A 43,551-nucleotide genomic window follows, 5' to 3' on the forward strand; every position below is an offset into this window, starting at 1 on the left:
ACCGAATATAGTGGCACATATAACATTGAATTAGTTATATATAGGTACTACGAATATATTTTTGGCTTTTATTCGCTACATAAATTAGGATTAGCGGGCGAATAACGTCGGATAAAAAATAACAATGTGGTTTCGGCGGCCGTCGTTGGTCTTGTTAGCCGTTGTTGATAGGGATATTTCATGTAGCAGTAAATGTTTTTGATTCGTTTGCCTTTAGCCATTACGTCCCTAAAATCGTCGGCTATCACGGGGGCCATTGTTGGTCTTATTGACCAACAACCGAAGCGAACAACAAAAACAGTTGCGACTAAAAATAGTATCTTTCATCAATGGAAATTTATCCTGTACACTGGCCTCAGTTTTACACTGCCACGATTCTGGAATGGAAGCCGTTGTTAAAGCCAGCTAAATATAAAGACGTCATTATCCAAAGCCTGCAGCATCTTACAGCAACAAGAAAGATAACACTATATGCCTTTGTAATTATGGATAATCACCTGCACATGATATGGCAGGCAATAGGAGATAAAACCCCTAAGCAGTTACAACATAGCTTTATGAAGTTTACAGCGCAGCAAATAAAATTCGACCTGGTAGAAAATCATCCGCTGGTACTTGATAAATTCCGGGTAAATGCTAAAGACAGGACCTACCAGTTTTGGGAGAGAAATCCGTTGGGTATTGAATTGTATTCTCACGATGTGTTTATGCAGAAGTTGGAGTACATTCACTGGAACCCGGTAAAGGCCGGCTTATGCAAGTTGCCGGAAGAATATTATTATTCATCGGCTAAATTTTATCATACGGGCATTGATGAATTTAACATGCTGACACATTGCTGAACCTTCCGATTCGGTTGTTGGTCAATAAGACCAACAACGGCGTTTAAAATGGAAACTTATCCAGGAGTTCAACAGTTTCAAAAGATGTTTGCGCCAGAGGAGGCTTGCGTTAATGGGAAGATCATAGTCGTTGTTTTTACAAACAATGACTGGTAGAGGAAGTTAGCTTCCGAAAATGAATACCATAAAATATTTTACCTTCCGCCAATAATAAAATAAAAAGAAATTATGTTGAAATTGCTCGTCTCGATTGCTGTATCAGGTATCCTGTTTCCAGCCTTTGCTGCTGATATCAATATTTATGTACTACCTGGCGGAAGCGGGAATGGTTCAGCGCAAGCGCCCACTACTTTACAAAAAGCAATAGCCATGCTGCCCGGTTTAAAGAAATCAAACCCAAAAGGCACCATTACTATTTTTCTCCATGATGGAGCGTACAACCTGGACCAACCGATCCTGATGACACCTGAAAATGGTGGCACCGGTGAATTGCGAATTATTTTTAAGGCTATGCCAAATGCGCATCCTGTGGTAAGTGGGGGACAACAAATTGTTATGAAGGGAACCAACATCTTATCTGCAACAATTCCGTATGTTGACAGCACAAAACCCTTTGATTTGTACATCAATGATAAAAGAGCCGTGAGGGCAAGAACACCGAATATTGATACTTATTTCACCCTGGGAAAAGTACTCAGTGTTCCCGATAGTCAGCATACACTACGATTCACACAGCAAATTCAAATGCCGTTAACGGAGTTTAAAACACTGGCATCATTACCTGCAAATGAGGTGCAAAAAGTTTGGTTCAATATGTATCACAAGTGGGATAATACCATGCGGACCATTGATTCATTAAATCCGCTTAATAACTCATTTTATTCAACTGGCGTTATAAATGGCGATTGGGCATTAATAGATCAACCAGCGCTGTTTTATATTGAAAATTATCCCGCTGCATTAGACACCACCAACGAATGGATACAACAACATGACACGATTAAATATATCCCGGGCAAAAATGTACATGAAGCGAAAGCCGTGATCCCCGTGTTGGAAAAACTACTGATTATACAAGGTGATTCAACACATCCCGTAGAAAATATGTTGTTTGAGGGCATCGCATTTAAATATTGCAATTATCATTTTAAGGGCTACGAGGCATACCAGGCTGCCCAGGAAATTGACGCGGCTATCATGGTTGACAATGCGCAGGATATCCGCTTCAACCATTGTGAAATAGCACATACCGGGCAATACGCTCTTTGGTTAAGAAAAGGCGTGCAGCGTTGTGCCATTACCAACAGCTACCTGCACGATTTGGGTGCCGGTGGTATCAGGATCGGGGAAACGGTTATCCGCGAAAACAAGGCTCAATGGACGTCTTACAATACAGTGGACAATTGCATTATACATTCCGGCGGCCTGGACTTCCCTTCGGCAGTCGGGATCTTTATCGCTCATTCCGGGAATAATATGATTGCTCACAATGATATTGGCGATTTCAGGTACACCGGTATTTCAGTGGGCTGGGTTTGGGGATATTCGTTTAGCCCTTCGGTAAATAACAAAATAATCTACAACCACATTCATCATATTGGATGGGGCGTATTAAGTGATATGGCCGCCGTTTATACATTGGGTATCTCCAACGGAACGGAAGTAAGCCATAACCGGGTAAACGACATCTATTCCTATGACTATGGTGGATGGGGGCTTTATACAGACGAAGGTTCAACAAATATTTTGCTGGAAGACAACCTGGTATACCATACTAAAACAGGAGGCTTTCACCAGCATTATGGAGAAAATAATATTATCAAAAACAACATTTTTGCTTTTAATGAAAAATTCCAGGCACAGTTCTCAAGGGTAGAAAAACACCACAGCCTGGATTTTAAAAACAATATTATATTAACGGATAAAGGCTATTTATTGCAAGGTGCCTGGCAAACCGGAAACGTTAGTATCGACAGCAATTGCTATTGGAATATGAATAATAAAAAAGTTGCTTTCATTCAATCTACCGGGGCTTATGGCGCTCATCCCGAAAATTATTTCACGTTGAAAGAGTGGCAGCAAAAGAGTGGAAGGGATTTGCAAAGTATTATGCAGGACCCCGGATTTGTGAATGCAACAACGTATGATTTTAGATTTAAAAATCACTCCGCAATAAATACAATCGGCTTTAAGCCCTTTGATATCAATGCGGCAGGAGTCACAGGAGACAGGGCATGGAAAGCATTGGCAACATTACCTGCAACCGTTATTGAAGCATTTAATTCATCCGTTGTTAGAAACATGTTACAATAGATGCAGTTACTTTACATTCGGATTGTCTGATTGAGTTGCGGAGGGGTTTTATGGAAATCACATGAATATTGCTGGCCTAAGCTGTGAAGAAAAGGCGGGACAGAAAGATAAAAATTAACCTTTCGCAACGTTCCGGCTTTGCTTGAAAGGCTCTTTATATGCGAACCAAAATAGAATTGTATAATCAGCATGTATACGTGTTTGGCGTCTTAGAAGAAACGGATTAACTTAGCTTAACAAACGCCCGACTCTTATTATTAAACCTTTCAGCCTGCTGCCAAATGCTGCTTATTTACCGTATGAAACGATTGTGCATTACGCTATGCTTATTCACCTGCTTCTTTTCAGTCAGGGCTCAAGCACCGACTTTACAATGGGTAAGAACTTTCGGCTCCGATGCCAATGATTTTGCTACTGCGGTGGCCATTGAAAAAAACGGAGACGTAATTACAGCCGGTTATTTTGCGGGAACGATCGATTTCGATCCCGGACCGGGCGTATACAATTTGACTACCAACGGGCATTTCGATTTTTTTGTTTTAAAACTGGATGCTGCAGGCAATTTCATCTGGGCCAAAAGTTTTGGCAATACAAGAGCTGACGAAGCGATTGCCTTGAAGTTGGATAACAATGGCAATGTATATATCACGGGTGCATTCGATGAAACGGTTGATTTTGATCCCGGACCTGGCGTATACAATTTACCCTTATCCGGCCCAAATGGTTTTGAAGCCTTCATGCTAAAATTAAATTCCAACGGTGATTTTGTTTGGGCCAGAAACTGGTTTAATGCAGATCTGATGTCAATTGAAATAGATGGCACGGGTAATATTTACGCAACAGGCCCTTTTTTTGGCACAGCTGATTTTGATCCAGGGCCGGGTGTTCATAATCTTACCGAATATAGCTTAGATACTTACAACGTAGTACTGGATATATATGTCTTAAAATTGGATGCTGCAGGTAATTTTCAATGGGTAAAACAGATGGGTGGAAAAAGTACAGACCAGGCACAAAGCATAAAGCTGGATGCGCAAGGAAATATCTTGACAACGGGTACTTTTCAGGGCACAGCAGATTTTGATCCGGGACCAGGAACTTTTAACCTTACAGCGACGGGGGCTTTGGATATATTTATTTCTAAACTTGATGCCAATGGCAATTTTATTTGGGCAAAGCAAGTTGGAGGTACATTAGAAGATCGTGGAAGAGATATTGAAGCGGATGTGGATGGAAATGTGTACGTGTGTGGCAGCTTTGCTTCAATTGTTGACTTTAACCCTGGTACTGGAACATTTAATTTAGATGGAAATGATACTGCTGGTACTTCATTTATTTTAAAATTAGATGGCGCCGGCAACTATGTTTGGGCAAAACAATTTGGGACTGGTTTTGGATCTTGTGATGCCATTGAATTAGATAATGCAGGCAATGTTTATACTACAGGAAATTTTCAGGGTGACAGTGATTTTGATCCCGGCCCAGGCACCTTCAACCTTAACTCGAACGGGCAAATAGCCATCTTTATTTCTAAACTGGATAATGACGGAAATCTTATTTGGGCAGGACAAATGGCCGCCAGTGGTAATTACAATGTCGGTCTTGATGTACAAGTTGACCAAACAGGAAATATCTACACTTCGGGTTTCTTTTGGGAAACCGTTGACTTTGATCCAGGCCCGCCTGTATACAATGTAACAATGGTTGCAACGGGTGATGCTTATGTTCAAAAGCTAAGTCAATGTAAAAATATCACTTACGCATCCATCAACGCCAATGCCTGTAGTTCCTATACACTCAACAATAAAACGTATACAGCAACCGGCATCTACCGGCAAACCAGGTTAAACAGTTCCGGCTGCGATAGTATTATCACACTGAATCTTACCATCGGCGGTTTTCAGGCAACTTTTTCAGCGACAGCTTGCAACAATTATGCATGGCAAGGAAAGACCTATACAAACAGTGGAATGTACACAGCTCAATACAAAGACATTTATGGATGTGATAGTGTGTTAAACCTGGATCTCACCATTAAGAAAGGAATTAATACTGTTGTTGATACTGCGATATGCGAAGGAGAAACCTATTCAGGGCATAATACTACAGGAAGTTTTACTGATTTATTCAATGCCATAAATGGATGCGATAGCAGCAGGTTGCTTCATCTCACGATCAAAAAAAAATCGGTTTCCACCATTAGGGCTACTATTTGTGAAGGAGAGTCTTATGAAAGTTATGATGCATCAGGTACTTATACAAATATCTTTACATCTTCAAACGGCTGTGACAGCACCCGGACTTTATATTTATTAGTGAACCCAAAAAAGCATACAGGAAAAGATGTAACCATTTGCGAGGGGGAGAAATGCTTTGCGGCGGGTAAGGATCAATACAGTTCTGGTATTTACAGTGATACATTGCAATCTTATACTGGCTGTGACTCGGTTATTATAACGACATTAACTGTCACGCCTAAACCAAGGCCTTACCTGGGGCAAGACAAAAACCTTTGCACGGGCAATTCTATAACATTTAATCCTGGTGTTTTTGCTTCCTATCAATGGCAGGACATGAGTACTTCGCCCAGTTATATCGCTACCAATACCGGCCTTTTTTGGGTAAAAGTAACTGACAACCGGAATTGTTCTGCGATTGATACTGTTTATATAAACGCCATAGCTCCATTGCCTTTCAATTTTTTAAAGCAAACAGATAGTATTTGTACGTTCGAAAAATTGACCGTGCAACCTATCAATTCATACAGTGCTTATCTATGGTCAACGGGTAGTACTTCAAATTCTATTACCATACAGGCGCCCGGATCATATATTCTTGCCGTTACAGATGCAAATGGTTGCAAAGGAACAGATACCATAACAGTATTCCCCAGGCAGTGCATTACTGATGTTTTTGTTCCAACAGCTTTTAGCCCAAATGGCGATGGAAAAAACGATTTATTTAGAACAACCGCTTTCGGCACCGTACAATCTTTCAAACTGGAAGTATATGACCGATGGGGCAAATTGGTTTTTGAATCTAATGATCCAAACAAAGCTTGGGACGGCCTTTATAAAGGCAGGCCTTATGCTACTACTGCTTTTGTGTGGCGATGTATGTATCAATTGGGAGGGCAATCAGCAGTATCAAAAAAGGGCACATTGCTTTTAGTACGTTAATTCCTGTTGCTTCATGTTAAGCCTAAGGTAGCATAATTCTCGCCGTTGTTGGTAGGTTATGAATGTTGGCGTAAGTTTTTTGATTCGTTTGATTTTAGTTGGTATGTTCATAAAACGGTCAACTATCCCGGAGGCGCCGTTGTTGGTCTTGTTGACCAACAACCGAAGCGAACAGCAAAAAAGCCGCAACTAAAAACAGTACCTTTCATCAATGGAAACTTATCCCATACACTGTCCTCAGTTTTACACCGCCACGATTTGATAATAGAATGGAATAATTGTATGGCAATTGACTTTGACGAATAGCTATGATAAAACCGGAATCAATAAACTGGAAACTCATTCTTGTACTATCCTTTGTGGGTATGGTATTTTCAGCATTATTTCATTTTTACAATCACCGAATATTTACACCAACTATCTGGTTATGTTTATCAATGATTTTTGCTTTTATCCTGATCGAGCAATGCTTTACCAAATTTTTTCTGCATGGTTTTCTTTTAGGAATTACAATTCTTTTATGTTCTGTTTTATTAAAGTATACAGTGTTTGACGGACAGATAATATCAGGAAGTCTCTATAATAAAATGACAAACGTGACTCAAAAATTTTCCGAAAATCAAACCCTGTCAAGAGTCCTGCTACGTTCTTTTATTCTTTGCGTGTTGGGCGGTTGCTTTCAAGGGTTAATAACATTTGTATTTCATAAAGCAGACCAATATCTAAACCGGAGAATTGAAAACAATTAACATTTATGCTCTTGTTAGTAGAGGTATTTCAAGTAGTAGTAAATGTTTTTGATTCGCTTGCCTTTAGCTATTCCGTCTTTAAAATAGTCGGCTATCACGCCGGCCATTGTTGGTCAACAATACCAGCAACGGCTTAGTTTCCATCAACGACCAATAAAAAGGCCCCAACCTTTCAGTCAGGGCCATTGGGTTTTATTCTTTCAAAAATTTGATTGTATTTAAAATATTCTCAGCAACTTTTTTACCCTGTTCGGTACTTTTTTCAAGTGTTGCCCGGTAATGCAGACCACCATAAAACCGGCTGTCGGATATTTCATTACTCAGCTGGGTAAAACTGGTATAACTGCGGGAAGGATAATTAAGATAATCGTACGTATGCAGCGTGAAGTGAAAATTTTCACCAAAAATTTTACTCATCATAGCAAGTATGGCGCCACCTGTTGTGGAATGGCCGGAAGGAAATTCAGGATGATTGGGTGTAGGAATATAGGTTGACCAATTGGGATCAATATAAGCACGGATATAAGTAACAGGACGAATCTGGTTGAAAATGTATTTATTGGTAAAGAGTATAATGCCTGCCTCATGCCCTGCCAATCCAACTTTTACACAAGTGAGCGCTGCCATATCAAGTGTTGGCTTTGCAAGGTCTAAAGCCTGGGAGAGGAGCGCAATATAAGTACCACCAGGTGTATAACCAGGTACATCTTTAAAGTAATCGGCCATCGCTTTTTGATTGGCTGTCAGACTAAGTGTCGCATCATACACTTCCTTTACCATGTTCCAGAAAGGTGAACCGGGAGTGGTGGAAAAGGGTGGTGGGGGAGCCAGTTCAGTACCATTCGCAACTCCTGGTACCAGTTTTCTTAGTTGATAGTTATAAGCGCCTACGGGTGGGGTTGCTGCAGTGGGTACCCAAAGACCCAGCCCAACCGGTGGAACATAAGGCGGATTAACATTGGCCGAGCCATCGGTAGCAGCCCATTTGAAAACCCTTATGGCTACTTCTTTTCCAAATGCAATAGAGCGCTGCAATGTTGCCGCATCCGTTTCGCCTGCATAAGTTGCCTGCCATGCGTTTTCAAGATTAGTCATTGCAGTTTTATTTGCATCAGCAGTTGCCGGAAAAAGTCTCCGGTTCATTTCGGCAAGGGCAGCATTAGCGCTCGCTGCCCAATGATAAGCTTTGCCCGGCTCTGCAGAAGGCATGGCCGGAAAATCGGTTAACTGGCCTGACAAAGTTTGGTAAGCAGGCATGCCGGGAACCACGGCTTCGTAAAGTGCAATACCACAGTATGCCTCGCATCTGTCTGTGGCCTGGCCTGCTGTACCAGCTGGCAGCGGCACTTTTAGCATTTGAAGTTGCAGGTTGATCCAACTGACAACAGCATCGGAAGCAAATGTTTTTGTTTGTTTTAAATGCCCACTGCCCTCAACTGCATCTTTAAGTTGAGCCAGCTGTTCGTTGCCAGGTTTAGCTTCTTTATCAATGTTTTTTTGACAGGAAAAAAGAATACAAGTGCTAAACGTCAACAATATGAAACGTTTCCATTTTAAAACTTGTTTGGTTGTGTGCATAATGATAGATTTATAGTAGTTAAAAAAAAGCCGGTGATGTATTGAATGAGTGAAAATTAATTTTCACCACCAGGTTTTGTTGCTTTTTTGCAGGCATGCTGATATTTTGTTCCGGTAAAATAAACAGTTGCAGTTTGTACCAATCCGTTGCAATGCGGCCATCGCTCCTGTTTTAAAGCCCATGCTGGTAAGTATGATAACGGGTAACATTTTTTTACTCCCGGCGAATAAAACCGTAAAAAATGCGAATTGTAAAATTGTTGCTTTCATTGTTTGTTTTTTTGATTGACACAACGGGTAACAGACAATTGCCTGCAGATAAAATGCAAGCCATCAATTAAAAATCAGGAGTACATAAAGCGTTTTTGAAACCGCCTGCTCAATTGCAAAATGGAGCTGTATCAATAGATGTTGGAACAAAGAAGATCAAATAAAAATAATCTTGCAGGCTATGGGGGAAGCAAAAAATAAACCGGTATTTTAGAAATTCATATAAAAATAGGGTGCCGGGCAGCACATGTAAATACCGATTTATAGGTATGTCAGATCTCAATGCTTTTTAAGCCAATGCTAAAAAATGATGAAAACTAAAGCCCTGCAGTATTTTACCTCCCAAATTACTTTCCCTGAAGTTGAAAAATTTGTATTTTGTAAAAAACCGATCTAACTATACCGCCAAAATACCAGCCATGCAACATGAGCAATTCAACCGGGAATTCAATAAAATGTTCAAATGGTTCGCAAATGACACCGTTCCGGAGCGGCTGCAACTGGAAGCTGATCTTTATAAAAAACTCTGGAATTTTTCGCTCGTTGGAGAATCTTATTACTTTATTCTTAACCACAATACTTTATCATTTGAGTATGTCAGCAAAGAAATTAAATCCGTTATGGGCTTTGATTCATCCGAGTTTGATGTGGGATTTATGAACTCCAGGCTGCATCCCAACGATTTTACGTGGTTTTTGTCGCTGGGTGAAAAACTGGTTAATTTTTTTTCTACTGTTCCGGTGGAAAAATTAAAAAAATATAAAGTAAGGTACGATGTGCGCTACCGGAAAAAGGACGGTACCTATGCCCGCATTCTTTACCAGGGCCTGATGCTTGAACACGACGAAAACGGAGGGATACTTAGAACGCTTGGCGTGCATACAGACATCACTTATTTAAAGCAGGATGGTAAACCCACGCTTTCGTTTATTGGCCTTGATGGTGAACCTTCTTTCGTTGACGTAGGCCTGCAAAATAAGTTTATTGAAAGAACGGATGAATTAACAATGCGGGAAAAAGAAGTATTGCACCTGTTGATTGAAGGGAAGTTGAGCAAGGAAATCGGTGATATTTTAAACATCAGTAAGCAAACAGTAGATACCCACCGAAAAAATATGTTACGGAAAAATAAACTTACCAATACCAGCGAATTGATCGGCAAGGCCATCCGTTACGGCTGGATATAAATTTACTTGCAGGCTGGTTGAAGTTGGATATGCCGGTAAACAAATGGGTAAAGCATTACGATAACTGAAGTAAGCATATTTCCGCCTGGAGTCCTCGCCCAAAAGCCTTCCAGGCGGGTTGCTACACATATAGTTTAAACTAACAACCAGCACCAGGGGCAGTACCCGCAGGCTTATAAGGGCACAGTACCTGCTTTTTTTGTAATGAATAAATAACCCCTTCATAGTTCGTGCGACACACTAACCACGACGGGGTTTTTAAACCAACTTTTTTACGTCAACCCGGTACGTTACCAGAATCTAAAAATAGGTGTAGGTTGTAATCGCAATACTGCCGTCACTTCCGGTTAACTTTTGCGTGCTAATTCGGTTGCTGCTATCAAAAGTGTAGGTATAATCAACGCTGCCGCTTGCTGTACCGTTGAAGCTGACTGTCTGCTTTTTTACCAGGTGATGTTTTTTACCAGCGTCAGGACTGGGCAGCCCGGTGATGAGCGGCGAAACATAACTCTGGTCCGTATAATATTCATAGTCGTTCCTGTTATTGTCGGTATCGGTTTCTGATACCAGATCTCCGTCAGCATTGTAAGTACTCGTGGTAATATTGTTTAATTCTGATCCGGTAACGGCAGAATAATAGTATTCCTTAAAAGTGACAAGCTGGTTAGCGGTGTTATAAATGTACTTTTCTGTACTGGTATCCTGTGTGTCGTTATATTGAAAAGTGCTGTCCAGCAGTCCGCTGCCGTTGATATAGGAATCTTCATGCAAAGTGATCACATTTGAACCAAAAATATCCATGGAAAATTTATTGGCTGAAGGGTAGGAGAAAACAAAGCGGTCAGCGGCGGATGTAGTGGAGGTTAAGCCAGCGATACGGTTATTGTCATCGTACGAGACGTTGCAAGTCACCGTTTCATGAAAAACACCGGGCTGGTTTACATCGATGGTATAGGTCTTAACTCTGTCGGCTGCGGCTGAAGTGGTAGAACTACTGTCTTTTTTACAGGCGTTCAGCAACAATAAGGTGGCAAAAAAGAATACGGCGGTAAGAATTTTTTTCATACTGATTTACAGGTTTAAGGACGGTTTATTTATCGGCGTTTAAAAGCGGGTTGAATGGTTGATTACTTTTCAAATATATACCAGGAATATTTGTGCAACAGGGATTTTCGACCAAAATTTCCGGACGGTGTTGCCGTGCAAATAACTTAAACGAACAACTTGCAAAAGATGATTTGCCAACCAATGCGGAATGGGATACGCGTATGTTTGCCGGGATCGCAGTTGTTGGTAAGTAATTTCAGTTGTGAATGTTTTTGATTCGCCTGACTTTAGCCGGCACGTCCTTAATATAGCCAACAAGACCCAAACCGGCACTCAGCAAGCATATTGGGGCAGTAAGTTTTGGCGTGAAGCAATTCGTCCTGGAAGAAAGCTTAAGATTTACGGCCCGTAATGTAATGCTCAAGATTTCCTATTATAAATCCTTATCGTAGATGGTATATTTTACAATATCACCAATAGAGATAACACCTATCAATTCATCGTTTTCCAACACAGGCAGATGGCGGGTAAATTTATCAGTCATCAGTTGCATGCATTCATCAAGTGTGTTGTCTGGATGTACAAATAAGGGGTTGCTTGACATGATATCCCTTACGAGCGTTTCTTTCGAGGAACGCCCCTTCAGAACTACTTTGCGGGCATAGTCACGTTCTGTGAATAAACCGGCCAGTTTCCCGTTTTCTATTACAACTAAAGATCCGATATTTTTTTCTTCCAGCTCTTCCAGTGCATCATACACAGAACTGCCGGCGCTTATGCTATGTACTGCATTGCCTTTTTTTTGCAGGATATTTCTTACAATGCTCATATTACGAGGTTTTAAAAACTACATTGCTCTGTTAAGTTAGCGCTATTTTTTTTATCAAACAATACAAAATATTTTTCTTCCCTCCTGCGTCTCCTGCTTTAAAATATTGCAGGCAACGTCTCTGCGTCCGTGTTGCTACTTGTAATGATGGCAAACATTTCGTTTTCCTTTAAAGTAAGTAACAAGCTAAGCGAATCTGAGGGAAGTAGTTGTTGCGAATAAGAATTTGCGGCACTAAAAAGAAACAGAACAACGATAATCATTATCCTTATTTGAACGCTGCTGATTATAGGCATGGTGTTAAGCTTTATTAATAATCAAAATACCAGGATTCAAAATTTATTAACCGGGAGGATAGGGGGCAGGCAACGCACCGGCTTTGTGATAGAAGGTTATTTGTTTCCGGTAGTCAACAACCGAAGCTAAAAGTGTGATTAAAATTTTATTGTTTGTACGAAAGATAAAGATGCTGATTAAACCAAACGTTTCCGCGAAGGGGCAACGGTCAAAAATTCTCTTCCGCTCCATGCCTCCAATAATTACCTCCCGGGCGATGCCGCTGCGCAAACTATTTTAAACTAACAACCAGCGTGAGCTGCAGCATATATAAAACAGGTATTAACAGTACCTTTTATCGGGTAAAATACGCCAACAACGGCATGTTAAATACATCCGAACTATCGATGAAAATATAGCGTTATAGCGGGTTGTCCTGGTGTATAAAATCTTCAAAATGCCTAAATTTATTTATTAAAGTTTGTCAATGAAAAATTGGGCGCTGCTGTTAATACTGGTTTTGCCGGAAGTTTACTGTTATGCTCAGTATACTTGCGGTACAGATGATCAGCATACCTGGCTGCTGAAACATAACGCTGCGTACCTGGGCCAAATGCAAACCAAGAGGCCGGCATTGCGTAACAGCTACAGACCTGCAACAATACCTGACACGATACCTGTCGTTGTTCACGTGATCTACCTGGTAAACACTTTTGGAGCTTTTGGCGATATTTCGGATTCTTCTATTGCAAATATGATGGAAAACCTCAACCAGTCCTTTAATCAACCAACACCCGGTGGAACGAATATAGGATTGTATTTTATGCTGGCGCAAACTGATCCTGACTGCCGGCCGACCAAAGGAATAATCAGGGTAGATGCATCCGGGGATAAAGAGTATGTTTTACACGGCGTACACATGGGCAATGCTGCTGGTGGAATTTCGCAGGAAGCGCTTGCAGCCAAAAGTTTCTGGGACAATACAAAATACCTGAACATTTGGATTGTATACCAGTTTTCCGATCAAAACGTTGGTGGCTATGCCTTCTATCCAACAGGCTTTCATACAGTTTTTGATGGCGTGGTTTTAAGTTATAATGCTGCCTGGCATTCTGTTGTGCATGAAGTGGGCCATGCCTTTGACCTGTTTCACACTTTCCAGGGTGCTGATGGAACAACCTGCTCTTCAAATACTGATTGCTCTGTTGATGGCGACATGATATGCGATATTCCGCCTGTATTGCAAACCAACGTCTGCGATCCTTCAGCTGTTAACCCTTGTACAGCTGCGCCCTACGGAAGCAATGCAGTGTATAATCACATGTCGTATAATGAATGCCGCCATTTATTTACGCCCATGCAACGGGACCGTATGCTCAATGCTTTGCATGCGTACCGGACTTCGCTGTTAACAGCCAATACTGAATGGCCGCCTCCTGTAGCTCCCGTGATAAGAATAGTAGCAGACGATGCTGATAATGTTATTGAGAAGAACCAGCTGGTGACATTTACGCCCACGGTAACCGGTAGTGCTGCTGTACAGTATCATTGGTTAAAAAACAACTATGAGGTTTCAACCAGCCGGGTATACAGCACCACTAACCTGCTGCATGGAGATGAAATTGTTTGCATGATTGAAGCCACTGATCTTGCATGCCATGTTCCGGTAAAATCTGTCAGTAACACCATAAAAATATCAACAGATCGGCAACATTTTGTAAGCATCTATCCCAATCCCTTTTACAACAAGATTACTGCATGGACACCATCAGAAAGTAGCACGATCAGTGCCATCAGGTTATTTGCCGTTGATGGAAAATTGCTGGAAACAAAAATCTTCACACCTTCGTCCATTGTACAGTATTCAATGGTAAGCAGGCCGGCGGGCATATATTTGCTGGAATTTACAACAAGCAAAGGACGAGAGTTGATCCGGGCAATAAAAGGTGCTGTAAAATTTTTCTGAAAGATGTTGCCGGCATAGAGTAGGAGCGTTGCACATCCACTTTCTAAAAATAGTTCCCTTTAAAGCGTACAATTAAAGCCAAACGCTCAACAGTATTGGCAGCCCTCAACACACCGGTATTTTCAAAGTTAAACCCGGGTCCTTTTTAATTATTGGGGTGAGAAAATTCCTTCTGCTCCGGGTCTCCAGGCAAAACCTCCCAGCTGCGATTGAGCTTTACCAATAGCCATTGCCGTGGTTGATATCTCAATCTGCAGCATAGTTGGTACAGCCCCCGAGCCATATGCAGCTATCAGGCGTGTTCTTCGGAAATAAATGTACCTGTGTTGCTGAAAGTAGTTTCCCATTTTACGCCATTGCGGTTAAAATGCGCTTTCCAGTTACCATCTGTGGTCAATTTCCACTCATACACACTGTCGTTGGCATTCCTGGTTCTGAAAGCTGCCAATACAGTAGCAGGTACAGCGCCGCTAAGGCTGGTAATATGGTCTTCATTTTCATGGCCGCTATCGTCAAAGCTTGCCGAATGGCGCTGGCTGTTGTGGTTAAACTCTACATGGAACAAGCTGCCGCTTTTATGCCACTCCAGTTCTGATGCACCGGAAAACCTGGCTGTAAAGGCTGTTACCACGACTGCCGGAACAGCGCTTTGAGGAATGACTGTAATTGCTTCGGTTGTGGTTGAGGTTACATCTGCCTTTTTGCAGGAGGTTAAAAAAAGCAAGGTAAATGCCGCCAGTATTGCGAATGTCTTTTTCATTCAATTCATTTTTTAAAGGTTAAACACTGTTGTTACACTTATTGGTAAATGCAGCGTTAAGAAATGTAACCGGCTATTTAATTTTTTTTGCTTTTTATTGGATCACTTCATAAGTTATACCTGGCGGTATTATTTTTAATTTGATGGTAGTTTTATTTATAGTCCTGTCATTTAATTTTACAAACATGTTCTGTGTCGCTGTAGTGGCTCGTGGACTCAAGAATCAATTCGTCTGCAATAATTGCCTGCCACGGTTTGTATGAGCTCTTAATAAGTTTAATTGAATTGCAGACAGGATTACAACCCAAATGCTGCAAAAGAAAGTCTTGCATGGAAACAGGAGAAGTATTGCTTTGGATAGCACCCATAAACAACCCGCAACACTTGTTGCAGTAATACGGTTTAAAGCAGTAATTCAGCTGGTGTAATTTAATAAATATCAGGAATGATTCACAGGCGAGGATCGGATAGCAAGCAGATTTTCATGTTCAGCCGATTGATAATTTTCGTCAAGTGGTTTGCTCAAATCAGCTGGGTTAAAAACCTGGAAATGATGGTTATTAAAAAACTGAATTAAATCGCCTGCAGTATAATTGAATGGTTTTTGCAATATTTCTGAAGATTCAAAATAAACTTTATTGGTCTTTAGCAGGGTTTCTTTTGCTCCTTTTAAAGCCATTAATTCATAGCCTTCAATATCAATTTTCATCAGGTCTATGGATTTTAAATCAGCGGTAAAATCATCCAATAAATTCTGAGACACTGAAATGGAATTGGAGTCATCAGTCACAACCTTGTTCATGTCGTCAAAAATACTTGAAAACTTGACCATGCCTGTTGTATCACCCAGGGCGACGTTATATGCTGTTGCAATTTTTTCAAATTTATTTAGTTGGATGTTTTCTGAATAAAATTTATAGGTTAAGGGGTGAGGTTCAAATCCAATGACTTTTCCTTTCGGCCCAACAATCTGGCAAGCCATTAATGACCATGTTCCGATGTTGGCACCAAGATCCACAAAGGTTTCTTCTTCTTTAAGATTTTGATGAAGAAAGTTGCAGTCTTCATCTATATAGCGTTTATCTATAAATAGCTGCATTGAAACGAGGGACCTGTTAAACCGAAAAAGAGCCCCATGGTAATTAATAACGAAGACTTTGCATACACCGGTTTTCCAAAGGAGGTAACCGGCCAGGAAGCGAAACGGTCTTTTGTGCGATAGCAGTGCTTTTATTTGTCTTTTCATATCGTGATTGTTCTTTTAAAAGTCATGGGATAACAATTTTTTCTTAATTTTTTTAGAAATTTTCAGTTGGGCTGCAAGATTTTCTAACCAGGGCCTTGTCCAAAGATTATTATTGCCCGTTCTATGAAACAGGGCTTGATAAAATGTTTGAACAGTACAAGGTTGCGCCTTGCTTATGGCCAGTAACACAAACGGCTTTTCATAATGAACAGAATTTTTCAAGTGGGATAGAGTGAGACGTCAGGACTTTCGTCCAGATAGCACATTTTGCTTTCGAAACCATCGATGACGTCAGCAAGAAAAATACCTTCAAACAATTTATTCTCCCTTTTTTAAGCATTTACTTTGTAAATGAAATTCCGGAGAGGGTAGATATTGTTGATTTATTTTCATTGTAAGTTTTAAGTGCGTAATTAAATAACCGTAACCAACATACATATTAATATTTAAAAATGCAATGATATTAAACCATAATTTTCTTTAGCGGTGACACATTAAAATGAAAATAACCACCGGCACAGCTGTCTTTACAGGTACATTAAACTGCAATTCAACAGCAATTAACGTTAAGATCTGTAAGGCCGCGGTTACACAGTTTGCCGGGAAGAAGTGTTGTTCAGCTCCCTTTTTATTATACCCGAATTGACTACATGCTTAACTGGTGCCAGGCGCAGCACTTCGGTTGTTGTACAATAATACCAGCAACCGCTTTTTTAGAATGGTTAAATTTTAATGACGATACAGCCGTGAATCAACAATAGCAAAGTATTTATCGACGGAAACTGGCTGATGACTGACAAGTTATCCACGGGATACTGCATGCCTGACTGTGGTTAAGTATTTGTCCATCGACTGCGAGGCGGTGAACCAGGGTACGGGAGAATTTCTGCACACCCTAAAAAAAAATTCTTTACACCGGGATAGCTACTATCTCTGGTGTAAAGAATTGTCAGTTTGAAATTATTCGGTCTGCCTATCTGATGGTGTCCAGCACTCCCATTAGTTACCACCTCTATCCGGTGTTACTTTTCCCTTACTTTATTCTTTAATAAATCTTACAACTTCCATTCTTGTTTTTGTAAACATTCTAAGATTGTAAATTCCTGTTGAAAGACTATTAATATCGAAAGACACAGCAGCCGTGTTGCCCGCAGAAACCAACGCTTCTTTTAACGCAGCTCCGTTGGCATCAATAATTTGTAAAGTGGCGCTTTCAGTCAATGCAGTTATCTTAACAAACAATATGTTCTTTGCAGGATTGGGGGATAACCTCATGCTGAAAAGTTCATTTTTGATATCTGCTGACACTATTTTACTGTAACTAAATTCTCCGTTACTGTTCATCATTTTAAGCCTGTAAAAGTTGAGACCCGGTATTGGCTGTTGGTCAGTACTAACATAATTGGTTACAGTATTTGTATTGCCTTTTGCAACTGCATAACCAATTGCAGTAAAATCGCTGGTGGCAGTACCGCGTTCGATAGAAAACCCCTGCAGGTTCTGCTCGCTTGCTGTTTGCCATTGCAGTAGTACAGTGTTGTTTTTTTGCAGTGTAGCAGTAAACTCCGTAACCTTAACAGGCAATGGGCCACTTTCCGGACCAAGCAAAAACTTTGCAACAACACCGAAATTACCGGGGTACTGTCCAAAGCCTGCTGCAAATAAAGCATTACCCGAGATTACCAATTTAGCTATTCTGTCATTGGCGGCACTTACAACGGTTTCCACATTGCCGCCACCGCCACCAAAAGTATTGTCAGGGCTTCCGTCTGTATTGTACCTTGTAATAGAAAAATTCTCATTATTGCCGTTTACATAATAACCACCTATAATTATTTTGCTGTCATTTTGAATGACAACTGATGTTCCGTATTTGCCGCTGATGATGCTGTATTGGGGTTGCCCGCCATTAAATGTGTTATCATTGGTTCCATCCATATTGATGCGTAAAAAAACAAACCTTGCATCTATGCCCTGTTTTTGATCATTTATGTAGTACCCCCCAGTGATGATTTTCCCATCGTTCTGCAGTGCAATTGACCTGAAATAAATTGCAGGATTGCCAGAATAATACTCAAAAACACGTACACCCGTTGAAGCAAAACTAATATCAGGAGAACCATCGGTATTGTACCTTGCTATAGATGAATAGGTGTTTTTACCCAACACAAGTATTTTACTATCGCCCTGTATTTTAAGATCGTCACAAACAAATGGCGTGTTTATTTTTCCGTTGGTACCAAAACTGATGTCTGGTGATCCGTTCGTATTGTAACGGTAAATACCCGTTCCGGCGACCATAATTTTTCCATCGCTTTGAATGGCAACCGAAGTAATGGAATCGGCGTTACCAGCTGTACCAGTTACCAGCCCATCTCCATCAAACGTTACGTCAGGGCTGCCATTGGAATTGTACCTTGCGATAGCAAGCCGGCCAGCGGAAATACCTGCCAATACAATTTTACCATCCGCCTGGATAGCTATTGCCCTGGCCCGGTCGTCAGTTCCTCCAAAGTCTGTTAATAATTTACCGTCACCCGAAAAAGAATTGTCCAGGCTTCCGTCCGTGTTATAACGGGTGAGTGCAAAATCAACATTCAGTCCATTCAGGGAATATCCTGCAGCGAGAATTTTTCCATCCGGCTGTACAGCGGAACCCGCGTAAAAGGTAGCACCCTGGTCAAGGTTGTCAATCAGTATGCCTGTTGTATTATAGCTGTTATCAAGACTGCCGTCAGCGCCATTAAAACGTGCAGTTGCAATATGGATGAGAGCACCTTCTGCATTAATGCCGAGGGCAAATAATTTTCCATCAGCCTGGATGGCCAGTGATTTTGCAAAGCTGTAAGCACCTGGTGCAGCCACCTGTCTTCCATCGCCGGAAAAGGAATTGTCAGGACTTCCATTTGTGTTATAACGGGCAATGGCGAAGCTGCTGTTGGTATTGTCGGCTGTTTTACCCGCCAATATGATTTTGCCGTCAGTTTGAATAGCAAGGGAGTACGCCTGGTCATTAATACCTCCAAAACCTGTGGTTACCATTCCGTCCGCGTCGAAGGTGTTATCCAGTCCTCCGTTGGCATTGATGCGTGCCAGCGAAAAACCTCCGTCGAGCCGAAGTACTATTTTACCATCCGCCTGAACAGCGATTTCATTAATTCCAGCGATGTTTTCCTGGCCGTTGCCATTTAAAGAATTGTCCGGTGTTCCATCAGCATTATACCTCAGCAAGACAGATCCGCCTACCAATATTTTTCCGTTGCTTTGTACGGTAACACAATTGGCATTTACCCTGAAGCCATACGAAACAATGCCGCCAGCGCCAAAGCTTCCGTCCTGGCTTCCGTCAGTATTATACCGGGCAACCAGGATTACCTGGTTAGAGCCGTTGCTAACGATACCATCTCCGGTTACAACAATTTTTCCGTCACTTTGCAGTGCAACGCCGGTAGCAATATTCTTGTATTGAAAATAGGAGAATTGAATGCCGGTCGTATTAAAAGTATTGTCTAAACTGCCATCGGTATTGAAGCGGGCAATTTCAAATGGACCTGCCGCAACAACCGCTACATACCCGGTATTGATATTGTGCGTGGAGCCTGCCACTACAATTTTTCCATCGGGCTGCAATACTGCATGCGGACCTGTCATCACAAGGGAAACAGCAACACCGTTTCTGCCATAACTTATATCAGTTGATCCGTCGGCATGTCTTTTATTAATCGCAACCTGGTCTTCTGTTTCCAGTATAAGATAATAACTGCCGTCAGCCCCGTACAATACCTGTTGGCTTGCATAATTAAAATTTGCCGGAGCGCCCAAATTGGTTCTTACAATTCCATTTTCTCCAAAAGAAAGGTCGAGCTGCCCGGTCTGAGCATAGCCAATAGATAAACATGCGACTAGCGCTACGGAGAGTACATTTTTTTTCATTTAAATTGTTTAATGGTACAAATATGAAAGTATACTTACCAGGATGATACATGGTGAATAAAGTGGAGCTCAAAAATTATCGGAATGTTTCTTTGGCGGGTATCGTAGGTATCGAAAAAAATGATCGGGTAAGCAATTGCAAACATATTTAAACTTAATCATTATTTCAAATATAACTTTGAGCGTAACTGCAATTCATAACATAAAAACTGCGACTAACAAAAGGATTTCAATCACAGCAATCCGTCCCATTTACTGGCCACAGTTTTACACTGCTGCAATCATACCCGTGAGATATGCCAACAACGTCAATTCATTTTTCATGTACGTTTATTTATTGTAAGAAGTGAAATTTATTTGGATCTTTCAATGGCGTAAGCATAGTACATTGCTTGTCGAACACAAATGCCAATTCTTTTTTCGCTCCTGACATCGAATAAAAAACTTCCCAATCTTTGTGGCTCAACAAATTATTTTAAACAACAACCGGCATCAGCCTGGAGCCTTGCCAGCATGTTAGCGCCGGGTACATTTCTTTCGCTCTGCGCCTTCAATAAAAACTTCCCAAAAGAGGGCTTCGCACGATTACATTAGACTTCAACTGGCCTGAGTTACAGTACCTGCAGGCCTGTCGGGAAAGGCTCCACTTTTCTTTGCGATTTATAATACAGCATTTACATCGCACCTGATACGGCTTGTTCATTTAAATCTAAAGCAAATCAACAATGGTGTGAAAAAAAATAAACAGTAATGAGGAAAACTTGACTTGGTCTTTTAGAAAAGTGAGATTAAACAGCTGAAATATATGTCCGCTATATCTGGATTGACTATTGCATCACCAGGCTGTAACTCTACACCAGCGTATCTGTAAACCCATGATGTAAGTTACGCCCGATTTGTTGTTATGCTGTTACCCGATTCCAATTTCGTGATAGTCCGGAAACGATTTTAAATACTCTGATTAATTGTATTACCTGGTATTGCACATATTTAAAACAACTTTAAAATACTTAACATAACAAACTAAAAACCCCTTGTCATGAAAAAGAAAACAACAACCAATGAAAATTTTTTTGAAAAATTTTCGTCAAAAGTTACAAAGGCCACAGGCAGCACGCCTGCTATTTTGCTGGCGTTTGCTTCTATAATTATATGGGCAGCATTTGGTCCGGTTTTTCACTACTCTGAAACCTGGCAGATGGTGATTAATACCGGCACAACCATTATTACTTTCCTGATGGTATTCTTAATTCAGAAATCACAGAACAAAGAGTCGCTGGCAGTACAGTTAAAATTGAATGAATTGGTGGCCGCCCATGAGTTTGCCAGTAACAGGTTGGTGGATGTAGAAAATATGACGGAAGAAGAACTTAAAGTGATTCAGAAATATTATATGAAGCTGAAAGCCGCTACTGAAAAAGAAGAGACGCTTCAAAAATCTCATTCCATTGATGAAGCAGCGCACATGCATGAAATAAAAAAAGAAATCGAGTCAAACATTCAAACAGCACTGGATAAATAACAACAACATGCGTTTCATCTACCGTTTATTGTTTTTTGCAAGCGCCTTGATGTTGTTTACCAGCTGTGAAGTTTTAAATAATTCATCCAAGTACAACTTTATTGATGGGTATTATAAAAGCAAAATTCAATCAAAAAAGCCAGTTAAATATTATGTGGTAGCTGCCAGTGATTCTATCAAAGTTTATCCTGCCCACCCCGGAACAAAAAAAATAGATACCGTAGGTACGATTACTATTTTTTTTCCGCCCGTTGAAAAGGCAACATCCTTTAAGGCGGTTTCTTTCAGAACTGAAACTTTTGACCTGGATGTGTTTACCATTTTATTTAAATACCGGCGTGCGGTAAGGCAATTTCCAAACCAGCTCACCACGGGATTTAATGGCGCCCTGTTTACCGGGTACAGAACAGATGTGTACAAACTATCCTATAAGGAAAATCCGCTGAATTTATCAAAACGGGACATTGCTCATTATGGCTTCAGCGTAGGGGGATTTGCAGGGCTTGGAACAGCCAGGATGGATGAATATGTTACGCTAAACCGTATCAATTATCAATACGATGCAGCTGTAGTAACCACTGGTCTGGCAGCCGAGTTTGGTATCAATAAAATCAACTTCGGGTTAACTTATGGCTTTGATTTTTTAACTGACAGAAACAAACAGGTTTGGATCAATAATGGCAAACCCTGGCTGGGCATCAGTATTGGGCTTAACATCAATTAATCCATCCTGCTGAATTAGTCTTTTTTTTGTTGGATCAGGTCTTCTACCAAAAAGATTCGCACTCATGCGACCGGGTGGTATTACTCCACAAAATACTTAGAACATACAACCAGCATAAGCTTCAGCACCTGATGCCCCGGCAAAAAAACAGGCTGCTGAATCGCTGAATAGTGTGCCATAAGCTAATGCAACTTTGGCCGGATAAAATAAAACGGTTACATTCAATTTTAGTTGGATTTACCCAACTGCAATGTCATAAGCCAAAAGTGAAAATAAGGCTGAAACGACAAACAAAACAACAAACTTCAACGGACAACATGATGAAAAAATTATTGGGTCATTCCTTTCTTTTAACGGTGTTATTCTGGACTCATTTAAAGGCACAAACTACCGGTGGTACTGTAGCGGACAATGTAACTTTTTCCAATCCATTGAAGGTGCAATTGGGCGACCCTTATGTGTTGCATACAAAGGGTATGTATTATATGTATGGCACCGGTGGGGGGGCGGATCATGGGTTTGCTGCTTATTCTTCAAAAGACCTGGTAAACTGGAAGCAGGAAGGGCAGGTGTTTTTCAGCAATAATAAAAATGGCTGGAGTGATGTAAAAGCGAAATGGGAGGGTGCTTATTGGGCGCCGGAAGTGTATGCCGTAAAAGGCAAATTCTACCTGTTTTATAGTGCACAGTGGAAACTTAATCCCGGGAATGAAGAAGAAAATTTTCGTATTGGAGTAGCGGTGGCGGATCAACCCACAGGACCTTTTACTGATTTGTATACCCACCCGGTTTTTGATCCCGGCTATCCAACAATTGATGCCAACGTTTTTTTTGATACCAATGGTAAATGCTATTTATATTATTCCCGTGTGGCATACAAACATCCTGTAGAAAGCGAAGTGGCAGCATGGGCCAGGAAGCAGGGCTGGTACAAAGAAATTGAAGAAAGCTGGGTATATGGTGTGGAACTTAAACCCGATTTTTCTGGTGTAATTGGCAAGCCAAAATTAATGCTCCGGCCCCCGGTTAGCCTGAAAGACAAGCAGTCTGAATGGGAGAGCAGGTCTGTTACCGCACGGGAAGTAAACCGCCGCTGGACGGAAGGCTCGGTAACGTTTAAAAAAGACGGCATCTACTACATGATGTATTCTGCCAATCATTTTGGCGGACAGTATTATGCCATTGGGTATGCCACGGCATCAACACCTTTAGGGCCTTATAAAAAAGCAGCCAATAACCCGGTGCTGCAAAAAAATACAGATAAGGGTGGCGAAGTTTCCGGTACGGGTCACAACAGCATTACCTACTCGCCTGATGGTAAAGAAATGTTTTGCGTATATCACGGAAGAACTGCCGCCACAGGTGATGAAAGGGTTGTTTTTATTGATCGTATGAAGGTGAAAGCTGGCAAAATAACCATTGCGGGCCCTACTACTACGCCCCAAAAACTGCCTTCGGGTGTGATCTCCATCAACAAATGACATTCCGTACCTGTTGCAAAAAGACAGTTTTAATGGAGTGATTGCCTTGAATCATTAAAGGCTGTACTTCGCAATAACATTTCAGTCATTAGCCGTGGCGTTTGGCTATTTTTTGATCCACCACCGTTGCGATAGAACTTGCCCGGCTATGTCAATAGGGCAGGCCGATAGTAGCCTTGGATAGCGTCCGTTAACAACGTTTTTTTGCATGTGTTGAGCGCAACAGGAAACACAGGCGGCCATTCAAGTTGCATGGAAGAGCGGGCAAGTACAGAACATTCCCTAATAATTTTTGTCGTCCGCCGAAGGTCCATAGATAGACGGGACCAAAATATCATTCAGGCGCATGTATACCGTCAGCTGGCCGCGGTGATGCACCCAATGATTGATGCTGGACCCAATGCATTCGTTTTTAGTTTGCCGCATTAATTCTGTTTCACCATTTCTCAACACAAAGGGAGCTTCCAGTGCTTCATCGGTAGCTTGCTGAAGGGCTACTATTGCACCTTCAAAGTTATTTTCAAAATGCTCCAGCAAAGCCTGGCTGGTACCTGGTGCAACATGGCTAAAAGTAGTAAAGTCAACCACCCCACTTGTGATGGCGGTGCTGATCCATAAAGGAATTTCCGCTACGAGTAAACTCAGGTAGCCCAGGTTCATCGATTTGGGGTGTGGCTTGTAATCATACAAATTGTCCGGGATGCGCTCAAGGCATTTTTTTGTTGCGGTATATTCTGACTGCAGTTCTTTGCTATAGGCATTGGTCAAAATGTTACTCATACAGACTGTTTCTTTTTTCTGCATCAAACACAATGCCTGTCTTCTCCGGGCTAAATAAATCACTTGAAGTAGGTAATACGAAAATCGAAAAAAGAAGACGGATCAGGGAACTGCAAAGGCCGCTCGCCTGACAAAATAAATCCTTTAAAATAGGTAAGCCTGTCTTTGCTGTCAAATTCGATTGCTGAGTTAAAATGCAGATCACTTCCGTCAAGTTGGTTATGAAGTATGGCCGTTTGAAAGGGATATTTTGCATATTGCCACGCATACGCATCATTAAAGATTGACAGTACCCCTGCCTCGCCGGATAGAATGGTGGTAGATATCGGAATGTTTGCAATACCTCTAAGTAACAACTGACGCTGATTGTAAAGATTGCTACCCCGATTGTCCCTTGATGTAAACTGGAAATAAATAAAATGATCGTTGATCTTTCTTAACGTGTCAGTATAACCGCTTTGTATTTGACTGATTGATCCCCCGGCGTCATAAATGACGGAATCTGCTGTTATAGTAGCAGACGTTAACGTGTCTTCGGGAGTGCCATTCACCGGGTAAGGGCGGTTAGTGGTCATGCTGATGAGTTGGCCATTGTTGTTAAAAATGGCTGCAACAGTGTCTAAGATTGGAGTGCCACGGGGCAGGCTCGACCGCTGATCTAACCATTTGAGGCGATAATTCCCGCCTGGCATCAGATTTTTGGTAAAAACGATGGTTTTGAGTAATCCGTATAAATCCCGCTGCTCTATTTTTTGTAAAACGTTCTGATCGTCATAAGTAAACAACGTTTTAATTATACTGGTTGTATCAGCCGCAGATGTCTTTTTGAACTTAAAGATCACTTTCGAAAGAAGATGATCATTATTGTAACTCAATTCGGTAACAGAATTGAAAGGAAACAAAGTATCTTCTGTTACAGATGTAAGTATTATTTTATTATTGGCGCTGTCATAATAATAATTCTCAACAAATTTGGATGCGTACCTGATACTCTTTATTAAGAGGGAGGAATCTTTGCCAGCAGGTAGTTGAGTCTGAATAACGTTGTCGTGATTTTTTGAGCATGAACAAACACACTGAAGAATTACAGACCAGTAAACGAAAAATGAACAAATTTTGCCGGGGCGTTGTTTCATTTCCTAAATAATAATAAAGATATATCTAAATTGTGCTATTTCAAATGCAACCGTTGGTGAAGCCTGCAACATCATTTCCTTCGTGTTAGGCGACTTAACCAGGCTATAATGCGAGTCGCCTTCAATCCTTAAAGGCTATCCTTCGCTATCACGCTCCAGTCATCGCTGCCATGGCCTTTGGCTATCCATTGATCCATCACCGTTGCAATAGCCGGTATAACGGTCAGTGTTGTCGAAGCCTGGCTGGCCGCATCCATCATCAGTCCTGCATCTTTGCGGGCCATATTCAATTCCCACGAGGGTTCATTAAAATTGCCTTCGGTAATCTTTTTTAACCGGGCCGGAACGCCGACACCCGGGTTCCAGTTATTGAACAGGGTAAGCAGATCAGATGAGGATATGCCATGCACTTTTGCAAGTGCCAGCGAATCAGCAAGCCCGGCCGTCAGGCTTAATAAGAAAAGATTCCCCGAGAGTTTGAGCCCGGCAGCTTTACCTTCTTCCGCGCCAAAATTAAGGAGCTTGCCCGTCATGGCAGCTAGTGCCGGCGTATGTTTTTCAATTACAGACTGCTCGCCCGATACCAGCATAAAACCCGTGCTATCCAGGGCATTTGGCGGACCCATAAAAACAGGCGCGTGCAGGTAGGTAAAACCCCGGCTTTTCCAATCCGCTGTTCTTTTTACAGCACCCAATACAGAAGTAGTAGTATGATCTATTATAACGGCGCCTGGCTTAAACCCTTTGCTGGCAGTTGCCAGCACTTCGTCTACAGTGGCGTCATCCTTAAGAGTAACATGAATCACATCCGCACCCTGTACTGCATCGTAACTATTTTCAAAGGCTTTGGCGCCAAATATTTCCATGGCTTTTGCCCTGGCAGCAGTGCGGTTCCATACCTGCACGGCCTCTCCTTTTTGTAACATCGCCTTCACGAAGTTGGAACCTAATAAACCCATACCTAAAAATGCTTTCATACTACATTGTTTTTTGTAAAGTTAATTAAATGGTTGCCGTTTGGCCGGATATTGTAATCGGACAGGGGGTAAATAAAAACAGTAATCCAGGCAAAATAAAGCAGCTGAAACATCACTATAATCAGAGCTTCAGTTTTTTCTTTATCCACTCCTCCGTTGCTGCTACCAGCAACGCTATGGTGTCTGTTTTACCAGCCTTAAAGGAATGATCGGCACCCTCAATCTTCACCAGTGATGCACGTTTCAGCGATTTACAAACAGGCGCTACAAGCTCCCATGTTGCAAGGGCGCCTTTTGTACCCTGCAGAAAAAGCATTGGTTGTTTCACCAGCTTTAAATGTTCCGCACGATCAGTGGAAGGCTTGCCGGCGGGGTGCAATGGGAAGCCATAAAAAATAATCCCCTTCACCGCAGCATTTTTATACTCTGACAAATATTGCGAACTCATTCTGCCACCAAAAGATTTACCGGCTATAAACAGTGGCAGCGATGGAAACAATTGTTGAGCTTTGGCAATAGCCGCCGCAATGGTTTCATGCGCAACAGCAGGCGTGTCTGGTCTGGGTTTTTTCTTTTCCATAAAGGGAAAATTAAAACGAAAAGTACCTATACCTTTTAATGCTAACGCGTTTGACAGCGTTATCATAAACGTATGGTTCATGCCTGCACCGGCGCCATGCGCCAGCACGATGATGCAGCTGCAATCTTCAGGCAGTATATATTCTGCAGACACATTTCCTGTTTCAGCAGATACAGGTAGTACAAGTGACTTTGTCGTCATATAGTTATATTGCTTTAACGGTACTAAAAATAATACATCTTGTTAAATAAGTGGCCGGCGCAACTATTTTCAGATGATTTTGCAGGGATAACAGTCGCCCGATATACAAGCGGCCGGGGCCGCTATTGATTTGTTAACCAGTATCAACATTTTCAATGACCATGGTTCTGTTAACAGTTTTGCTGCCGGTATATATTTGCGGGTAATAAGATTAAGGTTTTTTTTGTAAGACCAAGTGCCTCTCTTGACTTTAATATAGGGTGGCTGTTTGCCTCCAATCAAAAACTCGCTGGGTTACGCAACTAAACAAATTAATCATTCCCGGTAGAAGATCAGAGCGACAAATTAACCTTGCTTCATTTTGACCGGTACAGTTTATTTATTGCAACACCCAACCAATTTAATAAAAAGAACACCTGACAGGTGGCAGCTACCTTTACCGTGTCTTATATCTGTGATTGAATTTATTTCTTAATGATGTACCGCTCTATATTTTTGTTAGCATTGCTTTTAGTCGCTCAACTGGGTAAAGCCCAGGATGGTTTGATGATAACCGGCAGGGTGGCCGAAGCTGCCAGTGGCAAGGCTATCCAAAATGCTACCGTACACTTAACGGGCAGCAATAACAGCACACTTACAAAAATTGACGGGTTGTTTCGTTTGGTCAACACCAAGGGGTACGACAGTATTGAAATAACCTGTGTGGGTTTTGAACCTGTAAAGTTGTTGGTAACAAAGGGCCGGGCGCTTAACCTGGTTATTGAAATGAAAAACAGCACGGGTGCATTACAAGACGTTGTGATTGGCAGCGCCAAATTACCGGGCAAAGCTTTTATGCAAAAAGTGATTGATCATAAAGCGACTAACAACCCCTCTAAGTTCACGAGTTACAGTTATACCAGCTATACCCGCTGCGAGCTGGATATTGACCAGGTAGATTTTAAAAAAGCAGGTGGTAAGGGATTGAAGAGCCTGATGTTGAAAACCTACAACAGTATTGATACTACTGCGGCCGATGATAAAGAGCTGCCCATTTATTTTGCAGAACGGCTGGCTACTAATTATCATTCGGTATCGCCGCATTATGACCGGGAAAATATTATTGCGAAAAAGAATCTCGGCCTCAAAACAGATAATCTTATCAGCAAACTGGATAGATTTTATTTTAATTTCAATGTGTATGACGACTGGCTTCCCCTGTTTGAACAAACCTATGTGAGCCCGGTTAACACCAATGCATTTAATTATTATAAATTTTTTGAGGGGGATACGCTTGTTGAAAATGGTGATACCATTCAGCAAATCCGCTTTACACCACTGCGTGCCTATGAGCGTGCTTTTACCGGTACGCTCTGGATAAACACCCATACGCTTGCTGTTGAAAGTATAAATATGTACCTGAGTAAAACTGCCAATATCAATTTTGTATCGGACATCAATTATAATGAAACATACCAGCAGGTATTTGACAGCAGCGCCGGTACACTCGCCTACATGCCATACAAATTTTCATCTGAAATAAAATTTGAAAGTGGACTGGCCTTGCTGGGAATACCGGGTAATGAGCATAAGAAGGGAATGAAATTTCTTATTAAAAACACCACGGTAAGCGATAATATAAAACTGAATGCGGGGGATGAAGATGGATTTGTATCCAGGCTGATAAAAAAAGAACAAACAACAGACTGGGATAAGCCGGATGCTTTTTGGCAGCAGCACCGCCCGGATTCGCTCACCACGCACGAAGCGAATATTTATAAAATGGTGGATTCCCTGAAACAGAACAAACGCTTTGAAAGAGATATCAGGCTGGTTGCTTTTGCCGGCACGGGCTATTGGGATTTTGGCAGTTCTCTGAGGCTCGGTTCGCTGACTTCTTTCTTTAGTAAAAACTCCATTGAAGGTATGCGCTTTCGGGTTGGTTTCTGGACCATGCAGGGCATCAGTAAAAAGCTGAATATTTTTGGGTACGGTGCTTACGGTACAAAAGACCAGAAGCTGAAAGGATTGCTGGGTGTTAAGTACGTGTGGAACGCAGCCCGCTGGACAAAGACTTCCCTGAGCTTTGGCAGTGATTATGATTTTATAATAGACCAGCCAGACGAAATGGATAAAGACAATATCATTAATTCACTACTGCGTAAAAAAATTCCTTTTACCCGGATGTATGTTAAAGAGTTACTGGTCAGTCATGACCAATACTTATCGCCTGATTTTAGTATAAAAGGAGCTGTAGGATACAAGGAATTAAACCCGGTTTTTGATTTTAAATACCGCCCCATTAATCCTGATATTGATAAACCTTATGACAGTGTGTTTGTAAAGAAATTGCCAGTGGCAGAAGCTTCTTTTGTAATCCGCTATGCGCATAAGGAACGTGCTGCAATTCTAAATTACGACAGGATAAGGCTGGGTACATTTTACCCGGTTGTTACAGCAGGTTATACTTATGGATTTGAATTAGGCTCCGCACAATTTGAATACCACAAACTGTTTGCCTCGGTTGAACAAAAACTGCGCCTGCCGCCAAAGAGCATGCTGTTTTATAGACTGGATATAGGGAAAGTTTTTGGAACCATTCCATACCTTCTGTTAAATATACCTGCAGGCAATGAGTATTATGTAACCAACCGCTATATATTTAATACAATGGCGCCGTATGAGTTTGCGGCCGACCGGTATGTCAGCCTGCATAGCCGTTTTTACCTGGGCGGTGCATTGCTGGATAAAATTCCGTTGTTGCAAAAGCTGGGCTGGCGGGAACGTTTTTCATTTAATGCTTATTGGGGCGATATGACGCAGAGTGATATGGACTATAATAAGAATTCCAATTTTAACCTGATTCGAAAAACGCCCTTTATGGAGGCTGGCGCTGGCATCGGCAACATCTTTCACATTTTATCCGTTGAATACTACCGGCGGTTTAATTACCTGGGTAATCCTTATGCAAAAAAAGGGAGGAGTCTACCTGGGGCTCACTTTGTCTTTTTAAGCTTTTGCTTTTCTTCCGGTTGGGTTTAAGAAGAACAAACTTTACAGGTGATATCTGATCATTAGTTTAAACTAACAGCAGGCAAAAGTAGCCGAACCTGCGATTTTCCATGGAACCCCAAACTTATTATGGAACTGATATAACTTAACATGTTCTCTAAAACTCAAATTAAAACGGTGGCGTTTTATTTTATTGCAATACCGGATTTAAATACATAGGCCCCCGACTGTACATTCACAATATGATACCCGTCGTGAAAGCCCTTATAGCTTGCACCTTTCAATTGTTTGACTGTTATTCCGTTTTCAGTTAATACTCCGCCTGTATCACCCGGGATATAAATAGTTGCCGATGTATTAAAAGGCACTTGTACTTTCAGCGTGAACAGGCCTGGCTGCCTTTTCCATTCCGATGATATCGTTCCTCTCATTGTTTCAATCCTTGCTGTTGCAGTGGTAAGACTATCCAACAGCATTGGCTTTACTATAAATGACGCAAATGCGCAACTGTTTTCATCCGGTTGTATGCCGCCGATGTATTGATAAAACCAGGCATCGATGCTACCCATCATCACATGATTTTTTGATTGTTTCAATGTCCAGAATTCGCATACCGTTGTATACAGCCGCATCATATCATTCCAGCTGGGGGCCGTTTTTTGATTGATGATTCCCCAGGCAACGCCGGCCCGGCCCAGCAGCGCCAAGGCTTCGGGCATGTATTTGGTACCCAGTACGCCTGTGGTTAAATGGTTGCTGTTATTCGTCAAGATGTCTTTTACAAGATTATCCAAAACCCGTTGCCGGATGTTTCCTGGAACAATTCCCAGGAACAATGGAAACGCATTGGCCATCTGGCTGCCATCTTCATAATTGGCAGTTTTAGTATCCAGGAATCTGGAATTGTATTTTCCGGCAATGTTAATCGTGAGTTTTTTGAAATACACTTCGTCCGCAGTGTTACCGATTATACCGGCCACTTTGGCCATGATGGTTGCATTCCAGTAATAATATGCCGTGGGGATGGATTTGGGATCGCCTTCTTTCCAGCCTTTCACCATGCTGCCCCAGTCGCCGATCCACCCGGAAGGGAGCATCAAGTCTATTGCCTGTTTGTCAAGAAAATGCATAAAACGTTTCATAGCCGGGTAATGTTCCGCCAGCATTTGCTTGTCGCCGTAATGGGTGTAATACTTCCACAACAGCACGGGGTAGGTACTGCTCCATTCAATGCCGGTATCCCTGATATAGGGCCGCGGTGAAATAATAGGTATATCACCAGTTGCTGCGTCCTGATTTTCGCGAATTCCGGCAAGCCAGTTCCGGTAAAACAGGGCCATGTTAAAATTATACATTGCTTCGTCTGCGGTAACCTGTGCATCACCCAGCCAGCCCAGGCGCTCGTCGCGTTGCGGGCAATCCATCGGGTAGCCCAGCATATTACTTTTTTGCGACCATACTGTTGCCTGGTGTATTTTGTTTACCAGCAAATTATCACATTCAAAATTGCCTGCCGGCTCATTTGTGGAATAAACAGCATGGCCTTCAACGTTCAATAAATTCAACGGACCGTTTTGCGCCGAGATTTCCACGTATTTAAAACCGAAAAAAGAAAAATGTGTTTCATATGTTTCCACACTGTCGCCTTTCAATATGTATTCGGCTGTTGCGTTGGCATGCTCGTTACTGGTGATATTAAGGGAGCCGTCGGCATAAATATCTTCGGCAAATTGTATCGTCAGCTTTGTATTTTTTATGCCACTTATTGTAATGCTTGCCCAGCCTGCAAAATTCTGCCCCATGTCAAATACCTTGGTGTTGGGCTTTGGGCTATTGATTTCCTGCGGTTTAAAAATTTCCTGCACTTTAATGGCGGGCATGGTGTGTGCAACCAGGCTGGCTGCCGGCTTTGCAAAAACCGTAACTGGCTTCCATGCTGCATCATTGTACCCGGTGTTTGTCCACCCCTGTTGATCCATGTTGGCATCATATACTTCGCCGTCATAAATGCAACTGTACAGGACGGGACCCGGTGTGCAACGCCAGTTGTTATCAGTTGTTATCCAGCTGCTGCTGCCATCAGTATACCTTACCAGAATTTGTGCAATTGCCTTCTTGCTGCCAAACCATTGCATGCGGTATGTGTCCCACCATTTTTTATAAGGATTGTACCAGCCGTTACCGACATGAATGCCGATCGCATTGTCACCCTGCTGCAGCAAAGCAGTTACATCATAGGTATCGTACAACACATATTTTTGGTAAGGTGTTTTGGCCGGTGCCAGCACATGATTGCCTACACGCTGACCGTTGATGAAGAATTCGTACAAGCCCAGCCCGGTAACGTAGGCTCGTGCTGATTGAATTTTTTTCGGCAACTTTACTTCGTGGCGCAGTAAAAGCGAACGGCCGTCGTGCACGATGCTGTCCTTGCCAGGCAGTTGTTCTCTTACATCTTTATAAAAGCCTTGCGCCGGCAGAGCTTCCAACGGGGTGCCATTGCCGATCCAGCTGGCTCTCCAATCCCCGCTATTTAAAAAAGCAGTCTCAAATTTATTTATTGAGCTTTCAACTCTTTTTCCGTTTCCGTTCCAGGCAATTACTTTCCAATAATAGATGCTGTTTGAACTGAGCTTATTGTTACCCAATGCATGCTGAATGGTTTCGCTGGAAATTACTTTTCCTGAGTTCCACGTATCCGGCTGATTGCGTTTGAGCAGCGCCATCGATGTAGCCACCATCAGCTGGTAAGCTGTCTGCACCTGGTCACGGTCCGCCGAAGTAATGACCCATGAAAAACGGGGATGCATCACATCTACGTTTATAGGTGCTTCCGCGTATTCCACCAGCATTTTTTTGAATGTAAGGGACGGGTTTTTACCCTGCGTGTATTCAGTCAGCAGGAAGCACGTAAAAATGGTCATTAATAATCCCAGGCTTTCATGCAGTTTTGAGGCAAACGTTTTTCTCATTTAATTAAATCAATTTATTTACCCGGCGGATAAATAATGCCGGCCAGGCAGTATACAATAAATCAGATTCTAAAGTAATTGTTTTATTGAGCTCATCCAATTTCTTCGTTTTTCTACGGATAATTAAACAGTTCTTTTAAACAGGGATCAGGGAAGTGGGATATGAAGTTTAGCCACAGCCATCTTACAAACCAGTTTTAAATCAGATCCGGCTTACGGTATGGTTATTGGTTTAAAGCTGGCACATTAAAATATAAACATGAGCAATCAAAAACAATTCGGAGTCTGGATGGATAACCACCAGGCTGCGGTAGTAGGAAATGACAATGCTGAAGGCGAAACATTAACAGTACTTGCCCACATAAAGGGGGAAGATATTTCCCCAAACTCCAGTGAGAAAAATTCGAACAACCACGAGAAAACACTACAGGCAAAATTTTTTAAAGAAATAGCCTCTCATTTGGTCAATGCTACGCATGTACACGTAACTGGTACCGGCCAGGCGCAGGAACAGTTTATTCACTACCTGGAAAGTACTCCTCAATTTAAAAATAGTAAGACGGAAGAGTCAACGTCTAACAAAATGAGTGATGAAAAGCTGGTAGAATACATTACAGCTAAATTCTAATTTATTACCGGGACGACGGCAACATGATGGCCGATATTGCTGTCGTCTTTTTCAATTATAGCCCTTGGGTAAATTACAGCCTTATCACACGGCAGTGAAGCTATTCCAAAAATAAAACTAAAAAGCGGGGTTACATTAAAGTCAGGGTCTTCAATATTTTATACCAAATTTGTCCATCTTAAAAAGCCCGCACTTTCCGGAATTACGCTGCTGCTGGCGCAAACCATAATGTTGTATAAAATGGAATGTTTATCAGGATAAGATATGATATCGGTTCCTACGACTTTACCAGATAAAATCCTGTACGGATATAATAGCGGTAAAACGGCCTGACAAAAGATTTGATGCTGATTGGTGTAGTGAAGGCTTGTTTAAAAGGTGACATTATCTTCAATCCTTCTTTTTTTAACAGTTGCCGGAGACTTTTATTGTTGAAAAAATTGATGTGCTGAAAGGCACAAACATTAGCAGCCAGCAGAACAGCTTTAAACTGGTGTTCACTGGTAATAGTTTGTGTTACAGCCATTTTTTCTTCTATAGCTGCACAATCGGGTACATCAAAATAAACAATGCCATTTTGCTTCAGCCTGCTGTTTATCGCTTTAAGGATGCTGCAAGGGTCAGAAACATGTTCCAATACCTCGTTTAAAATGATCAGATCGAACAACATATCACTATTGCTGTCTGTAGTTATGACTTTTATGTCTTTCTGTTCCATGTAGCGTATCCTTTCCAAAGAATATTCAAAAGCATAACAGTCAAATCCCATCCTCTTCGCTATTATTAAAGAGTCTCCGAAACCGGCGCCAAAGTCAAGCACTTTAATATCGGCAGGTTTTTTACCTAAATTTGAAATGGTAAAATTGAATATTTTTTCATAATAGGCAACACTTTCCCCTGTGCTCGCAGTCCACTCTCTGGCCAATACAGGATCTATCCATTTATCATACAGTTCATCCAGCATTTCATCGTCCAAAATATATTTTTGATATGCCAGCGAGCAAGCATTACAGCGTACAATTTCAAAATCTACATCCTTCAGTATTTCCATATTGGCATTTCCCTGGTACGATTCAAACATATACTTTTGTAAAAGCTCCTCGTTGAAACTTCTTTTAAAAAAAGACCTGAACGTTGTGTGGCCGCAGGCAGGGCATGCTTCTCTTGTAAGGATATGTGCAGACATCAGAAATGATTTTTGATTAAAAAATGTGATTTATTCTATCATACCTTCTACCTCTCGGCAGAGTTAAAATATGAAAAGATGAATACAAGATAATGAAATTATATATTTATTCCTTACAATTTGTAATTTACATAAAATCATGCAGCATTAAGGAAATAATGCGGTCGCTTCATAAATGGGCAGTGCTCTTTTAAATCGTTCAGATTCTGTAACGCAACAAATCGCACATTTATTTTTAAAGGTGATCATTTTATCATTGCCGGGCATGTATGTTTTCCAGATAACTTCGGATATGTATTAAGACTCTGAAGCAATACTTTATCTAAAATGAGATACCAGGTATACGTTGTTGAATTATCGAAAAAAGTATTTACGGAAAATGCAAAATTCCGGGCTGCCAATCCGCAGTTTAACGGTGTGTTACAGTGTCTGTATGTAGGCATGACGAGCAAGACGCCTGCGGAAAGATTCATGCAACACAAAACCGGGTATATAAATAAAAAAGGGCACAAGCTGTCTGCCAATATTGTGCAGAAATACGGAACCTATTTACGCCCCAGCCTGTATGACCATATCAATCTAAAAGCAATGACCATGCAGGAAGCGCTGATCATGGAAGAAAAACTGGCCCTGGATTTAAGAAGGAAGGGATATGCGGTTTGGTTTAATTAATAGTACACCTGCGCCCTGTTTGCACCGGAAGTAATTGGTATAAATACATCAACAGATTTAATTACCGGAGACCCGCAGGGACTACATCAAACACCGGGCAAAAATTACCGTCGCCTATCTTACCGATTTCATCCTTAGTAAAGCCTGTGGTTATCCCATCAGCAGGCCTGTAGGGCGGAGTTATCTTTGTATCGGTGCCTGAAATGAATGTAACACCTGCTATTTATTACAATTCCCTTTACTCAATTTCCATTTCCAGCAAAGCATAGCTGAGCGATTTACCATGCGTATCCAAAGCCAGCGATGTGGTAACGCCGCCTGACAGTGCATTGTAACAAACAAAAAGCAACGAAGCAATATTGGGTAGTTCGTAACGGATGACTTCTCCCTGCACGATTTCTTTCAGGTGATCTCTAACTTTTTGTGCAGTTACTGTTTTACACAACATGATATAATTGGCTTCGTTGTATGGAATCAGCGAAAGCATTAAGGTGTTGCCTTTATCACCGGCACGGCTATGGGCTATTTCAAAAAGTTTCATGATTCAAATATTTTTACTTGTGGTACAATGAGATTTCTATCAATCAATGTTGATGCAATGCCAATCACTTCATTCACATATTTTCTTGCACCACCACCACCTGCAGGGCCATTGGTGTACAATGCTTCCACTTCTTCACCTACCAATGCAGCAGCTTCAGCTGTTTGGGCTTTTGCGGCTACACGCAATCTTACTTCATAGGGTTCACTGGTATTGCTGAAAGTTGTTTTGTGCATTGATTGAACGCCTATAAAATCTATCCGGATATCGCTGAAAAAAGGTTGTAACCTTTTTTCAATAATTTCGGCAGCCAGCTGCGCTCTTTCATACGCAGCTGCACCAGCATAAGAAATTTCTCCTTCGCCCAGGTAAAAAGCTTTGTAACCAATACTTGCTTTGTAGCTGGCAGGTTTTGCAGCACCACTGCCACCTGAAACATGCACCATGTCTTTACCAATTTCTTCAAGATACACGGTAGTAAAATCAGCAATTACATCCGGTGTAATATATTCGTGAGGGTTCATCACTTCATACAGCAATTGCTCTTTTGCAGTCTGCAGGTTTATCACACCACCCGTACCTTCCACCTTACCAATAACAGCAGTACCATCTGCAAATACATCTGCAAACGGGTGACCAAGCGTATCCAGGTTGTCAACTATTTTCTTTACACCATCTGCAAAATAACCTCCTGTTATCTGCCCGGCACATTCCAGCAAATGCCCTGTTACAGTGCCTTTGCCCATCAGGTTGTAATTGTCAGTTGCCCATCCAAATTCATGTATCATGGGCGCAAGAAACAAGGAGGGATCTGCAACCCTGCCTGTAATAATTATTTGTGCGCCTGCAGCCAGTGCATCCACAATAGGCGCTGCGCCCAGGTAGGCATTGGCAGAGATGATATTATATTCACTTAGCGGTTTATTATTTTCAAGATCGGTGATGGAAGATTGACTTGCTTCAATAACAGACAGCACATCATCACCCGTAATCGCCGCTACTTTTATTTGTATCTGGTGCCCTGTGGCAATGGCTATTATTTTTTTTGCAGCTTCTATGGGATTGGCTGCACCCATGTTGGTAATAAGCCTTGTGTTATTTTTTACAAGATGCGGCAATAAGGTGGTTATTCTTTTCTCCAGCAAAGGATCATATCCTTTGGTAGCATCCATCATCTTTCTTTTTTGCGCCAGGCCAATGGTGCGTTCTGCAAGACATTCCAATACCAGGTAATCAAGTTTCCCTTTCTCCGCAAGTACTACTGCGGGTTCAATCCTGTCGCCCGAAAAACCTGCGCCACAACCAATTCTTATTTTTTGTTTCATATGTGTATAGAGCCTGTTAATAATGCAATAATGGTCATCACAATGGTTGTTCCCCATGCCCATTTAAAAATAAATCGTTGGTGTTCTCCCAGCTCTACTTCTGCAAGACCAATCAATAAAAAAGTAGACGCTGTAAGCGGACTTAAAGGAAAGCCCACCGTCATTTGTCCTAGTAAAGAAGCCCTGCCTATTTCTAGCGGATCAACTCCTAATTGTGTGCAGGTATGACTAAGCACCGGAACAACACCATAGTAATAAGCATCGGGTGTAAACAGTATACTTGCCGGCATACTAAACACTGCAGTGATAGCAGGAATGAATGAGGCATGTTGCTGCGGAATAAGATTTACCAGCCAGGTTGCCATAGATGCAATCATTTTAGATTCTGTAAGAATGCCCGAATACACACCTGCGGCGAATATCATTCCTGATACCATAAAAATATTACTGCCATGCGCTTTCATTACTTTTTGCTGATCGGGCAATTTGCTGTAGTTGATCATCAATGCAATGATGCTTGCTACCACAAATAAAACCGGTGCAGGCACCACGCCCTTCAGCAAAATGAAGATGAGTGAAACAGTCAGTACCGCATTTACGATCACTAGTTTCGGCCTTCTTAAAGCATGCTGATCATCCGTAAAATTTTCTTTGTGGTGATAATTAAACGAAATAATGCCCAGCCGCTTTCTTTCTCTTTTACCAAAAATATAAGCGACAAAAAGTACCCAGCATACGCCACCAATCATAGCAGGTATATTTGGGTTGAACAGGTGTACCGCATCTGTATTCAATGTTGACATAGCCCTTACCGATGTGCCTGACCATGGCACCAAATGCATGGGCCCTACACTCAACGCCACAATGCCCGCAAGTATCAGCCTGTTTATGCCAAGCCTTTTATAAATGGGAAGAAAAGCAGACAGCACAATCATAAAAGTTGCGGTGCCATCACCATCCAGGTGAACGATCATGGTGAGCAGGGCTGTGCCCACAATTACTTTTAGCGGATCACCTTTTACCGACCGCACAATGAATGCAATTACGGGATCAAACAAACCGGCATCCAGCATTACAGAAAAATATAACACCGCAAACATTAACAAGATACCGGTAGGCGCTACCTGCTTAATGCCTGCCAGTGCCATGGTGCCGATTTGGGAATAATTAAAACCGGCAATGAAAGCAAATACAACGGGAATCGTGACCAACGCTGTTATTACAGACAAACGTTTGGTGATAATGAGCAGCAGAAACACCACAATGGTAGAGAAGCCAATTAATGCAAGCATAGAAATAATCGCTTTTGGTTTATAGGTAAGGCTTTCTATTTAAAAATACTTTGCTCAAAGCCATATTGTTTTAAGCATTCACAGTTGCGTGGCAGAATATGTCGGGTACTCATTACACTGCAACAAATCAGGCCGTCAATGTTCTTCAAACTGCAGGTAATCGTTAAAGAAAGGAAGCAGGTCATTCAGCACCCTGCCATCTGTTGTCCATATCTTATTTGTATGTGTGCCGATATATTCCTCAGCATAATGTTCTATTCCATGATTCTCCAATTCCTGGCTAAACATACCACACTGTACCGGAAAACGGCTTGCATCATTACGTCCCCAATCCAGCTTAATGGCCTTTAATTTTTTAAGATTGGATGAATAGGAATCGATCATGTACAAGGGCATATTGCTCCTCCATTTTTGATACACCACGCTATCCACCACCAGGCTGTCACCCACATAATTAAACGGCAGGTCGATATAGAACGGCGGTTTATTTGCATTGGGAGACCATGCCCTTGCACAGGCAGCAATTACTTTGGGATAATAGGCTTTATCCAGTTCATCTTTTGTTTTAATGGCAGCCAGTTGTTTATATGAATCGCTGTTGGGCCCAAACTCTTTTACAAATGCAAGCAAGCCCGGACTCAATGCATATACACTGCCAAACACATCAGGATATAACATGGCAATTTTTAAAGCACCATAACCACCCATTGAATGCCCGCCAATGCCACGTGCATTTCTATTGGCAATGGTTTTAAAATTCTTGTCCATGTAGGCAACCAGTTCCTTTGCTTCAAAGTCGCTCCAGTTGCCAGTAAGTGCAGAGTTGCTGTAAAAACTGCCTGAGTATAAAGTAAAGTGATCAGCAATAACAAGTATGTAAGGACGGATTTTGTTTTTTGCAATGCCCATGTCAAGTATGTTTTTCATGTTGGGCGTTATGCTGTCTGTGCCTAAAAAGCCATGCAGATAATAAATAACAGGATAATGTTGTTTTGCCTGCGCATAGCCGGGAGGAAGGTAAACAGATATTCGTCTGTCAATATTTTCGCCACCCGTGTTATGCAGGTAGGTTGACTGTATAACGCTTGTAACAATAGTGCCTGAACTACGTTGGGCGGCAGCAACGCCCATGAAGGCAAAGGATAATAAAACAGCAAGTATCTTTTTCATATTCATTACAAATTACGGTTTGTAATTTAAATAACACGGGAAATTCACAGTTCAGGGTTTAGCAGGTGCATTTAAATTGAAGCTATATTTATCAGGCTACAGGCAGTGTTGGTGTACCGTCTTCGAATACAAAACTATTGACTGTCGGGGAGCTGCAGTTGTATGTTTTTCACTAATGGCCGACCTCTCATAAAATAAGGGTATCAGGAAATAACTACTGCAAACTTTAATAATTTAATCAAAATCTCAACAAGTAAAATGGACAGTGCGCTGGTAGTTGGTGAAAAATACACAACCACAATTTTCGGAAGAGGCTGGTTTATTTTTCCTGTTTCGGGACAAATGAGAAGAAAAACTTTCCGGGGTCTGCCAGCCTGCTGTATTGTTTCCCTACGCTCCACTCAACACTGGCCTGCTCAATGAACGTTTAATCCTATTGTTCACACAATTAGATTTATACAGCCTCCTGTGTAGTTAACTCATTTTATTTCTTCAAAAACGCCCGTCTGCCGGTTCTTCCGTACATTATCCCAGTTAAAGTAGCGGCCATTCATGGCAACGTAAACACCAACGGGCAGGCTTTGCGCAAAAGCCAGGGCACTGCCGAGGTTAAACAATCCATCTGAACTGCCAAATTTAATCGGAATCATCGCACCGGTTAGGATGATGGTTTTATTAATTTTTTTCTGTGCAATTATTTTGGCTGTCTCCGCCATGGTATCTGTGCCGTGCGTAATTACAATTTTAGTTTCATCACATTGGTTGCACTGGTGCACAATCAGCTCCCTGTCTTCGGCCGTCATTTCGAGGCTGTCGATCATCATCAGTGTTCTTATTTCAACAGGAACTTTGTTGCGGCCCATTTCAAGCAGGTCGCTCAGGTGCGTATCTTTAAAATACAGTTGCCCGTTCAGTTCATTGTACTCTTTGTCAAAAGTGCCGCCGGTAATAAATATGCGGATAGCCATATTAATTAGTTTAGATGATGAAGGTAAAAGAAATTTTTGGGCTTGTTTAATGCAAGAAGTATATCACTCAATTCCCTGCAAGCCGAGCAGCCGTTTAAATATTGTTTTGGTAAGAGTGCCTGGTTTTCCGTCACCTATCGTGTTGCCGTTGATGTTTAAAACAGGTAACACAATTTTCGTAGTGCTGGTAATAAATGCTTCTTTAATGGCTGCAATTTGCTCCGGATAAATAGCGGCTGAGGCTGTGTTCAATCCTGTTAGCTGCAGTATCTTTTTTCGGGTGATACCATGCAGTATATTTTTATCGGGCGTAATGATTTCATCATTGTTTGTTACAATAAAAAAATTCGACCTCGGGCATTCGCCAATGCCGGATGCACTGTGGTACAATACATCATCTGCATTGTTTTGTTTGATGAAATGCTGTAAGCGGATGGCCTGCAGGTAATCGATGGTTTTAACATGTGGTAGTTGCCGCTGGTGTACAAACGTTACCAGCCGGGTGCCTTTGTCAAAACCTGTCTTGTCAAACGTAAAGGCCGATTGTGTAATAACCAGGTTAGGTTTGCCCAAAGTATAACCATCTTCGGAATAGCCACCGGTAAGCGTAATGCGGATGCCTGAATCAGGCAGATCATTTTTGTTCATTAGCTGACGGATGATTTCTTTTAAGCCATCGCGGTTAAATGGAACAGTCAAATACATCTCTGCAGCCGAAGCATATAACCTGTCCAGGTGATCATCTAAAAATACAGGTTCTCCGTGTATGGTCTTAAAAAAATCAAATACGCCATAGCCGCGTTGAACAGACAAATCGCTGATTAAAATTTTGGCATCTTCTTTCAACACAAAGTCATCATTGATCAATACATAGTTGACACTCATTTTTGTATGCGGTTATATTTTTTTAAAATGGGAATTACTTTATCCAGTGGCAGCGCTTCTATCTTATTTCTGTTGTTACCCACCGTGGTGGTGGCGGTAAACAGCGAATTAATAATTGCTTCTTCGGTGGCTTCAATGACAGCCATGAAAAGAGGAGAAATGCTATCGTTTTGCAACAACGGCGTGTTGATCACAGCGGTATTGCTGTTGTAAGGTATCCTCACTTCAGAGGCTGTTGAAAAAGCAATTACATAATCACCACTGCCGTTGGAGGTAATGCCGCCGGTTTTGCCAAGCCCCAACATAGCACGTTTGGCGAGGCGCACCAGGTTGCGGTTATCCAGTGGCGCATCCGTTGCAACAATGATCATGCACGAGCCATCTACATTATTCAGCAGCTTATCGCTGAAGTCAAATTGTCCCAGCTCTTCACCTACGGGCGCACCTGCAACCTGCAGCACACCACCGAAGTTGGTTTGTACCAAAACGCCTACCGTATAACCTCCAAGGCTTGCCGGCAACTTTCTGGAGGAAGTGCCAATACCACCTTTAAAACCAAAGCAAACCGTTCCGGTTCCTGCACCCACTGCACCTTCCTGCACCATATTGGTGCTGGCGTTTTGCAGCGCAGCCAACACGTCTTCTTTGGTAACATGCCTGCCGCGGATATCGTTTAAATAGCCGTCATTCGTTTCACCCACCACTGCATTCACGGAGGCTACTTTTTCATTACCGGGTTGATTAAGCGTATATCCAATCAATGCATCCATGGCCACAGGCACGTTCAGTGTATTAGTCAGCACAATGGGTGTCTCAAGGTTGCCCAGTTCATTTACTTGTGTGCTGCCCGCCAGTTTGCCAAAGCCATTGCCCACATAGATTGCGGCAGGTACTTTTTGCTGAAAGATATTTCCGTCATGCGGCACAATGGCAGTAACACCGGTACGAATGCTGTCGCCTTTTATCAAGGTAGTTTGGCCAACTTTTACACCGGCCACATCCGTAATGCTGTTAAACCTGCCGGTTTTCATCACACCAATTTGGATACCATAGTCACGTGCCCGTTTACGTTCCTGCGCCTGCAGCAGGCAGGGAGCACACAATAAAAGGATAAAGAGTATTTTTTTACGCATACCTGCAATGAAATTTTTTTTAAAGATAAATCATTGCAGGTATTGATGGGGGAGTTTGGGTACTGGTGTAACTCCGGCAGGTAACAGATTAGTATTACCAGCTAGTTTCGCCTATTTTTGAATTGGCAAACACTATTTCGTTTAGCTATAAAATGCTCTTATGATTTACAAAACATCATTGGATAACTTCGCGAAGGGTATAACAATAGGAG

At 41.8% G+C, this 43,551-nt stretch carries 33 protein-coding genes (1 of these 33 cut by a window edge); 12 read left to right on the top strand and 21 right to left on the bottom strand.

Features of this window, described 5'->3' with window-relative positions:
• The 4 genes from JWR61_RS14340 to JWR61_RS14355 all read left to right on the top strand — a co-directional run.
• A protein-coding gene (locus tag JWR61_RS14340; protein ID WP_301928455.1) for a caspase family protein crosses the window boundary here: on the top strand, positions 1-11 show its 3' end. The gene continues 964 nt to the left of window position 1, outside the view; the window shows 11 of its 975 coding nt (coding positions 965-975); its start codon lies off the left edge, out of view; it ends in the stop codon at positions 9-11.
• A gap of 318 nt (positions 12-329) precedes the next feature.
• Positions 330-842, top strand: a complete 513-nt coding sequence (locus JWR61_RS14345) for a transposase (protein WP_301928456.1) — start codon at positions 330-332, stop codon at positions 840-842.
• A 228-nt stretch (positions 843-1,070) separates the two neighbouring features.
• Entirely contained in the window at positions 1,071-3,155 is a 2,085-nt protein-coding gene (locus JWR61_RS14350) for a right-handed parallel beta-helix repeat-containing protein (RefSeq protein ID WP_301928457.1), read from the top strand.
• A gap of 299 nt (positions 3,156-3,454) precedes the next feature.
• Positions 3,455-6,334, top strand: coding sequence for a gliding motility-associated C-terminal domain-containing protein (locus JWR61_RS14355; protein ID WP_301928458.1), 2,880 nt, complete (start codon positions 3,455-3,457; stop codon positions 6,332-6,334).
• 941 nt (positions 6,335-7,275) lie between these two features.
• On the opposite strand, the gene JWR61_RS14360 is transcribed toward JWR61_RS14355, so the two are convergent.
• Together JWR61_RS14360 and JWR61_RS14365 are read right to left on the bottom strand one after the other, a co-directional pair.
• On the bottom strand, positions 7,276-8,661 hold the full coding sequence (locus tag JWR61_RS14360; RefSeq protein WP_301928459.1) for a vanadium-dependent haloperoxidase: 1,386 nt from the start codon (positions 8,659-8,661) through the stop codon (positions 7,276-7,278).
• Between the two features lie 63 nt (positions 8,662-8,724).
• Entirely contained in the window at positions 8,725-8,931 is a 207-nt protein-coding gene (locus JWR61_RS14365; protein ID WP_301928460.1) for a hypothetical protein, read from the bottom strand.
• A 419-nt stretch (positions 8,932-9,350) separates the two neighbouring features.
• On the opposite strand from JWR61_RS14365, the gene JWR61_RS14370 reads away from it, so the two are divergent.
• Entirely contained in the window at positions 9,351-10,118 is a 768-nt protein-coding gene (locus tag JWR61_RS14370) for a LuxR C-terminal-related transcriptional regulator (protein ID WP_301928461.1), read from the top strand.
• 300 nt (positions 10,119-10,418) lie between these two features.
• Here JWR61_RS14370 and JWR61_RS14375 read toward each other — a convergent pair whose 3' ends face one another.
• From JWR61_RS14375 to JWR61_RS14385, 3 genes are all read right to left on the bottom strand, one after another.
• Positions 10,419-11,183 carry a hypothetical protein gene (locus JWR61_RS14375; protein ID WP_301928462.1) on the bottom strand — a complete coding sequence of 255 codons (765 nt, stop codon included), beginning with the start codon at positions 11,181-11,183 and terminating at the stop codon, positions 10,419-10,421.
• A gap of 415 nt (positions 11,184-11,598) precedes the next feature.
• Positions 11,599-11,994 (bottom strand): CBS domain-containing protein, encoded by a 396-nt coding sequence (locus JWR61_RS14380; protein WP_301928463.1) that lies wholly within the window; start codon positions 11,992-11,994, stop codon positions 11,599-11,601.
• A 98-nt stretch (positions 11,995-12,092) separates the two neighbouring features.
• The gene (locus JWR61_RS14385; RefSeq protein WP_301928464.1) at positions 12,093-12,257 is read right to left on the bottom strand and encodes a hypothetical protein; all 165 of its coding nucleotides are present in this window, start codon (positions 12,255-12,257) and stop codon (positions 12,093-12,095) included.
• Positions 12,258-12,757: 500 nt separating this feature from the next.
• Here JWR61_RS14385 and JWR61_RS14390 point away from each other — a divergent pair, with 500 nt between their 5' ends.
• Entirely contained in the window at positions 12,758-14,236 is a 1,479-nt protein-coding gene (locus JWR61_RS14390; RefSeq protein ID WP_301928465.1) for a zinc-dependent metalloprotease, read from the top strand.
• Between the two features lie 292 nt (positions 14,237-14,528).
• Here JWR61_RS14390 and JWR61_RS14395 read toward each other — a convergent pair whose 3' ends face one another.
• The 3 genes from JWR61_RS14395 to JWR61_RS14405 all read right to left on the bottom strand — a co-directional run bounded on the left by JWR61_RS14395 (position 14,529) and on the right by JWR61_RS14405 (position 20,175).
• On the bottom strand, positions 14,529-14,996 hold the full coding sequence (locus JWR61_RS14395; RefSeq protein ID WP_301928466.1) for a hypothetical protein: 468 nt from the start codon (positions 14,994-14,996) through the stop codon (positions 14,529-14,531).
• A gap of 439 nt (positions 14,997-15,435) precedes the next feature.
• The gene (locus tag JWR61_RS14400; protein ID WP_301928467.1) at positions 15,436-16,095 is read right to left on the bottom strand and encodes an FkbM family methyltransferase; all 660 of its coding nucleotides are present in this window, start codon (positions 16,093-16,095) and stop codon (positions 15,436-15,438) included.
• Between the two features lie 1,185 nt (positions 16,096-17,280).
• Positions 17,281-20,175 (bottom strand): T9SS type A sorting domain-containing protein, encoded by a 2,895-nt coding sequence (locus tag JWR61_RS14405; protein WP_301928468.1) that lies wholly within the window; start codon positions 20,173-20,175, stop codon positions 17,281-17,283.
• Positions 20,176-21,214: 1,039 nt separating this feature from the next.
• Here JWR61_RS14405 and JWR61_RS14410 point away from each other — a divergent pair.
• From JWR61_RS14410 to JWR61_RS14420, 3 genes are all read left to right on the top strand, one after another.
• Positions 21,215-21,697 (top strand): low affinity iron permease family protein, encoded by a 483-nt coding sequence (locus JWR61_RS14410; protein WP_301928469.1) that lies wholly within the window; start codon positions 21,215-21,217, stop codon positions 21,695-21,697.
• 7 nt (positions 21,698-21,704) lie between these two features.
• Positions 21,705-22,421: a hypothetical protein gene (locus JWR61_RS14415; RefSeq protein WP_301928470.1), complete on the top strand. Its 717-nt coding sequence runs from the start codon at positions 21,705-21,707 to the stop codon at positions 22,419-22,421.
• Between the two features lie 317 nt (positions 22,422-22,738).
• On the top strand, positions 22,739-23,902 hold the full coding sequence (locus JWR61_RS14420) for a glycoside hydrolase family 43 protein (protein ID WP_301928471.1): 1,164 nt from the start codon (positions 22,739-22,741) through the stop codon (positions 23,900-23,902).
• A gap of 282 nt (positions 23,903-24,184) precedes the next feature.
• Here JWR61_RS14420 and JWR61_RS14425 read toward each other — a convergent pair whose 3' ends face one another.
• From JWR61_RS14425 to JWR61_RS14440, 4 genes are all read right to left on the bottom strand, one after another.
• Positions 24,185-24,682 (bottom strand): DinB family protein, encoded by a 498-nt coding sequence (locus tag JWR61_RS14425; protein ID WP_301928472.1) that lies wholly within the window; start codon positions 24,680-24,682, stop codon positions 24,185-24,187.
• A gap of 59 nt (positions 24,683-24,741) precedes the next feature.
• A complete protein-coding gene (locus JWR61_RS14430) occupies positions 24,742-25,818 on the bottom strand; it encodes a hypothetical protein (protein ID WP_301928473.1) in 1,077 nt (358 codons plus the stop codon).
• A 128-nt stretch (positions 25,819-25,946) separates the two neighbouring features.
• Positions 25,947-26,795 (bottom strand): NAD(P)-dependent oxidoreductase, encoded by an 849-nt coding sequence (locus JWR61_RS14435; RefSeq protein ID WP_301928474.1) that lies wholly within the window; start codon positions 26,793-26,795, stop codon positions 25,947-25,949.
• A 121-nt stretch (positions 26,796-26,916) separates the two neighbouring features.
• Positions 26,917-27,576 carry an alpha/beta fold hydrolase gene (locus JWR61_RS14440; RefSeq protein WP_301928475.1) on the bottom strand — a complete coding sequence of 220 codons (660 nt, stop codon included), beginning with the start codon at positions 27,574-27,576 and terminating at the stop codon, positions 26,917-26,919.
• A gap of 474 nt (positions 27,577-28,050) precedes the next feature.
• Here JWR61_RS14440 and JWR61_RS14445 point away from each other — a divergent pair, with 474 nt between their 5' ends.
• Positions 28,051-30,597, top strand: coding sequence for a DUF5686 family protein (locus tag JWR61_RS14445; protein WP_301928476.1), 2,547 nt, complete (start codon positions 28,051-28,053; stop codon positions 30,595-30,597).
• A 155-nt stretch (positions 30,598-30,752) separates the two neighbouring features.
• Here the strand turns inward: JWR61_RS14445 and JWR61_RS14450 are convergent, their stop codons facing one another.
• Positions 30,753-33,539 (bottom strand): family 78 glycoside hydrolase catalytic domain, encoded by a 2,787-nt coding sequence (locus JWR61_RS14450; RefSeq protein ID WP_301928477.1) that lies wholly within the window; start codon positions 33,537-33,539, stop codon positions 30,753-30,755.
• 259 nt (positions 33,540-33,798) lie between these two features.
• Here JWR61_RS14450 and JWR61_RS14455 point away from each other — a divergent pair, with 259 nt between their 5' ends.
• The gene (locus JWR61_RS14455) at positions 33,799-34,167 is read left to right on the top strand and encodes a hypothetical protein (protein WP_301928478.1); all 369 of its coding nucleotides are present in this window, start codon (positions 33,799-33,801) and stop codon (positions 34,165-34,167) included.
• 277 nt (positions 34,168-34,444) lie between these two features.
• Here the strand turns inward: JWR61_RS14455 and JWR61_RS14460 are convergent, their stop codons facing one another.
• Complete coding sequence (locus JWR61_RS14460; protein WP_301928479.1) at positions 34,445-35,353, bottom strand: class I SAM-dependent methyltransferase; 909 nt, start codon at positions 35,351-35,353, stop codon at positions 34,445-34,447.
• Positions 35,354-35,680: 327 nt separating this feature from the next.
• Here JWR61_RS14460 and JWR61_RS14465 point away from each other — a divergent pair, with 327 nt between their 5' ends.
• On the top strand, positions 35,681-36,025 hold the full coding sequence (locus JWR61_RS14465) for a ribose-5-phosphate isomerase (RefSeq protein ID WP_301928480.1): 345 nt from the start codon (positions 35,681-35,683) through the stop codon (positions 36,023-36,025).
• A gap of 238 nt (positions 36,026-36,263) precedes the next feature.
• On the opposite strand, the gene JWR61_RS14470 is transcribed toward JWR61_RS14465, so the two are convergent.
• From JWR61_RS14470 to JWR61_RS14500, 7 genes are all read right to left on the bottom strand, one after another.
• The gene (locus tag JWR61_RS14470; protein WP_301928481.1) at positions 36,264-36,566 is read right to left on the bottom strand and encodes a hypothetical protein; all 303 of its coding nucleotides are present in this window, start codon (positions 36,564-36,566) and stop codon (positions 36,264-36,266) included.
• Entirely contained in the window at positions 36,563-37,891 is a 1,329-nt protein-coding gene (locus JWR61_RS14475) for an acyclic terpene utilization AtuA family protein (RefSeq protein ID WP_301928482.1), read from the bottom strand. Before JWR61_RS14475 ends, JWR61_RS14470 begins: the two co-directional genes overlap by 4 nt.
• Positions 37,888-39,183, bottom strand: a complete 1,296-nt coding sequence (locus tag JWR61_RS14480; protein ID WP_301928483.1) for a CitMHS family transporter — start codon at positions 39,181-39,183, stop codon at positions 37,888-37,890. The genes JWR61_RS14475 and JWR61_RS14480 overlap by 4 nt, the downstream gene beginning before the upstream one ends.
• 135 nt (positions 39,184-39,318) lie before the next feature.
• On the bottom strand, positions 39,319-40,353 hold the full coding sequence (locus JWR61_RS14485; RefSeq protein ID WP_301928484.1) for an alpha/beta hydrolase family protein: 1,035 nt from the start codon (positions 40,351-40,353) through the stop codon (positions 39,319-39,321).
• A gap of 479 nt (positions 40,354-40,832) precedes the next feature.
• Positions 40,833-41,321, bottom strand: coding sequence for an asparaginase domain-containing protein (locus JWR61_RS14490; RefSeq protein ID WP_290338800.1), 489 nt, complete (start codon positions 41,319-41,321; stop codon positions 40,833-40,835).
• 63 nt (positions 41,322-41,384) lie between these two features.
• On the bottom strand, positions 41,385-42,206 hold the full coding sequence (locus tag JWR61_RS14495) for an aminotransferase class IV (RefSeq protein ID WP_301928485.1): 822 nt from the start codon (positions 42,204-42,206) through the stop codon (positions 41,385-41,387).
• Entirely contained in the window at positions 42,203-43,339 is a 1,137-nt protein-coding gene (locus JWR61_RS14500) for a P1 family peptidase (RefSeq protein ID WP_301928486.1), read from the bottom strand. Before JWR61_RS14500 ends, JWR61_RS14495 begins: the two co-directional genes overlap by 4 nt.
• Positions 43,340-43,551: the final 212 nt, after the last annotated feature.

The organism is Ferruginibacter sp., assembly GCF_028288465.1.
GTDB lineage: Bacteria > Bacteroidota > Bacteroidia > Chitinophagales > Chitinophagaceae > Ferruginibacter.

Bases quoted from the DNA above. Each gene is read 5' to 3' on its own strand.
- JWR61_RS14480 (WP_301928483.1), bottom strand. From the start codon at position 39,183: ATGCTTGCATTAATTGGCTTCTCTACCATTGTGGTGTTTCTGCTGCTC.
- JWR61_RS14475 (WP_301928482.1), bottom strand. From the start codon at position 37,891: ATGAAACAAAAAATAAGAATTGGTTGTGGCGCAGGTTTTTCGGGCGAC.
- JWR61_RS14370 (WP_301928461.1), top strand. From the start codon at position 9,351: ATGCAACATGAGCAATTCAACCGGGAATTCAATAAAATGTTCAAATGG.
- JWR61_RS14420 (WP_301928471.1), top strand. From the start codon at position 22,739: ATGATGAAAAAATTATTGGGTCATTCCTTTCTTTTAACGGTGTTATTC.
- JWR61_RS14355 (WP_301928458.1), top strand. From the start codon at position 3,455: ATGAAACGATTGTGCATTACGCTATGCTTATTCACCTGCTTCTTTTCA.
- JWR61_RS14445 (WP_301928476.1), top strand. From the start codon at position 28,051: ATGATGTACCGCTCTATATTTTTGTTAGCATTGCTTTTAGTCGCTCAA.
- JWR61_RS14385 (WP_301928464.1), bottom strand. From the start codon at position 12,257: ATGATTATCGTTGTTCTGTTTCTTTTTAGTGCCGCAAATTCTTATTCG.
- JWR61_RS14400 (WP_301928467.1), bottom strand. From the start codon at position 16,095: ATGCAGCTATTTATAGATAAACGCTATATAGATGAAGACTGCAACTTT.
- JWR61_RS14435 (WP_301928474.1), bottom strand. From the start codon at position 26,795: ATGAAAGCATTTTTAGGTATGGGTTTATTAGGTTCCAACTTCGTGAAG.
- JWR61_RS14490 (WP_290338800.1), bottom strand. From the start codon at position 41,321: ATGGCTATCCGCATATTTATTACCGGCGGCACTTTTGACAAAGAGTAC.
- JWR61_RS14410 (WP_301928469.1), top strand. From the start codon at position 21,215: ATGAAAAAGAAAACAACAACCAATGAAAATTTTTTTGAAAAATTTTCG.
- JWR61_RS14360 (WP_301928459.1), bottom strand. From the start codon at position 8,661: ATGCACACAACCAAACAAGTTTTAAAATGGAAACGTTTCATATTGTTG.
- JWR61_RS14405 (WP_301928468.1), bottom strand. From the start codon at position 20,175: ATGAAAAAAAATGTACTCTCCGTAGCGCTAGTCGCATGTTTATCTATT.
- JWR61_RS14500 (WP_301928486.1), bottom strand. From the start codon at position 43,339: ATGCGTAAAAAAATACTCTTTATCCTTTTATTGTGTGCTCCCTGCCTG.
- JWR61_RS14350 (WP_301928457.1), top strand. From the start codon at position 1,071: ATGTTGAAATTGCTCGTCTCGATTGCTGTATCAGGTATCCTGTTTCCA.
- JWR61_RS14450 (WP_301928477.1), bottom strand. From the start codon at position 33,539: ATGAGAAAAACGTTTGCCTCAAAACTGCATGAAAGCCTGGGATTATTA.
- JWR61_RS14430 (WP_301928473.1), bottom strand. From the start codon at position 25,818: ATGAAACAACGCCCCGGCAAAATTTGTTCATTTTTCGTTTACTGGTCT.
- JWR61_RS14470 (WP_301928481.1), bottom strand. From the start codon at position 36,566: ATGAAACTTTTTGAAATAGCCCATAGCCGTGCCGGTGATAAAGGCAAC.
- JWR61_RS14455 (WP_301928478.1), top strand. From the start codon at position 33,799: ATGAGCAATCAAAAACAATTCGGAGTCTGGATGGATAACCACCAGGCT.
- JWR61_RS14465 (WP_301928480.1), top strand. From the start codon at position 35,681: ATGAGATACCAGGTATACGTTGTTGAATTATCGAAAAAAGTATTTACG.
- JWR61_RS14390 (WP_301928465.1), top strand. From the start codon at position 12,758: ATGAAAAATTGGGCGCTGCTGTTAATACTGGTTTTGCCGGAAGTTTAC.
- JWR61_RS14495 (WP_301928485.1), bottom strand. From the start codon at position 42,206: ATGAGTGTCAACTATGTATTGATCAATGATGACTTTGTGTTGAAAGAA.
- JWR61_RS14365 (WP_301928460.1), bottom strand. From the start codon at position 8,931: ATGAAAGCAACAATTTTACAATTCGCATTTTTTACGGTTTTATTCGCC.
- JWR61_RS14345 (WP_301928456.1), top strand. From the start codon at position 330: ATGGAAATTTATCCTGTACACTGGCCTCAGTTTTACACTGCCACGATT.
- JWR61_RS14395 (WP_301928466.1), bottom strand. From the start codon at position 14,996: ATGAAAAAGACATTCGCAATACTGGCGGCATTTACCTTGCTTTTTTTA.
- JWR61_RS14415 (WP_301928470.1), top strand. From the start codon at position 21,705: ATGCGTTTCATCTACCGTTTATTGTTTTTTGCAAGCGCCTTGATGTTG.
- JWR61_RS14460 (WP_301928479.1), bottom strand. From the start codon at position 35,353: ATGTCTGCACATATCCTTACAAGAGAAGCATGCCCTGCCTGCGGCCAC.
- JWR61_RS14485 (WP_301928484.1), bottom strand. From the start codon at position 40,353: ATGAAAAAGATACTTGCTGTTTTATTATCCTTTGCCTTCATGGGCGTT.
- JWR61_RS14425 (WP_301928472.1), bottom strand. From the start codon at position 24,682: ATGAGTAACATTTTGACCAATGCCTATAGCAAAGAACTGCAGTCAGAA.
- JWR61_RS14380 (WP_301928463.1), bottom strand. From the start codon at position 11,994: ATGAGCATTGTAAGAAATATCCTGCAAAAAAAAGGCAATGCAGTACAT.
- JWR61_RS14375 (WP_301928462.1), bottom strand. From the start codon at position 11,183: ATGAAAAAAATTCTTACCGCCGTATTCTTTTTTGCCACCTTATTGTTG.
- JWR61_RS14440 (WP_301928475.1), bottom strand. From the start codon at position 27,576: ATGACGACAAAGTCACTTGTACTACCTGTATCTGCTGAAACAGGAAAT.